Genomic DNA, 56,702 nt, shown 5'->3' with positions numbered 1-56,702 from the left:
GGCGTGTTTTGAAGATTATCATCGGTTGATTGATACTTACGATAAAATTTATGAGAAAGTAAATGTAACACTGGCATTCTGCGGCGTCATTTTATTAGTTATCCTTGGCAGCGTAAATTATACTTATGTTGCTGATATTTGCAGAACACAGTCAAATTCAGAGTTGTTCTCTTTGCTTCTACTTTTGCTCTGTTCTGTGGCATGTGCTGTTTGCATTATATGGGCAGTGATTCAATTGCTGTTATTGATGCGTAGCAAGGCTTTGCTTGTTTTTGATAGTATGGATATCCGCAACGAAGAAATCTACCGATGGAATCCTGATGCTGCAGCGGTATGGTTGATTGATAAATACACCATAGTTGTTGCAAATTTGCGTGAAATAATAGCTGAAAAACAGAAAAAATATGATTCTGCGGTTACCAAAGTAGTGATTGCGCTTCTTCTGTATTCGTTAGTTCTTATCATAGAGAAAGGGATATAATATGGCTGAAAATTCAAAGAATTCAACAAATAATGATATTTTAAAAGGTAATGGATTAAAACCGATATCTTCTCCTCAGACAACCCCTAAACAGTCTGGAATAACCATTGAAAAGAGGGGAGAAAATTTCTCCGGAATTCGTATTGATAGATTTACAAAAATATCGGATGAAAAAGGGGGCAAATAATTGTGGCTGAACAAACTACAACTATTATTTCAAAAGTATGGGGGCTGTGCAATCCCCTTCGGGATGACGGCGTATCTTACGGCGATTATCTCGAACAGCTTACCTACCTCATCTTTTTGAAAATGTCCGACGAATATGCAAAACCGCCCTATAAGCGGGATACCGGTATTCCTACTGGTTATGGTTGGGCGGATATGAATATGTTAAAAGGTGCGGAGCTTGAAAATCAATATAAAGCCACACTGGAAAAGTTAGGAGATCAGAGCGGTATTCTTGGGCAGATCTTTAAAGGGGCTGTCAATAAAATCAACAATGCGGCGATTTTGTACCGTGTGGTGCAGATGATAGACAAAGAAAAATGGGTGGCAATGTCCTCCGATGTAAAAGGAGAGATTTACGAAGGTTTGTTACAAAAGAACGCAGAAGATATCAAAAGCGGTGCGGGACAGTACTTTACTCCTCGTCCGCTCATTCGTGCAATGGTGCGCTGTCTGCGTCCCGAGCCGATGAAAACCATTGCTGATCCTTGCTGCGGTAGCGGCGGTTTTTTCCTTGCATCGCAATCTTTTCTTGCAGACCCGAAGAATTTTACTCTAGATAGAGAGCAGAAAGAATTTTTGAAAAATGAGACCTTTTATGGGAATGAAATTGTCCCTGCCACCTATAAAACTGCACTGATGAACCTGTATTTACACAATATCGGGGATATTTATGGAAATGTTCCGGTTACGCTAGGAGATGCATTACTGACAGACCCGGGATACCGTGTAGACTATGTGCTGACAAACCCACCTTTCGGTAAAAAGTCGTCTATCACTTTTACCAACGAGAGAGGCGAGCAAGAGGACGAAGACCTTGTCTATAATCGGCAGGATTTCTGGACAACCAGTTCAAACAAGCAGTTAAATTTCGTACAGCATATCAACACGATTCTCAAAGCTACCGGAAAGGCAGCAGTCGTTGTGCCAGATAATGTCTTGTTTGAGGGCGGTGCAGGTGAAACAATTCGAAAAAAGCTGCTTGAAACAACCGATTTACATACCATTCTTCGCTTGCCAACCGGTATTTTTTATAAACCGGGAGTAAAAGCAAATGTTTTGTTTTTTGACAAGCGTTCTGCCAGCGCTCATCGCCAGACAAAAGATGTTTGGATTTATGATTTCCGTACCAATATACATTTCACGCTCAAACAGCACCCAATGAGCGACGCTGATCTTGAAGATTTTATTCGTTGCTATAATCCTGAAAACCGATACGAACGAACAGAAACCTATTCGGCAGATAATCCGGATGGTCGTTTTCGCAAATTCTCAGTAGATGAAATTATGGAGCGGGACAAGACAAGCTTGGATATTTTCTGGATCAAAGATAAGTCATTAGCAGATCTTGATAATCTTCCGTCTCCTGATGAGCTTGCAAGTGATATCATTGAAAATTTGCAAAGTGCTCTTGAGAGTTTTAGCCTGTTGCAAGAAAAGCTAAATAAAAATTAGATTTAAAAATTGAATAATACGATGTGTTAAAAATTCACAACGTTTTGTGATTGAAATATTAGATATGATGAAAAGCTACTGGACAATAATTAATTCCAGTAGCTTTTATTCTTTCTCAAACTTGATAATATCATTCGGTTCACAATTCAAAATCTCACATAGCCTTTCCAGTGTAAACATAGTAATAGACTTATTATGTTTTAAATTATTGATCGTCCGGGGATTGATACCATACTTATGAATCAGTGTATAGGTGGAGATATCCCGTTTCTTCATGGTCTCCCATAATGGAGAATAGCTTATCATTTCTGCTCACTTCCCAGTTTGTAATATAATCATTATCATGGGAAAAATAACGGTTTACTATACTGAAAAATGTATCTATAATAGAGGCATATGGAGGGAGAACTGGGATGAAAAAATATGATGAACTATCCAACAAAGAAAAACATAATTTTGAAGAATTCCTTATCTTAACATTCGAGTTTTCCGATGATGAACTGGCGGCAATCGATAAACAAAAGCCAATGACAATGGAACTTTTTTCTTCATGCCTGGCTAAATGTACGGAGCATGGACTTTATAAACTCTTTGAAAGGTTGCTGGATGAGTATCCGGAATTATCAGATAAGTACGTAAAAGCTATCGAGGATGATATAAAGGATGTAGTGTTGCCAGAGAGAACTCCAGAAGAGGAAGAAGAGAGTTGGAATCGATTATGTGCAAGGATAAAAAAAGAATATGGTGATGATTTAACATGTGAATAGCTGCCGGAAAATCTGGTGGCTATTTTTTATAACAGAAATCTATGAATTAAAATCAGGCATCCGGTCAAAAAAGACGGGATGTTTTTTTATGCACTTTATTAAAAACTTTGTCTCCAAACACTGTATAATCCTTGAATTTCCTTTCTATAAGTGAGAGGAAATATTTTTTGAAGCAGAAAATTAAAAAGATTTTCGAATCTCCTTGTATTTCTTCCTCTGACGATTGGGTTAAGTGAGGGGATCTTTAAAGAATAAAAAGGATAAGAGCGGATCTGGTTGATAAAAATAAAATTTATTTCTTTTTGCCCCTGTATAATAGCCGCTCCCGGTTACGTTAAGTGAGGGGGTAGATATTATAGGGCAAGATCCACCCCGTAATACACTATCGTGTTTTCCTGTGTAGGGCTCTTGCTTGGGATTTCGATTCCCCATACCCTCGATGATCTGCCGATTTGGCAGATATTGGCGTCCACTGGAAAGTGGGACGCAGCACAAAAGGTAGATTCCGGCAGGACTGCCGGTTCTCCCCTTTGTGGTGTTACTGAAGTAACTGAAAGAAAGGAGATGAAGTCATGAGAAAAAGGAGAATGGAACAGGAACTGAACCATCCGCGTTTTGTCGGAGTCCGGCTTTCCGATATTGAGCTGGAACTTCTGGACAAGAAGGCGGAGATCCTGGGGGTGTCCAGATCCGAATGCCTGCGGAAACTTTTGGTGGAAAAGGAGATCGTGCATCGAGTAGAAGTGGTCGCCGATATGGAAGAACTGCGAAGTCTGGTGGAGGCATATGGAAAGATCGGTGTGAACCTGAATCAGATCGCAGGGTACTTCAATACGGGCGGAGAACGCTCTCTGGCTATGGAGGATGAAATCCGTCACTGCATCGCGGAATTGTTCGCACTCAGGGAAGAGGTGTTGAAGATGGCAGGGGATTTTGAACGGGATTATCGGGGCGGTTAAAGTAGTCCAGATGAATTGTTCCAAAATGATACCGAAACACGACCAAACAGCGTTTTCTGCCGTCAGACAGGATAAACCCCAGGTAAATATATTTGAAGTCAAAAAAGCCTGCCGTAAAGGGCAAAAAATGCAAAAAATGATACCGAAACGCGACCATATTTCGCTGTCCTGTACCAGGTACTGGCAGGATGGCAGGAAGGAGGAATGTCTGTGCCGAGAATGAGCAAGAAAAGGAAACAGGAATTGGCCTTTTTTCTCAATGAAAGAGGGCGCATCGCCCACAATGACACCTGCAGGAAATGTGTCGGGGACTGCAAGCAGAGTTTCCGGACTGTGATTGTCTGTTGCCCCTGTTATGAATCCAAGCGAAGCCGCCGGCGGAAAATCAGACAGAAACAAAAGGATGGATGTGAAGAATAAAGATCAAATGATATACATGACGAATCAGACCCAGATTCCGGTGTATCTTCCTTACCCACGGTTTCTGCTGGGGATGGATCTGACTCAGACAGCCAAGGTCCTGTATGCTCTGTTGCTGGATCGGGCGAGTCTTTCCAGGAAGACAGGGTGGAAGGATGAGGAAGGCCACATTTTTGTGGTTTATCCCATTGCTTATCTGGCTGACGATCTTAGAAAGAGTCACATGACTGTAAAAAAGGCATTGAATGAACTGGAAGAAGCCGGACTTCTGGTGAGAAAAAAACAGGGATTTTCAAAACCGAATCTGCTGTATATCAAAATCCCGGCAGAGGGAAAGAAAAGTTTCCCTGTGAAGGAAAGAAAAGTGTCCCTCAAAGGGAAAGAAAATGATACTTATGAGGGAAAGAAACCTGTCCCTGTGATGGATAGAAAAGTATCCCCTAATTACTTAAATAATAGTTACTTGATATATAGCCAAACAAATAAAGAGAGAGAAGCGCGCTCTGCCTATGGCAAATATCACAATGTGTTTCTCTCCGAAACAGAATATGGAGAATTGAAACAGGAGATCCGGGAATTAGACAGGCTGATCGAGGAATTGTCCAGTTATATGCGTTCCAGTGGAAAGCAATATGCTGATCATGCCGTTACCTTGAGAAGATGGGCAGAACGGTCAGCCCCGGTAAAAAACATTCCGGATTATACCTGCAGTGAGGAGGAAAGTCTATGAACAAGGTGGTAGAAGAAACAGTAAAGAACATGAGGCAGCCGGGAGAAAGAACCGGGGAGGATTATATCGGAGAAGATGGGCTCCTGTATTGTGGACAATGCCATGAACCGAAGGAGGCTTATTTCGATCAGGAGAAAATCGGAGTTTTGGGAATAAAAAAACATCCGCGTGAATGTGAGTGCCGGAGACAAAAGAGAAAAGAGGAGGAACAGTACCGGGAACAACAGCGTCATGAAGCTGTAGTCAGAGAATTGAAGGAACATTGTTTTTCGAATAAATCCATGCAGGAATGGACATTTGAGAATGATAAAGGGCTTTCCGAAAATACCGTGCTTGCAAAGCTGTATGTGAAAGACTGGGAAACCATGAAGGCGGAGAATACAGGCTATCTCTTCTGGGGAGCAGTGGGAACCGGGAAAAGTTTTCTGGCGGGCTGTATTGCCAATGCACTGTTGGAACAGGAGGTAGAAGTACGTATGAACAATTTTGCGGAAGTGCTGAATGATCTGTCTGCTAATTTTTCAGAGAAGAATACATACATAAAAAATCTGTGCAGAGTTCCGTTGCTGATTCTGGATGATTTTGGAATGGAGCGGGGGACAGAGTACGGACTGGAACAGATCTATGCGGTGATCGATGGCAGATATCGGAGTGGGAAGCCCCTGATCGCGACGACCAATCTGACACTGCAGGAGTTAAAGAATCCGCAGGATACAGCGCATGCCAGGATTTATGACCGGTTGCTGGAGATGTGCGTGCCGGTTCAGTTTAAAGGGGAGAGTTTTCGAAAACGTACGGCTCAGGAAAAGCTGGGGCGGATGCAGAAAAGAATAAAGGAGGAGATGAGATAAATGAGACAGACAAAAGAAAGAGAGAGCAGCTGCCGTCTGGCAGTGGATATTGAAGGTCTGGCCGCTATGCTTTCCTGCGGACAGATGACTGCAAGGAAGATTGCGGAAGATGCGGGAGCCCGGATCACCATCGGCCGCCGGGTATTGTACTCCGTACAGAAGGTGGAGAAATATCTGGAAGCAATAGCGGAATAGAGGAACACGGATGTGCGTGGGGATGGTTTTGTGCTATACTTTTCATAGACAGGACAAGACCATTCCCCACAACAGGGAGGTGTGAAGATTACAGAAGAAACAGTTCAGCATGTGCCATTCGCAAAACCGCACTACATACGAATGATGGCTGAACTGTTCCAGAAAGGAATGGTTTTGTGGCAAGAAAAGACAATAGAGGAAGAAATCTGAGGACCGGGGAATCCCAGCGCAAGGATGGACTCTATATGTACCGGTACAAAGATGAACGGACCGGCAGACGCCTGGCCGTTTATTCTCCGGATCTGGCTGAACTCAGGAAAAAAGAAAAAGAGATTGAGAAAGACCAGAGCGAAGGAATTATGACCGATACCCAATGCAAGAACATGACTCTCAATGACCTGTTTGAGATCCACATGGATACCAGAAAGCTGGCAGAGAGTACACAGGCCAATTACAGAAGGATGTGGAATAGTCTTGTGAGGAATGAACTCGGACAGATGAAAGTGGTACAGGTAAGACCATCTCATGTACGCCTGTTTTATTCCCGGCTGAGCAAACAGAAATATTCCCACAGTACCATCAAGTTTCTCCATAATATGATCTTACCGAGCTTTGAGGTGGCTGTAGATGACGATATCATCCGGAAGAATCCGGCCAAGAGAACGCTGGGAGATTATGGAGAACCGGAAAAGAAACGCACCGCCCTGTCTTTTGATCAGCAGAAAAATCTGTTGAACTATGTTAAGAACAGCGAGGTATTCCATATCTATCTGCCGCTTTTGCAGGTGATGATCGGAACCGGACTTCGCTGTGGAGAACTGATCGGGCTCACCTGGAAGGACGTGGATCTGAAGACCCGGACTGTATACGTGAATCATCAGCTGATCTATAAGAACTATGGAGACGGGTGTGATTTTCATGTGACCATGCCGAAGACAGAAGCCGGGATCCGGGAGATACCCATGAGCAAAATGGTGGCAAAAGCCTTTGAGACCCAGAGACGGCTGAATTTTCAGATGGGAATCCCAAGGGATGTGAAGATCGAAGGGCTTTCGAATTTTGTATTCATGAGCAGGAGCGGGCGTCCGATGATGCCGACTACCGTGAACTTTATTCTCCGGGATATTGTGAAGGCGTATAACGAGGAAGAAAATGAGCGGGCAAAGCGGGAGAGGAGAAAGCCGGAAGAGCTGCCGCACATTTCCGCCCACATTCTCCGACATACAGCCTATACACGGATGGCAGAGACAGATCTGGACATGAAGGTCGTTCAGTATGTGATGGGACACGCCAACATCAGTGTCACGATGGAAGTTTATAACCATATCACAGACCGGTCCAGGATTGAAAAAGAGATTGCGAAGATGGATCTGGTTCAGATCATGTGACTGGATTTTCAGTCTCTAAATCAGAGATTTTTGCTCGCCTTGGAGTGAAAATTATGAAAAAAATCGGATTTTCCTGCTTTTGATGGTGTAGTAAATTAACTCAGATTTCCTTGAATTTACAGGGGATTTTGGAGGTCCCCGATTCTGAAATTGGTGTAGAAATGGTGTAAAAATGGTGTAGTAAGCCATTTTTTGAAAAAATCAAAAATTTGGAAAGCCTGAAAAAGCCCGTAAAATCAAGCTTTTTTGAGGTTTTCCAAAAAAAATATTTAAAAAATTAGCACTCAAGGCTTGACAGTGCTGATAACAAGTGTTATATTACATTTAGAACAAAGGAAAGGGAATAAAAAATCCTCTTCCAGCAGTTCAAAACCAACACTCCGATTACACGGAGTGCCAATATAAATGAATGATCAAAGGAGAGATGACTTATGATGATGCCTAGTATTTTTGGAGAAAATTTATTTAATGACTGGTTTGATTTTTCCTTCCCGGATGTTGACAGAAAGTATTACGGAAGACACTCAGCAGATCAGGTGATGCGGACAGACGTGAAAGAGAAGGACGACGCTTACGAAGTAGAGATTGACCTGCCGGGATTTAAGAAGGACGAGATCAAGGCAGAGCTGAAGGAAGGCTACCTGACCATCAGCGCGGCTAAGAATGTGAACAATGACGAGAAGAAGGATGGCAAGTACATCAGGCAGGAGCGCTTCACAGGAAATGTGAGCAGAAGCTTCTATGTGGGCAAGAACCTGACGCAGGAAGATATCCACGCGAAGTTTGAAAATGGTATCCTCACTCTGGATATCCCGAAGAAGGACCAGAAGCAGGTAGAGGAGAACCGCTACGTGACCATCGAAGGATAATGAGATTTCTCCCCGGGCAGCCTGTCCCGGGGAGGTTTTATATGGTATTTGGAGTATAGAAAATATTCCGGCTTGAGGGCCGTTCATATAGATTTCAGATATAACATATAACAAATATATTAAAATAAATATAGAAATTTATATAGATCTTGACAGCTTACGGATGTGGATGATCGGGAGGTGATAGAGATGGAAGCAAAGAGAGACTACTATGAAGTGCTTGGCGTTGACAGAAACGCGGATCAAAATGCGATAAAGAAAGCGTACCGGAAGCTTGCAAAGAAATATCACCCGGATACAAATGCGGGAAATCCACAGGCAGAACAGAAGTTTAAAGAGGTAACAGAGGCCTACACGGTGCTCAACGACCCGGAAAAGAAGAAGCTGTATGACCAGTTTGGGCATGCGGCCTTTGACGGGACCGGAGCCGGAGCGGGGGCAGGCGGCTACACCGGAGGCGCCTATAATACCGGCAACGGCGGCTACAGAGAATTCCATTTCGAAAACGGCAATATGGACGATATATTTGATGACCTGTTCGGAGATATTTTCCACGGGAAAAACAAAGGAGGATTTTCCGGTAGCTTCCACACTGGAGACGGGAGCGGCTTCCGCCAGTCCTACTACGGAGGGACCGGCGGCTTTGGACGTGGCGGCTTCGGAGGCGGCTCCTTCCGGCAGAAGGGCTCTGACCTGCGGGCGCAGACCGAGGTGTCCTTTGACGAGGCAGCCTTTGGATGCGATAAGATCATTACCTTCCAGGACCCGTCCGGGTCGGGCAATGCCCAGACTCTGCAGGTCCACATTCCGGCCGGCATTGACAGCGGCAAGAGCATCCGCCTGAAGGGCAAGGGTATGCCGGGAACCGGCGGTGGTGAGCCGGGCGACCTTCTCCTTAAGGTACAGGTGGGGACAAAGCCGGGCTTTGAGCGGAAGGGAATGGATGTGTACACCACTGTGCAGATTCCCTTTACGACGGCTGTATTCGGCGGCGAGGCCCTTGTAAATACGATCTACGGAAATGTCATGTGCAAGATCCACGAGGGCACCCAGTCTGGCACAAAAATCCGGCTGCGGGGCAAGGGGATTGTCTCTATGAAGGACCCGGCTGTACACGGCGACCACTATGTGACGGTCCAGATCCAGGTTCCCAGGAACTTAAGCCAGGAGGCCAGGCAGAAGCTGAGAGAATATGAGCGGGCAGCAGGCGGCTCTGGAAGACAGGGAAGCGGCGGCCACGGCACAAGTGCCCACGGAAGAAATGCGGCATAAGCCATTTTGACATAGATACAGATAGATATACAGATAAGGCGTCTGAGTTTCCAGGCGCTTTTTTGTGCGATACGCCCGGAGGGCGACCGCCGTGCTTGCACGAGCGGGCATCCGACGGGTAACGGCGCTGACCGTAGCGGAGCGGAGACCATCGAACGGCGCACCTGCGCACATTGATTTTGGATTGCAAAAGCAACTCTTTACCTGTAAAATCATAAAAAGACAAAAGAGCGATAAGAGAGGAAGACCATGATAACAGTTACAAAAGAGCATTTTTCCCCGGGGCAGATTCTGGCGTCCGGCCAGTGCTTTCGCATGGAGCAGACAGAGGAAAACGTCTATGAGGTGATCGCAGGGGACAGGTACCTCAGGATCCGGCAGACGGAGGAGCCGGACACCTGTCTGTTCTACTGCGGGGAGGAAGAATATCAGACATTCTGGAGGAGATATTTTGATCTGGATGGCTGCTATGAGGACTACCTGCGGAAGATAGATCCAGCGGACACATACCTTGCCGCTGCTGCAGAATATGGAAGCGGGATCCGCATCCTGCAGCAGGATCTCTGGGAAATGATCCTGACATTTGTGATCTCGCAGCAGAATAATATCCGGCGGATCCGGGGAATCATCCGCACTTTGTCAGAGAAATATGGGCGGGAATGCAGATCCGCAGAGGGGAGGATCTATTACGCCTTTCCGGCCCCGGAAGAGTTTGCCGGTGTCTCGGAAGAAGAATTCCGCGCCTGTGGTCTTGGCTATAGGAGCCGTTACTTTGTTTCCGTGGTGCGCAGTGTTCTGGAAAAAGAAGTGGATCTTGAGGCTGTGAAACATATGGACTACCCGAAGGCCAGGAAAGAGCTTATGAAACTGTGCGGTGTGGGAGGCAAGGTGGCGGACTGCATCTGCCTGTTTGCCCTTCATCATCTGGAAGCGTTCCCTGTGGATACGCACATAAAGAAAGTCCTGGCTGCCCGGTATCCGGAAGGGTTCCCGTTTGACAGGTACAAGGGATTTCAGGGGGTGCTTCAGCAGTATATTTTTTATTATGATCTGAATGGCAAAATGTAAACTGAAAAAGAGGGGAAGTTGATAAAAATTGTTGACAAGCCCCGCCTTCCTTTTTATAATGAACAGAAGTGATAAGGGAGTAGTTGGCGTGTGAGCGCAGTACTGTCAACATACTGATGCCCCGGGCATCTGGCATTACTTGAAATAATGAGACTTATCCGCGCAGAGGGAATCTCTGCCGCGGGTGGGTCTTTTTTTGCGCGGTGTGCTGCTCCTGCTGCACCACGCGCTGCGGGGACGGGTTTTGTGTTCCGCGGCGGAACAAAAGAAGATAAAAGGAGAAAGAATAATGGGACTGATCGAACTTTTTCTGATGGCGGTGGGGCTGTCTATGGATGCTTTTGCCGTGTCAGTCTGTAAGGGCCTCGCCATGAAAAAATGTACCTGGACCAAGGCGGGGGTCGTTGGACTTTATTTTGGCGTATTTCAGGCGGGAATGCCGGCTGTAGGGTATCTGCTGGGGAGCCAGTTCAAGGAGGTCATCACCTCTATAGACCACTGGATCGCCTTTATCCTGCTGGGACTGATCGGTGTCAGCATGATCAGGGAAGCTTTTGGTGAGGAGGACTGTCAGGAGGCGGATGATTCCCTGGATGTGAAGACCATGCTGACTCTGGCGGTAGCCACCAGCATCGATGCGTTGGCGGTGGGGATCACATTTGCTTTCCTGCAGGTGGAGATCGTGCCTGCGGTGTCTTTCATCGGAGTTACGACTTTCATCATTTCCGTGGCGGGCGTGAAGATTGGCAATGTATTTGGCTCCCGCTGGCAGAAGGGAGCCCAGATCGCAGGAGGTGTGATCCTCATCTGTCTGGGTGTGAAAATCCTCGTTGAGCATTTGGGACTCATATGATAAACTGATGTGGAAAGGAATGTCCCGCAAAAAAGAGGCGGGAACAGTGGTGAGACGGTATGAAATGGAATAAATTTCGCTTGAAGACAACGACTGCGGCTGAGGAGATCGTCAGCAGCTCTCTCATGGAGCTGGGCATCCAGGGAGTGGAGATCGAGGATAAGATCCCTCTTACCCAGTCGGACAAGGAGCAGATGTTTGTGGACATCCTTCCCCAGACAGAGGCGGACGACGGTGTGGCTTACATCACGTTCTATCTGGAGGAGGAAGATGACAAGGAAGAGATGCTCTCCAGGGTGCGCCAGGAGCTTGAGGAGATCGCGGCCTTTGTGGATATCGGGGAGGCATCCATCGAGGAGTCCCAGACAGAGGACGTGGACTGGGTGAACAACTGGAAACAGTATTTCCATCAGTTTACGGTGGACGATGTGCTGATCATCCCTTCCTGGGAGGACGTAAAGCCGGAGGATGAGGACAAGCTGATCATCCACATCGATCCGGGCACAGCTTTTGGGACTGGTATGCATGAGACGACACAGCTGTGTATCCGTCAGCTGAAAAAATATGTGGAGCCGGGCATGAAGATCCTGGATGTGGGCTGCGGCAGCGGCATCCTGGGAATGCTGGCCCTGAAGTTCGGCGCCGGTTATTCTGTGGGGACAGATCTGGATCCCTGCGCCATTGATGCCACCCACGAGAACATGGCTGTCAACGATATTGCCAGGGACCAGTATGAAGTCATGATCGGAAACATTATTGACGATAAAGACGTGCAGGACAAGGTGGGGTACGGTCAGTATGATATTGTGGCAGCTAACATTTTGGCGGAGGTGCTTGTCCCGCTGACGCCGGTGATCCAGGATCAGCTGAAGAGCGGCGGCATTTATATCACAAGCGGGATCATCGATGACAAAGAGGAGACTGTGGTGGAGGCTGTGAAGGCGGCAGGCATGGAACTTTTGGAAGTGCACCACCAGGGCGAGTGGGTCTCTGTCACAGCGAGGAAAAAATAGATGCAGCATTTTTTTGTGACACCGGATCAGGTGGAAAAGCCATACATTTATATAGAAGGTTCTGATGTGAACCACATGAAAAATGTGCTCCGCATGCGGGCAGGGGAGAAGCTGGAAATCAGCGACGGAGACAACCGTAAGTATGTGTGCCAGGTCTGTGACTATGTGGAGGGCCGGGCGCAGCTTGAGATCCTGGAGGAGAGAGAGCTGGACACAGAACTCCCTTCACAGATCTGGCTGTTCCAGGGGCTTCCCAAAAGCGACAAGATGGAGCTGGTGGTACAGAAGGCGGTGGAGCTTGGCGCCTACGCGGTGGTTCCCGTGGCGGCAAAGCGCTCTGTGGTAAAGCTTGACGGCCCCAAGGCGGAGAAAAAAGTAAAGCGGTGGAACGAGATCGCCAAGAGCGCGGCCAAGCAGGCAGGGCGGGGGATCATCCCGGAGGTGAAGAGCGTGTGCAGCTTCGACGCGGCTCTTAAGGCGGCAGGCAGCCTGGATGTGATCCTCTTTCCCTACGAACTGGCAGAGGGCATGGACTATACGAGAAAGGTCATAGAGGAGATACAGCCGGGCCAGTCTGTGGGCATTTTTATCGGGCCTGAGGGCGGCTTTGAGCGGGAAGAGGAAGAGAAGGCGCTGGAGGCCGGAGCCAGGGTGATCACCCTGGGAAGGCGGATCCTGCGCACGGAGACAGCGCCCCTTATGGTGCTGTCTATCCTGGGCTATCACCTGGAGCCATAGCCGGCTGGAGAACAGATGGCACCTGCGGCTTTGCGGTGCATAAATTAATAGTAAAAAGTACAGGAGTGATCTTTGATGGAAGTTTATCTTGATAATTCTGCCACCACCCGGGCGTATGACTGTGTGGGGGATCTTGTGCGCAAAGTCATGTGCCAGGACTACGGCAACCCCTCCTCCATGCACGCCAAGGGAGTGCAGGCGGAACATTATATAAAAGAGACAAAAGAGATACTGGCAAAACTCTTGAAAGTGAAGGACAAGGAGATTGTCTTCACATCCGGAGGCACGGAGAGCGATAACCTGGCCCTCATTGGTGCGGCCAGGGCCAACAGGCGACGGGGAAACCACCTGATCACCTCCTCCATCGAGCATCCGGCGATCCTGAACACCATGCGCTATCTGGAGGAGGAAGAGGACTTCCGCGTCACCTTCCTGCCGGTGGACCGGTACGGGAGAGTGAAGCTGGAGGCTCTGAAGGAGGCCCTCTGTCCGGAGACCATCCTTGTGTCCATCATGTACGTGAACAATGAGGTGGGATCCGTGCAGCCTGTCCAGCAGGCAGCTGATATAGTAAAGGCATATAATAAAGATATCCTGTTCCATGTGGATGCAGTCCAGGGATTTGGAAAATACAGGATTTATCCCAAAAAGGAGAAGATTGACATGCTCTCCTTAAGCGGGCACAAGATCCACGGTCCCAAGGGAACGGGTGCTCTCTATATCGGAGAGCAGGTGAAGATAAGGCCCATCGTCTTCGGGGGAGAGCAGCAGAAGAATATCCGCTCCGGAACGGAGAACGTGCCCGGCATTGCAGGCCTTGGCCTGGCGGCGAAAACGATCTACGACGGTCTGGAAGAGAAAGTGGCCCGTATGCGGGCGCTGAAAGCCCGGTTCATCGAAGGCGTGCAGAAGCTGGATGATATTACCATCCACGGCCTCTACGATGAGACCAGCGCGCCGCATATTATCAGTGTTGGATTCGCCGGGGTGAGAAGTGAGGTTCTGCTGCACGCGTTGGAGGAGAAGGGGATCTACGTGTCCTCCGGCTCAGCCTGCGCCTCCAATCATCCAGCCATCAGCGGCGTGCTGAAGGGGATCGGAGCCCAGAAGGAGTATCTGGATGCCACCCTGCGTTTCAGCATGTCAGAATTTACAACAGAAGAAGAGATTGACTATACACTGGAAACCTTATATAATTTAGTACCAGTATTGCGCAGATACACAAGACGGTAACAGCGCCGGGGCTGGGACCGTTTGTCTGCGCCACAGGAAGAAAAGAGGAAAAAACCATGACATTTCACACTTTTTTGATCAAGTACGGTGAGATCGGGATAAAAGGAAAGAACCGCTACATGTTCGAGGACGCCCTGGTGCGTCAGATCCGCTATGCCCTGCGGGGAGCGGACGGAAGCTTTAAAGTGTATAAGACAAGAGGCAGGATCTATGTGGACTGCGAGGGGATCTACGACTATGACGAGGTGACAGAATGTCTTCAGAAGGTCTTCGGCATTGTGGGCATCTGCCCTGTGGTGCGGCTGGAGGACCAGGGATTTGAACAGCTGAAAAAAGACGTGGTTGCCTACATGGATGAGCTGTATCCGGACAAAAACATCACCTTCAAGGTGGAGGCAAGGAGAAGCCGGAAGAATTATCCCAAGAACTCCATGGAGATCAACTGCGATATCGGTGAGGCTATTTTAGATGCGTTTCCCGAGATCCGGGTGGATGTGCACCATCCGGATGTGATGCTGAATATTGAGATCCGGGAGGACATCTATGTATACTCCAGGATCATTCCGGGCCCGGGAGGTATGCCTGTGGGAACCAACGGAAAGGCCATGCTCCTTCTGTCCGGCGGTATTGACAGCCCGGTGGCAGGCTACATGATCGCAAAGAGGGGCGTTGCCCTGGAGGCCACCTATTTCCACGCGCCGCCCTACACAAGTGAGAGGGCCAAGGAGAAGGTGGTGGATCTGGCAAGGATCATCGCAGCCTACGCGGGACCGATCCGTCTCCACGTGGTGAATTTTACAGACATTCAGCTCTACATCTATGACCAGTGTCCCCACGATGAGCTGACCATTATCATGAGAAGATATATGATGAAGATCGCGGAGCACTTTGCCAAAGAGGATGGCTGCCTCGGACTGATCACAGGCGAGAGCATCGGCCAGGTGGCAAGCCAGACCATGCAGAGCCTGGCGGCTACCAATGAAGTGTGTACGCTGCCGGTGTACCGGCCGCTAATCGGTTTTGACAAGAAGGAGATCGTGGAAGTGTCTGAGAAGATCGGCTCCTACGAGACATCCATACAGCCCTTCGAGGACTGCTGCACCATCTTTGTGGCAAAACATCCGGTGACAAAGCCGAACATCAACATCATTCACAGGTCAGAGGAAAATCTGGCAGAGAAGATTGATGAGCTGGTACAGACAGCCATTGAGACAGTGGAGATCATAGACGTGCAGGGATAGGAGCGCTTTTGTTTTGTGGGGGAGTCCGAAGGGTTTCTCCACAAAATAAAAAATACGCCGGAATGTCAGAACATTTCGGCGTATTTAATATGTTCGCTGTAAACCTGTCCGATTATACAAGGTATGGTTTCAGAGTCTCAAGCACTTCATCGATGCCTGCGTCAGCGTGGATGTTCAGGTCGATAGGCTTGGACAGATCCAGGCTGAAGATACCCATGATAGATTTTGCATCGATTACGTATCTTCCGGATACAAGATCAAAGTCATAATCAAATTTTGTAATATCATTTACAAAAGATTTTACTTTGTCGATTGAGTTTAAAGAAATTTGTACTGTTTTCATTGGAATAACCTCCTTGATTTCTTAATCAGTTTCTATAATCATCTTAAGAGCTGAAAGGTTAAAAGTCAAGGAACAATTTGCCAAAGAATTGGGACAAATTTCGTTAAAGCATACAACAATTTACACGAGAACAGAAGAAAAGAGAGGATGAAAATGAAAAAGGCAGCACTTCACAATCTGGGATGCAAGGTAAACGCATATGAGACGGAAGCTATGCAGGAAATACTGGAGCAAAGTGGCTACGAGATCGTGCCCTTCCACGAGAAGGCGGATGTCTACGTCATCAACACCTGCACAGTCACGAATATGGCAGACCGCAAATCCCGCCAGATGCTCCACCGGGCAAAAAAGCTGAATCCGGACGCTGTGGTAGTGGCGGCCGGATGCTATGTCCAGGCCAAGGAGGGGGAAGTCGATGCCTGCGTGGATATTGTCATCGGAAACAACAAAAAGCATGAGCTGGCCTCCATTCTGGAAGAGTATTTCAGAGCCAGAGAAGGAGAGCAGGCAGGGGCAGGATGGAAGGAGATCATCGACATCAGCCATACCCCGGAGTACGAGGAGATGCGCCTGACCCGCACAGGCGAGCATACCCGGGCTTACATCAAAGTGCAGGACGGCTGCAACCAGTTCTGTTCCTACTGCATCATTCCCTACGCAAGGGGGCGGGTGCGCAGCAGGCGCAAGGAGGATGTGGTGTCCGAGGTGCGGACGCTGGCAGAAAGCGGCTACAAGGAAGTAGTGCTGACCGGTATTCATTTGAGCTCCTACGGGCTGGATCTGGATCAGGGGGAGGACCTGCTCTCGCTGATCTGTGCCGTCCATGAGGTGGAGGGGATTTGCCGGATCCGCCTGGGTTCCCTGGAGCCAAGGATCATCACAGAGGAGTTTGTGAAGACAATCGCCTCCCTGCCCAAGATGTGTCCTCATTTCCATCTCTCTTTGCAGAGTGGCTGCGATGAGACGCTGCGGCGCATGAACCGGAGGTACACGACCCAGGAGTACTATGAAAAATGTCAGCTTCTGCGGCAGTATTTTGACCATCCGGCTCTGACCACGGATGTGATCGTGGGATTTCCCCAGGAGAGCGAGGAGGAGTTTGAAAAGTCCATGGCCTTTGTGGACAAAGTGGACTTCTATGAGACCCATATTTTCAAGTACTCCCGACGGGAGGGGACGAAGGCTGCCGCCATGGACGGACAGGTGCCGGAGCAGATCAAAAATGCCAGGAGCGCCAGACTCATTGCCCTTGGCAGGCGCAAGCAGCAGGCTTATGAGGAGCGGCTCATAGGAACCTGCGTGGAAGTCCTGATGGAGGAGGCCGTGGAGAGAGAGGACGGCATTTACCAGGTGGGACACACGAAAGAATATGTGAAAGTCGGACAAAAAACGACAGAGAATTTGTCAAATCAGTTGATAAATGTAGAAATTGAGAACCGTTTACAAATAATTCATTGAATTTCAGATTGGAATAGAGTAGAATAAATATGAAGTATTTTTGGAGGACGTGAGTATATGAAAGAATTAACCAACACCCAGTTTTTCCAGGTAGAAAGCGGCCCGCAAATTCAGGCAAAAGATATACTTGAGATTGTGTACAAGGCATTAAGTGAGAAAGGCTATAATCCGGTCAATCAGATCGTCGGTTACATCATGTCAGGTGATCCTACCTATATCACAAGCCACAACGGCGCCAGGAGCCTGATCATGAAGGTGGAGCGGGACGAACTGGTAGAAGAGATGCTGAAAGCGTATATCAAGTATCACGGATGGGAATAATTTTTTATGAGAGTGATGGGACTGGACTATGGCTCTAAGACAGTGGGGGTGGCTGTGAGCGATCCCTTAGGTCTTACAGCCCAGGGAATTGAGACCATCTGGCGCAAGGACGAGAACAAGCTGAGAAAGACATGTGCCCGGATTGAGGAGCTGATCCGGGAGTATGAAGTCGAGAGCATTGTACTCGGGCTGCCGCGCCATATGAACAACGACGTGGGAGATCGGGCGGAAAAATCTTTGGAATTCGGTGAGATGCTGCGCCGGCGTACTGGCCTTGAGGTCATTATGTGGGACGAGCGTCTGACTACGGCAGAAGCAGAGCGGACTTTAATTGAGAGCAACGTAAGAAGGGAAGACCGCAAGAAATACATTGACAAGATTGCGGCTGTTTTTATATTGCAGGGATATCTGGACTCGAAATACCATGAGGCGGCCATCAGTAAGGACCGTCTTTAAATACTGGATTTTTTGAGGTGTATTGTAATGGAAAAAATTAAATTTCAGTCTGACGGGATGGAAGAGGCAGAATTTTTTGTCCTGGAGCAGACAAAGATCAATGGAACGTCCTATATTCTGGTCACAGACTCAGAAGAGGGAGACGCGGAGTGTCTCATCTTAAGAGACAGATCAGAGGCAGAAGATACAGACAGCATTTACGAGATCGTAGAGGATGACACGGAGCTTTCCGCTGTGTCGAAAGTGTTTGAAGAACTTCTTGAGGATATCGAGATAGAAAGGTAATGTACTATGTCTATAAGCCAGGAAAAATTCAAAGAGATGCTGAAGGAGAAAGGTCTGAAGGTGACCAATCAGAGGCTCCTTGTTCTGCAGGTGCTTGCAGAGCACGGAGATGAGCATATGACCGCGGAGGATATCTTTGAGCTGGTCAAGGAAGATTACCCGGAGATCGGTCTGGCGACCATCTACCGGACAGTCCAGCTCCTTCTGGACATGCAGCTTGTGGACCGGATCATGCTGGATGACGGATGTGTGCGGTATGAGATCGGAGATTTTCTGGATGAACAGGAGGGACATCGTCATCACCATCATCATCTGATATGCACGGAATGCGGAAACGTCTCTGCGTTCAGAGACGATCTTCTGGAAGATCTGGAAGCCTACATTGAAAAAGAGACAGGCTTTCAGGTGACAGATCATGAACTGAAATTTTACGGCGTGTGCAGAAAATGCCGTGAAGAAAAAGAATAACGGAAAAATAAACCTATGGAGGTGTAAGCTTGAAGAAAGAAAACAATGGAAAATTGCGCATCATTCCGCTTGGGGGCCTGGAGAAGATCGGAATGAATATTACTGCCTTTGAGTACGGAGACAGTATTATTGTGGTGGACTGCGGTCTTGCGTTCCCTGAGGATGACATGCTGGGAATTGACCTGGTCATCCCGGATATTACCTATCTGAAGGACAATATCCAGAAAGTCAAAGGTTTTGTGATCACCCACGGACACGAGGACCACATAGGTGCCCTCTCCTATGTGCTGCGTGAGATGAACCTTCCCATTTACGCTACAAAGCTGACAATGGGTATTATTGAAAAGAAGCTGACAGAGCACAATCTGCTGCGGTCTACCAGAAGAAAAGTGGTAAGATTTGGACAGTCTATCAATCTGGGACAGTTCCGGATCGAGTTTATCAAGACAAACCACAGTATCCAGGATGCGTCAGCCCTTGCCATCTACTCCCCGGCAGGTATCGTGGTACACACAGGAGACTTTAAGGTGGATTACACACCGGTCTTCGGAGATGCCATTGACCTGCAAAGATTCGGTGAGATCGGTAAAAAGGGCGTGCTTGCTCTTATGTCAGACAGTACAAACGCAGAGCGTCCCGGATTTACCCAGTCAGAGAGAACGGTGGGACATACATTTGACCACCTCTTTGCAGAGTACAAGAACACAAGGATCATCATTGCCACCTTTGCGTCCAATGTGGACCGTGTGCAGCAGATTATCAACTCTGCTTACAAGTATGACAGGAAAGTAGTTGTGGAAGGCCGGAGCATGGTGAACATCATCTCCACAGCCCAGGAGCTTGGCTATCTGAACGTGCCGGACAAGACCCTCATCGAGATCGACCAGCTGAAGAACTATCCGCCGGAGAAGACCGTGCTCATCACCACAGGAAGCCAGGGAGAGTCCATGGCAGCCCTGTCCAGAATGGCGGCGGACATTCACAAGAAAGTGACCATTATGCCCGGAGACACAGTTATCTTCAGCTCGAACCCCATTCCGGGAAATGAGAAATCTGTCTCCAAGGTCATCAACGAGCTTTCCGAGAAGGGTGCGAACGTGATCTTCCAGGATGCCCACGTATCCGGACATGCCTGTCAGGAGGAGTTGAAGCTGATCTACTCCCTTGTAAAACCGAAGTACGCGATCCCGATTCACGGCGAATTCCGTCACAGGAAAGCCAACGCAGGCCTGGCCCTGTCTCTTGGCATTCCAAAAGAGAATGTCTTTATGCTGCAGTCCGGCGATGTGCTGGAGCTTGACAGCAAGGAGGCCAAGGTGGTGGACAAGGTGCACACCGGAGAAGTGCTGGTAGACGGACTTGGCGTCGGCGATGTTGGAAATATTGTCCTTCGTGACCGCCAGCACCTGGCGGAGGACGGTATCCTCATTGTGGTCATGACCCTGGAGAAGGGAACCAACCGGCTCCTGGCCGGCCCGGACATCGTATCCCGCGGTTTCGTCTACGTGCGGGAGTCCGAGGGACTGATGGAGGACGCAAGGAAAGTCCTTGTGGACGCAGTGGACAACTGCCTCCACCGCCAGAGAGGCGCGGACTGGAGCAAGATCAAACTGGTTGTCCGTGACACGATGAACGAGTTCATCTGGAAGAGGACAAAGAGAAGACCGATGATTCTGCCGATTATTATGGATGTTGACAGATAATTTAAAAAAGTGTAAAGAGGGACGTAATACTTTTTAAAAGTATTACGTCCCAAATTAACGTAACTGGTGTGTAATTGTGTATAGACTGGTGTGCAGATATGATTAATGACGAGAGAATTACGACTTTTATCCACTCTCTGGAGACGCCGGAATGCCCGGCGCTGGAGGAGATCGAGGAAAAAGCGCTGGCAGATCACGTGCCCATTATCCGAAAGGAGACCCAGAGCTTTCTGAAGGTGCTGCTGCAGATCAAGAGGCCCCTAAGGATACTGGAACTGGGCACAGCTGTGGGCTTTTCTGCCCTGCTTATGAGCGAATACGCCCCGGAGGGATGCCGGATCACGACTATAGAGAATTATGAAAAGAGGATTCCCATTGCACGGGAGAATTTCCGGCGGATGGGGAAAGAAGAGACGATCACCCTTCTGGAGGGGGATGCCCTGGAAGTGATGAGAGGGCTGGAAGGCCCCTTTGACCTGATCTTCATGGATGCCGCAAAGGCGCAGTATATCCACTATCTGCCTGAGGCCTTCCGGCTTCTGGAAGAGGGGGGCGTCCTTGTGACAGATAATGTGCTCCAGGACGGAGATATTATGGAGTCCCGCTTTGCTGTGGAGAGACGGAACAGGACGATCCACAAGAGGATGAGGGAGTATTTGTATCAGCTGAAACACGATGAACGGCTGTTGACCAGCATTCTTCCCCTGGGAGACGGACTGGCAGTCAGCGTAAAGAAAGGAAAAACATTATGAACAGACATCCTGAACTGCTCATCCCGGCCAGCAGCCTGGAGGTGCTGAAGACAGCAGTGATCTTTGGCGCGGACGCAGTGTATATAGGCGGTGAGGCCTTTGGCCTGCGGGCAAAGGCGAAAAACTTTTCCAGAGAGGACATGGCGGAGGGAATCCGATTCGCCCACGAGCACGGCGTGCGGGTGCATGTGACAGCCAATATCCTGGCCCACAATGACGACCTTCTCGGTGTGCGGGCGTACTTTGAGGAACTTAGGGAAATGAAACCGGATGCCCTCATCATTGCTGATCCGGCAGTCTTTGAGATAGCCAAAGAAGTCTGCCCGGAGATCGAGAGACACATCAGCACCCAGGCCAACAACACCAACTATGGAACCTACAATTTCTGGTGGAAACAGGGCGCTAAGAGGGTGGTGTCCGCCCGGGAACTTTCTCTTAAGGAGATCAAGGAGATCCGGCAGAACATACCGGAGGATATGGAGATCGAGAGCTTTATCCACGGAGCTATGTGCATCTCCTATTCAGGCAGATGTCTCTTAAGCAACTATTTTACCGGAAGAGATGCCAACCAGGGGGCCTGTACTCATCCCTGCCGCTGGAAATATTCCATTGTGGAGGAGACAAGGCCCGGGGAGTACATGCCTGTCTATGAAAATGAGAGAGGCACGTTTATCTTTAACTCCAAGGATCTGTGCATGATCCAGCACATTCCCGAGCTCATTGATGCAGGCATCGACAGCTTTAAGATCGAGGGAAGGATGAAGACCGCACTCTACGTGGCCACAGTGGCCCGGACCTACCGGAAGGCCATAGACGATTACCTGGAGGACCCGGCTCTCTACGAGAAAAATATGCCCTGGTATCTGGATCAGATATCCAACTGTACCTACCGCCAGTTCACAACGGGATTTTATTTTGGAAAGCCGGATGAGAGTGCCCAGATCTACGACAATAATACCTATGCTAAGGACTACACCTATCTGGGTATCATTGGCAGCGAGAAAGACGGGCTTTACCAGATCGAGCAGAGAAATAAATTTTCTGTGGGTGAGCAGATCGAGATCATGAAGCCGGACGGCAGAAATGTGGAAGTGACGGTGCGCCGGATCGTAAATGAGGACGGACAGGAGCAGGAGAGCGCGCCCCACGCAAAACAGACCATCTATGTGGATTTGGGAGCTGAGGCAGACCTCTATGACATCTTGAGAAGAAAAGAAGAAGCATAACAGACAAAATGGCTGCGGGAGTTTAGAAATAGTCCCGCAGCTTTTCTATTGCGCTCTTTTCAATCCTTGAGACATAAGAACGGGAGATCCCAAGTTCCTTGGCAATCTCCCGCTGTGTAAATTCATCTCCATTGTAGAGACCATACCGCATTTTCAGAACAATCCGTTCCCGGGGAGAGAGAACGGTTTCTATCCTGGAATAGAGGAGCCGGACATCATCGCTGAGTGCGACTTTTTCATGGGCATCATCTGTGTCTGACTCGATGATGTCAAAGAGCTGTATTTCATTTCCCTCCCGATCCGTACCGATGGGCTCATAGAGGGACACATCCCGGGCAGACTTCTTCCTGGTGCGCAGGTACATGAGAACTTCGTTTTCTATACATCTTGCGGCGTAGGTTCCAAGCCGCACAGCCTTGTCAGGGTTGAAGGTCACCACTCCCTTGATGAGGCCGATTGTCCCGATAGAGAGAAGATCCTCCGTCTCCTCGTCCATGGACTGATATTTTCGGACAATATGTGCCACAAGACGCATGTTCCGCTCGATCAGAATGTGCTTCGCTTCCTGGTCACCTTCCGTATATTTCTGCAGGTAATATTGCTCTTCGGCCGCTGTCAGTGGTTGGGGAAAGGATTTCAAATGAAGCACCTCTCTGGCGTGGTTAATTACAGTCTATGTCAAAAAGAGGTGTTTTGTGCTTTTCCAAAAGGAAGAAGAAAATTATTGTTGGACTGGAGCGTGGCGGGAGATTATTATCAGCTTTAAACAACAGTGTTATCTAAGGAGATATCAGAGGGAAAATGGACATTTTTTCTGATATTTCCTTTAAAAAGCAAAAAATGCTTGATAAGTCTACGTAATGAGCGTATACTAAACATACTTTCTTAGATTCACTTTATTATCAGTTCATTGTTTTGATGATCTTTTATGACAGGGCATATCGCCCGGACGATTTCAAAAAGAAACAGGCAGACAACAGCAAAATGCAGTACGGTAGACAAAGGAGGAATGCCTATGAGTCTTGGTATGGTCTATTCTGCGGCCCTTCACGGCATGGAGGTGAAATTCATCCGCGTGGAGGCGGATCTGAGCAATGGCCTGCCCATGTTCCACATGGTGGGCTATCTGTCCTCGGAGGTAAAGGAGGCAGGGGAGCGGGTGCGCACGGCAATCCGCAACAGCGGTCTGGAGATCCCGGTGAAGAAGACAGTGATTAACCTGTCTCCCGGCAGCGTGAGAAAGAGAGGGGCTTCCTTTGACCTGCCCATTGCCCTGGCTATCCTGGCGTCCCAGAATCTGGTCAGGCAGGAGGCACTGGAGCGTGTGCTGACGGTGGGGGAGCTGGGGCTGGACGGCAGCATCCGGGATGTGCCAGGTGTCCTGCCCATTGTGTGGGAGGCGAGAAAGCAGGGATACCGGCTGTGCATTGTGCCGGCGGGCAATGAGGCGGAGGCAGCCCTTGTGGAGGGAGTCCCTGTGCTGGCAGCAGGCAGTCTGGCCCAGCTTCTGGATCTGCTGGAGGGGAATAAGCTGCCGTCTGGAAAAAGGAAGACGGCCATCCAGAAGGGGAAGAATGCAGAGACCGCGTTTGTGGGAGATTTCCAGGAGGTGAGGGGGCAAGGGGCTGTGAAGAGGGCTGCGGAGATCGCTGTGGCAGGCGGCCACAATTTTCTCATGGTGGGCCCGCCGGGCAGCGGGAAATCCATGATCGCCAGACGGATTCCTACGATACTGCCGCCCCTTGAGATGGAGGAGGCGCTGGAGATCACGAAGATATACAGTGTCCAGGGAATGCTGGAAAAGGATACGCCGCTCATACGACACCGGCCATTCCGGGAGGTGCACCACACAGTCACAAAGGCGGCTCTCATAGGCGGCGGGCTGATCCCGGCCCCGGGGGAGATCTCCCTGGCTCATAAAGGAGTTCTCTTCCTGGACGAGTTGACAGAATTCTCCCGCCCTGTGCTGGAGGTGCTGCGCCAGCCTCTGGAGGAGAAGAGAATACGCCTCACCAGAAAACAGGGAGTGTACGAGTTCCCGGCGGACTTTATGCTGGCAGCGGCCATGAACCCGTGCCCCTGCGGATACTATCCGGATGCAGGCAGATGCACTTGTACGCCTGCCAGCATCAGCCAGTATCTGGGCAAAGTCAGCCAGCCTTTTCTTAGCCGCATCGATATCTGCATGGACACCCCTGCTGTGGAGTACAGGAACCTGCAGGGAAGCGCCGGGGAGGAGACATCGGAAAAAATACGACAGAGAGTGTGCCTGGCGAGAGAGAGGCAGCTTTGGCGGTACAGAGCGGAGCCGTGGAAGACAAACGCCTCGCTTCCAGCCAAAAAGATACCGGAATACTGTGCCCTGGGAGACAAAGAGGAGGCCATCATGGAGCATGCCTTCCAGAAGATGGGCCTTACCGCCAGGACCTACCACAAAGTGCTGAAGGTGGCAAGAACTATTGCGGATCTTGACGGAAAAGATAAGATCCAGTCCTGCCATCTGTCGGAGGCTATCGGCTATCGGCTGCCGGATACAAAATACTGGGGCAATCTGTGCTGACAGAGACTGAGAAGGCAAAAGGAGGAGAGTGCGCAATGAAGTATGAATACTGGCTTTCCTGTATCCGTCCTCTGGCAGGGAAGAAAAAGGAGCTGCTCAGGAGCAGTGTGGGGAGCGCCAGAGATGTATATTATATAGAAGAAAAAAAGCTCCGGGAGATGGCTTTTCTGACAGAAAAAGACAGGGAGACCATCCGGAACTTCCAGAAAAAAGGAGATCTGGAGACAGAATATGACAGGCTGCTGGAGCGAGGAATCCGTCTTGTAGCCTGTCATGATCCGGCTTATCCAAGGCGCTTGAAAAGGTCTGCCGGGTATCCCTACGCTCTCTTTGTGAAAGGCCGTCTGCCCGACGATGACAGACTCTCCGTGGCTATTGTGGGGGCCAGGCAGTGCAGCGCCTACGGGGAGAGGCAGGCGCTGCGCTTTGCAGAGTATCTGGCAGGTCGGGGCGTCCAGATCATAAGCGGCATGGCCAGAGGGATTGATGGCGCGGCAGGAAGAGGAGCCATAAATGGAGGGGGCGACACATATGCTGTACTGGGGTCCGGAGTGGATGTGTGCTATCCTGCGCAGAACAGGGGACTCTACGCGGATATTACGAACAGGGGAGGCATTCTGTCTGAGCAGCTCCCGGGAACAGCCCCCAGGAAGGAGCATTTCCCCGCCAGGAACAGGATCATCAGCGGGCTTGCGGACGCTGTCCTTGTGATGGAGGCCAGGGAGCGCAGCGGTTCCCTGATCACGGCGGACATGGCCCTGGAGCAGGGGCGGGATGTGTATGCCCTGCCTGGGCCTGTGGACAGTACTCTTAGCAAAGGCTGCAACCGGCTGATCCGGCAGGGGGCGGGGATCCTTCTTGGCCCCGAGGAACTGCTGGAGGAGATGGTCAGTGAACCCGCCCTGGCAGCTCTTCTGCCGGGCGAAAGGGAGGGGCAAAGGGAATGTGAAAAATCAGACAAAAATAAAAAAGTGCTTGAAAGTGCCGAAAATATAGTGTATAGTTGCCTTGGTCTGTATCCCAGAGACACCAGTTCGCTGCTGGAAGAGACAGGACTTTCGCCGGCAGCCCTCATGGAGACGCTGGTCGCTCTGCAAATCAGGGGATACATTAAGGAAATTTCAAAAGGCTACTATATCCGGACCAGCTGAGCGGAGGGATATAGGCAGCAAGAGGTATTGGAGGAAGAAAATAGAAATGGCTCATTATCTTGTAATCGTGGAGTCTCCTGCAAAAGTGAAGACGATCAAAAAATTCCTGGGAAGCAATTATACAGTGATGGCTTCCAATGGGCATGTGCGAGACCTGCCCAAAAGCCAGCTCGGAATTGACGTAGAGCATGACTTTGAGCCCAAATATATTACAATACGCGGGAAAGGAGAGATCCTTGCAAGCCTTCGGAAGGAAGTCAAGAAAGCTGACAAGGTGTATCTGGCGACTGACCCGGACCGGGAGGGGGAAGCCATCTCCTGGCATCTGTGCAAAGCCCTGAAGCTGGAGGATAAGAAAACCTACCGCATCAGCTTTAATGAGATCACCAAGAACGCGGTGAAGGCATCCATCAAGAACGCCCGCGAGATCGATATGGATCTGGTAGACGCCCAGCAGGCCCGCCGGGCCCTGGACAGGATCGTGGGGTACGAGATCAGCCCTCTTCTGTGGGCTAAGGTCAAGAGGGGCTTAAGTGCCGGACGTGTCCAGTCTGTAGCTCTGCGTATCATTGCAGACCGGGAGGATGAGATCAACGCGTTCATACCGGAGGAGTACTGGACCCTGGAGGCTATCCTGAATGTAAAAGGGGAGAAGAAACCCCTCCGGGCTAAATTCTACGGCACAGAAAAAGAGAAGATGACCATCCGTTCTAGGGAGGAGCTGGATAAGATCCTGAATGATCTGGAAGGTGCGTCCTACAGCGTGGAAGAGGTGAAAAAGGGCGAGCGGTACAAGAAGGCGCCGGTGCCCTTCACCACCAGTACCATGCAGCAGGAGGCGTCCAAGGTCCTGAACTTTGCCACCCAGAAGACCATGCGGATCGCCCAGCAGCTCTACGAGGGAATTGATATCAAGGGCAACGGCACAGTAGGTCTGATCACCTACCTGCGTACAGACTCCACCCGTGTGTCCGATGAAGCGGAGAGCAGTGTCCGCGAGTTCATAGGAAAAAGTTACGGGGAGCAGTTTGTGGCCACCAGCACAGCAAAGCAGTCTGACAATAAGAAGATCCAGGATGCCCATGAGGCCATCCGCCCCACAGATGTGACCAGGACGCCGGCAGCCATGAAGGACTCTCTGACAAGGGATCAGTTCCGCCTGTATCAGCTGATCTGGAAGCGTTTTGTGGCAAGCCGCATGCAGCCCGCAAAATACGAGACAACGTCTGTGAAGATAGATGCGGATGACTACCGCTTTACAGTGGCAGCCTCCAAGGTCGTTTTTGAGGGCTTCCGCACCGTGTACACAGAGTCCGACGAGGAGAAGGAAGAGGCCAATGTACTCCTGAAAGGGTTGGATGAGAATTCGGTCCTCACCAAGAAGGAGTTTGATACAAAACAGCATTTCACACAGCCGCCGGCACACTACACAGAAGCGGCGCTGGTAAAGACGCTGGAGGAGCTTGGGATCGGACGCCCAAGTACCTACGCTCCGACTATCTCCACCATCATTGCCAGAAGATACGTGGCAAAGGAGAACAAAAATCTGTATCTGACAGAGCTTGGAGAAGTGGTAAACAATATCATGAAGCAGTCTTTCCCGGCCATTGTGGATGTGAACTTTACAGCCAACATGGAAGGACTTCTGGACAAAGTAGCAGAGGGGAAAGTAGAGTGGAAGTCTGTTATCGAGAACTTCTACCCGGATCTTGACGAGGCGGTGAAGACAGCGGAAAAAGAGCTGGAGACTGTGAAGATCGAGGATGAAGTCACAGACGTGATCTGCGAGGAGTGCGGCCGCAACATGGTTGTCAAGTACGGCCCCCACGGCAAGTTCCTGGCCTGTCCAGGGTTCCCGGAGTGTCGCAACACAAAACCGTACCTTGAGAAGATTGGCGTCAAATGTCCGCAGTGCGGCAAGGACATTGTGATCCGCAAGACCAAGAAGGGCAGAAGGTACTATGGCTGTGAGGACAATCCGGAATGTGATTTTATGTCCTGGCAGAAGCCGTCAGAAAAGAAATGCCCGAAATGCGGCGGATACATGGTGGAAAAAGGCAGCAAACTCGTCTGTATGAATGCGGAATGCGGATATAATGAAAACAAAAAGGAAAATTCATAGATATTATTTATAAAAAATGCGCATAAATTAACAGAGGATTGTTGATATTTCCAGAATTGTATGATAATATATTCAACAAAGGATGGAGGTTGCGTATGAGTGTACAATTATTAGATAAAACAAGAAAAATCAATAAATTACTGCACAACAATAACTCCAGCAAGGTTGTCTTTAATGATATCTGTGAGGTGCTGACAGAAATCCTGGATTCCAATGTCCTGGTTATCAGCAAGAAGGGGAAAGTGCTCGGTGTCAGCAGGTGCAGTGGTGTAGGTGTGATCACGGAACTGATAAAAGGAGAGGTTGGATGCCACATAGACGAGATGCTCAATGAGCGTCTGCTGAACATCCTTTCCACAAAAGAGAATGTCAATCTGGAGACGCTGGGATTTTCCCAGGAGACAGCCAAGGGCTATCAGGCGATCGTCACCCCCATCGAGATTGCGGGAGAGAGACTGGGAACTCTGTTTATCTACAAACAGGGCGAATACTATGAGATTGACGATATTATTTTAAGTGAATATGGAACGATGATCGTAGGATTGGAGATGCTCAGGTCCGTCAATGAAGAAAATGCGGAGGAGACCCGCAAAGAACACATTGTCCAGTCAGCTATCAGCACACTGTCATTCTCAGAGCTGGAAGCCATCATCCATATCTTTGACGAACTGGAAGGCACGGAGGGCATACTGGTTGCCAGCAAGATCGCTGACCGCGTTGGAATTACAAGATCTGTTATTGTAAATGCGCTGCGCAAGTTCGAGAGTGCCGGCGTGATCGAGTCCAGATCATCCGGTATGAAGGGAACATACATTAAAGTAGTCAATGACTACGTATTTACAGAGCTGGAAAAGATCAAAGCCGAGAGAAATAAGTAGAAAACTGCAGAACAAACGAGAAAGAGAAAGGGTATCGGGAAACTGATGCCCTTCTTTTCGGAAGGAGGCTGTTATGTACGAGGGAAGCACTGCAATACTGAAGATGCTCCACGTCTATCTGGAGGGAGAGCCGATGGACGAAAACGAGTACAGGTGCCGGATCACAGAGTATGATCCGGAGAGAGAATATATGTATATGACACTGGAAGAGGGGGATCTGACAGGCATTTCCCTGGATGCGGAGTACGACTGCCGGATCTGCGAGGAAGATGTCAGCTGCCAGGGTTCTGTCAGAGAGCGGTATTTCGACAAAGAAGGGAGCCGGCTCGTCTTTTCTGTGGAAAACGGATTTTATAAAAATAATCTAAACTAAAATAAAGTGTGTTGACAAAATAAAAAGAGAGTGCTATTTTATTACTAGAGTTTATTAGCACTCTCTTTTTAAGAGTGCTGACAAATATATATTTTATATATTGATAGCTTAAAGGAGGAACCATTCATGAAATTAGTACCATTGGGAGACAGAGTTGTATTAAAACAGTTAGTTGCTGAAGAGACGACAAAGTCCGGTATCGTTCTGCCGGGACAGTCCAAAGAGAAACCCCAGCAGGCAGAAGTGATCGCAGTAGGCCCGGGTGGAGTGGTAGACGGCAAGGAAGTAGAGATGCACGTGAAGGAAGGACAGCAGGTTATCTATTCCAAATACGCCGGAACAGAAGTGGAACTGGACGAGGAAAGCTACATCATCGTAAGACAGAGCGATATCCTTGCAGTGATCGAGTAGAAAGCGGCATATCATACAGAATATAAGCATAGAAACTTAAATCGGAAAAACAGGAGGATTGATTATCATGGCAAAGGAAATCAAATACGGAGCAGACGCCAGGGCAGCGCTGGAGTCAGGCGTAAACCAGCTGGCAGATACAGTAAGAGTGACACTTGGACCTAAAGGAAGAAATGTTGTCCTCGACAAATCGTTCGGCGCACCTCTTATCACAAACGACGGTGTGACCATCGCAAAAGAGATCGAGCTGGAGGACGCTTTTGAGAACATGGGCGCACAGCTCATCCGTGAGGTTGCCTCCAAGACAAATGATGTGGCTGGTGATGGTACTACAACAGCTACTGTACTTGCGCAGGCAATGGTACACGAGGGGATGAAGAACCTGGCAGCAGGAGCCAACCCCATCGTGCTGAGAAAAGGTATGAAGAAAGCTACAGATAAAGCGGTAGAGGCCATCCAGGGCATGAGCAGCAAAGTGACAGGCAGAGATCAGATCGCAAGAGTAGCAGCTATTTCAGCCAGCGACGACGAAGTGGGCGAGATGGTAGCAGAGGCTATGGAGAAGGTTTCCAACGACGGTGTTATCACTATCGAGGAGTCCAAGACAATGAAGACAGAGCTGGATCTGGTAGAAGGTATGCAGTTCGACCGTGGATATGTATCTGCTTACATGTGCACAGACATGGATAAGATGGAGGCTAATCTGGAAGATCCATACATCCTTATCACAGACAAGAAGATTTCCAACATCCAGGAAATCCTTCCGCTGCTTGAGCAGGTTGTGCAGGCAGGTGCAAGACTCCTCATCATCGCTGAGGACGTGGAGGGCGAGGCTCTCACAACACTGATCGTAAACAAACTGCGCGGTACATTCAACGTGGTAGCTGTCAAAGCTCCCGGATATGGCGACAGAAGAAAAGCCATGCTGGAAGACATCGCTATCCTGACAGGCGGACAGGTGATCTCTGACGAGCTTGGACTGGATCTGAAAGAGACAACACTGGATCAGCTTGGACGTGCAAAATCCGTAAAAGTTCAGAAAGAGAATACAGTCATTGTAGACGGACTTGGAGAGAAAGACGCTATCCAGGCACGTATCGCTCAGATCAAAGCACAGATCGAGGAGACAACATCTGACTTTGACAGAGAGAAATTACAGGAGAGACTTGCCAAACTGGCAGGCGGCGTTGCAGTAATCCGTGTAGGAGCTGCCACAGAGACAGAGATGAAAGAGGCAAAACTCCGCATGGAGGACGCTCTTGCAGCTACAAGGGCAGCCGTTGAGGAAGGTATCATCGCAGGCGGCGGTTCCGCATACATCCACGCTTCCAAGGAAGTGGCAAAACTTGCTGACACGCTGGAAGGTGACGAGAAGACAGGTGCAAACGTAGTGCTGAAAGCTCTGGAGGCTCCTCTGTTCCACATCGTTGCCAACGCCGGACTGGAAGGCGCTGTCATCATCAACAAAGTAAGAGAGTCCGAGCCTGGACAGGGATTCGACGCATACAAAGAGGAGTATGTGGACATGGTGAAAGCCGGAATCCTGGATCCTGCAAAGGTTACAAGAAGCGCTCTGCAGAATGCTACAAGCGTGGCATCTACACTGCTGACAACAGAGTCTGTTGTTGCAAACATCAAAGAAGAGACTCCTGCAGCACCGGCAGGCGGCGGAATGGGAATGATGTAATCTCTTCCCCTCTTGAAAGAAATATGAAAATTTAGAAAACTCCCTTAGGGGAGTTTTCTTTTTGTATTTGGATGTGCTATAATGTCCACAGGTATATTCTGCCTGAGAAACTGACATTGGAGGAAGAAAGATGGGTGACTTCTATACAGAACAATTGATCAAAAAGAAGACCGACGGAAAGGATATAGCGATAAAAATTCTGCTGATCGTGCTGACAGTAATCAGCTTTTTTATCGCTTTTTTATTGCCCCTTTTAATTCTTGTGCCTATACTGTTCATCGTGGCCGACGTATTTCTGTTCAGAAGGATGGATGTGGAGTATGAATACATCTACATCAATGGGGATCTGGATATCGACAAGGTGATGCACAAGGAGCGCAGAAAGCACATGCTCTCTGTAAATGTGAAAGATGTGGAGATGCTTGCTCCGGAGGGAGCCTTCCAGCTGCAGTCCTACAAAGCAGGAAAGATCTATGATTACAGCAGCGGCATTCCCTCTGCCCCGAATCGCTATGTACTTGTATTTACAAGATCCGGGGAGACATTCAAGGTACTTTTTGAGCCAAACAGTGATCTGGTGGAGGGATTTTTCCTCATGGCTCCGAGAAAAGTAGTTCGGAAATAATCGGAATAATACGGGAAAAGTTGTTGACAAAGACGGCTGTCTTTGGGTATGATAGCAGTTAAACATAACAAAAGAAAGAGAGGAATAAACGATGGGTAAAATTATCGAAGAGGGAATTACATTTGACGATGTACTGTTAGTGCCTGGATATTCAGAGGTGATTCCGAATCAGGTAGATCTGTCAACATATCTGACAAAGAAGATCAAACTGAATATCCCCATGATGAGTGCCGGCATGGACACAGTCACAGAGCACCGCATGGCCATCGCCATGGCTCGCCAGGGCGGTATCGGTATTATTCATAAAAATATGTCTATTGAACAGCAGGCGGAAGAGGTGGACAAGGTAAAGCGTTCAGAGAACGGTGTTATCACGGATCCATTCTATCTTTCCCCGGAAAATACACTGGCAGACGCCAATGAGCTGATGGGCAAATTCCGGATTTCCGGTGTCCCGATCACAGAGGGCAGAAAACTGGTAGGTATCATTACCAACCGTGACCTGAAGTTTGAGGAAGATTTTACAAAGAAGATCAAGGAATCTATGACATCTGAGGGACTGATCACCGCAAAAGAGGGGATCACCCTGGAGGAAGCCAAGAAGATCCTTGCCAAGGCCAGAAAAGAGAAATTACCCATTGTTGATGATGATTTTAACCTGAAAGGCCTGATCACCATCAAAGATATAGAGAAACAGATCAAATATCCGCTGTCTGCCAAGGACGGACAGGGACGCCTTCTGTGCGGCGCTGCCCTTGGAATTACAGCCAACTGCCTCGAGAGAGCGCAGGAGCTTGTGAACGCCAAAGTAGACGTTGTGGTGCTTGACTCTGCCCATGGACACTCTGCAAACGTTCTGCACACCATTGACATGGTTAAGAGCAAATTCCCGGATCTGCAGGTTATTGCAGGTAACGTGGCAACAGGCGCAGCTGCTGAGGCGCTCATCAAGGCCGGCGCTGACGCTGTCAAAGTCGGTATCGGACCTGGCTCCATCTGTACCACACGTATCGTGGCCGGTATCGGTGTGCCTCAGATCACAGCGGTTATGGACTGCTATGAGGTGGCGGACAAGTACGGCATCCCGATCATTGCCGATGGAGGTATCAAGTACTCCGGCGACATGACAAAGGCCATTGCCGCAGGCGCCAATGTATGTATGATGGGAAGCATCTTTGCAGGATGTGACGAGAGCCCGGGAACTTTCGAGCTGTTCCAGGGAAGAAAATACAAAGTATACAGGGGCATGGGATCCATTGCAGCCATGGAGAACGGAAGCAAGGACCGCTACTTCCAGGAGAACGCCAAGAAGCTTGTTCCCGAGGGCGTAGAGGGCCGTGTGGCATACAAGGGAACCGTGGAAGATACGGTATTCCAGCTCATGGGCGGACTCCGGTCCGGTATGGGATACTGCGGAACATCTACCATTGAAGAGCTGAAGACAAATGCACGCTTCATCAAGATCTCAGCAGCATCCTTAAAGGAGAGCCATCCCCATGATATCCATATCACGAAGGAAGCTCCCAACTACAGCGTGGACGAATAAAATAAAAATAATTATAAAATTTCAGGACGAAGCCTGCCCTCTGGGCGGGCTTCTGACAGATAGGGGGAAAGGACCATGACAGAGACATTTGGGAAGACATCCGCAGGGTGGGAGACTGCTCTGTACACACTTGAAAACAAAAACGGCATGCAGATCGCGGTTGCAGATTACGGCGCCACCCTGGTAAAGGTGCTTGTGCCGGATCGGGAAGGAAAGCTGGTCGACGTTGTTCTTGGTTATGACGATGCGGCCGGATATGAAACCGGAGACAAATTTTTCGGAGCTATCGTGGGAAGAGTGGCTAACCGCATTGGCGGCGCCTCCTTTGAGCTGAATGGCAGGACCTTCCAGCTGGACAAAAATGACAATGGAAACAATCTCCACAGCGGCATGGACTTCTTCAGCAAGCGGATGTGGAAGGTGGAAGAGTACGGGAAGGATCACATCGTGCTGAGCCTTCACAGCCCGGACGGAGATCAGGGATACCCGGGAGAAGTGGATATCACAGTCACCTACACCCTGACAGAGGACAATGAGGTGAAGATCCACTATCACGCTGTGCCAAAGGCGGACACACTTCTCAATATGACCAATCACAGCTATTTTAATCTTGCAGGCCAGAGCTCCGGCACCATCCTGGACCAGGAGGTGTGGATCGACGCGGACGCCTACACAGAGGCGGACGCCCAGTCCATCCCCACAGGAGAGATCACACCGGTGGAGGGAACTCCCATGGATTTCCGGGAGGGCAAAGAGATTGGCAGGGATATAGAGGAAGATTACCAGGCTCTGAAGTTCGGAGGCGGCTACGACCACAACTGGGCGCTGAACGGGACCGGTTTCCGGAAGGTGGCCAGCCTGAGCTGCGGACAGAGCGGCATATCCATGGAAGTGAACACAGACCTTCCGGGCATGCAGCTCTACTGCGGCAATTTCCTTGCGGGAGATGTGGGAAAAGGCGGCTGCGCTTACGGAAAGAGGAGCGGTGTCTGCTTTGAGACACAGTATTTCCCGGACGCTGTGCACAAAGAAAATTTTGCCGGACCGGTGGTGAAAGCCGGGGAGACATACGACACCACGACCAGCTATAAATTTACATCCGGGAGATAAAATTTATAAAATCATAAGTAAGTCTTCACATTTTCTTTCTCTGAATATGATAGAATAAGCAGGTAGAAAAGTTGGAGATCGTGTAATGAGCAGCAGAACCCGAAGAATAAAGAAGAGAAAGACAAAAGTACAGCATCAGAGACAGATGAAAAAATACTGGAAGGCAGGGCTGATCATTCTGGCAGCCCTGCTTGCCGTTCTGGCGGTTGTCCGGGTAGTCCGCCCCCAGTGGCTGGGCGGCGGATACATAGAGTATGAAAATGAAAAGGTGGATGCATCCAAGCCGAACATAGACGTGGAGCTATTGACAGTCAATCCCTACTCCAGGCCGGGGGACGCCACCGGGCGGATCAACGGGATCGTAATCCACTATACAGCCAACCCGGGCTCCACTGCCATGGATAACCGGAACTATTTTGAGGGGCTGAAGGACAGCCATGAGACCCAGGCCAGCAGCAATTTTATTGTGGGACTGGAGGGGGAGATCGTCCAGTGCGTTCCCACCTGGGAGGTTGCCTATGCTTCTAATTCCAGAAACATTGACACCGTGTCCATCGAGTGCTGTCATCCGGATGAGACGGGACAGTTCAATGACGAGACCTACCGATCCATGGTTCAGCTCACAGCCTGGCTGTGCCTGAAGTTCGGGCTGGATGAAAATGACGTGATCCGCCACTATGATGTGACAGGTAAGAACTGCCCCAAGTATTTTGTGGAGAACGAGGACGCCTGGGACCAGTTCAGGGCGGATGTGGGAGAGGCCATTGCCCGTACCTAGGGCGGAAGAGCCTTTTCCGGGATAAAAAGATTGACTTTTTCCGCCAGATGGATATAATAAAAAATAGCTGGCAGGTTCACAGCATGGACAGCCGGCAGATAGCAGAAAACAATCTCAGACAGGAAAGGCAGAGACGGAAAAGAGTAATCATCCGGAACTATCCAGAGAGAGGGACAGTATGCTGGAAGTCCCTTATAGCAGATGGACGATGAAAACCATTCCCGAGCTGCACTGCAGAACAGCGGAAGGCACGGATAGGGATCTGGGTCAGACCGGCCGAGTAAGCAGTGACGCAGCCCGCGTTAAGGGACAGGATTTTATTATATGGAAATCCTTTTGAGTGAAAAATAAAGGTGGAACCGTGCAGAGAAATGATGCACCCTTGCAGAGGACGAAAGAAGCAGTCCCGGCAGGGGTGTTTTTGATTCTGGAAAAGTCCTCTGGAATGCTGTCTGGATGAAAGCGAAGAAAGGAGAAGAAAGACTATGAAAGTAAGCATGAAAGACGGATCTGTTCAGGATCTGGCATTCACAGACGAAGTGGGACAGGAGGCGTTCCGCCACACCACATCCCACATCCTTGCACAGGCAGTGAAACGTCTCTGGCCGGACACAAAATGTGCCATCGGACCGGCTATCAAAGACGGATTTTACTATGACTTTGAATTCAGCTTCCCGTTCACCACAGAGCATCTGGCAGACGTGGAAAAAGAGATGAAGAAGATCGTGAAAGAGGCCCTTCCCCTGGAGAGAAGCGCAGTCAGCAGAGAGGAAGCCTTAAAGCTTATGGAGGACAGAGGAGAGCCCTACAAGGTGGAGCTTATTGAGGAGCTTCCGGAGGGTGAAGAGATCAGCCTCTACAAGCAGGGAGAGTTCGTGGACCTGTGTGCAGGCCCCCACGTGTCCAATACAAGCGTTGTGAAGGCCTTCAAGCTCCAGAGCGTGGCAGGCGCCTACTGGCATGGAGATGAGCACAACCAGATGCTGACAAGGATCTACGGAACTTCATTCCCCAAGGCGGCCGAGCTGGACGAGTATCTGGCAAAGATCGAGGAGGCAAAGAAGAGAGATCACAGAAAGCTGGGCAAAGAGCTTGGACTTTTTGCCATCATGGAGGAGGGGCCGGGCTTCCCGTTCTTCCTTCCGAAGGGAATGGTGCTCAAAAACCTTCTCATTGACTACTGGAGAAAGCTGCACACAAGAGAGGGCTATGTGGAGATCTCCACGCCTATCATCCTGAGCCGCCATCTCTGGGAAAACTCCGGACACTGGGATCACTATAAGGACAATATGTACACTACAGTCATCGATGACGAAGACTACGCAGTAAAACCTATGAACTGCCCCGGCGGCATGCTGGTATACAAGGTAGAGCCCCGCTCCTATAAAGATCTGCCCATGCGGGTGGGTGAGCTGGGACTTGTGCACCGCCACGAGAAATCCGGACAGCTCCACGGCCTGATGCGTGTGCGCTGCTTCACCCAGGATGATGCCCACATCTTTATGACAGAGGACCAGGTCCAGGATGAGATCAAGGGTGTGGCAAGACTGATCGACGAGGTGTACTCCAAATTCGGCTTTAAATACCACGTAGAGCTCTCCACAAGGCCCGAGGACAGCATGGGTACGGACGAGGAGTGGGAGATGGCTACAAACGCCCTCAGAGGCGCCCTGGAGTCCCTTGGACTGAACTATGTGGTGAACGAGGGAGACGGCGCTTTCTATGGCCCGAAGATCGACTTCCATCTGGAGGACTCCATCGGAAGAACATGGCAGTGCGGAACCATCCAGCTTGACTTCCAGATGCCCCAGAGATTTGATCTGGAGTACACAGGAGCAGACGGAGAGAAACACCGTCCGATCATGATCCACAGAGTGGCCTTTGGTTCCATCGAGCGGTTTATCGGTATCCTGATCGAGCACTATGCCGGAAAATTCCCGGTATGGCTCTCACCTGTGCAGGTGAAGATCCTTCCGGTTTCTGAGAAGTTTGCTGACTATGCAGAGAAGGTGTCTGACGCGCTGAAGGCCGCAGGCGTCCGTGTGGAGACAGACGACAGAAGTGAGAAGCTGGGCTACAAGATCCGCAGCGCCCAGATGGAGAAAGTTCCCTACATGCTCATCGTCGGCGAGAAGGAAGTGGAGGGAGAGTGCGTCTCCGTCCGCAGAAGAGACGAGGGTGACATCGGCAGCATGAGCGTGGGTGAGTTCGCAAAGCTTGTGCTGGAAGATAAATAATAAGCGCAGATAAAAGAATAAACGTTTAAAAAGAAAAACGGACAAGGGCACATGCGGAGGGATTAGCCTCCCACATGTGCCCTTGTCTCTTCTTTTGTGCCGTAAAAGGTGTCTGCGGCGCTAGTCCATCATAACCATGTGGGCGATGGAGGCTGCGTCGTCAGAGTGGCTCTGACGGCAGATCAGGATGCTGTAGATGTAGTCCTCATCCAGCTCCAGAGCCTGGCTGATCTGCTTTATGGTCTGGCCTGAATCGTTGAGGGCCAGCACCTGCTCTATTTCTTTTGTGATCTGTTCCAGTGTTTTTGATGCCATTGGTGTATCCTTTCTCTGTCTGTTTTCGTTCTCTATTTTAAAAGAAAGCGGTGGAAATGTCCAGAGGTAACGATGTGGCATTTTGTGAGATGGATATAGTGAAATCCGGGGCAGGCGTGAACTCGTATGAGCAACGTCTGTCCCGGAGAGTACGCTCTACAGGTATCCCAGTCTGTCTAATGTGGCAAGCACCATGTGGCGGCCTGCGTCGGTTCCGTCTATGATGCGGCGTGCCCGCACGGAGTCACCGATGTTGAGGATCTCTGTGTCTTCACCCTCGAAGCCTTCCACAATGTCGTTCCAGAGGGGCGCGTGAGCCTTCATGCCCAGGCATACAAAGCCGTAGTCAAATGGCAGCTCCTCCTCCTGGCCGTCGCGTTTCACGGTGAAGGAGTGGGGGTTGACTTTCAGCAGAGCTGTGTTCACAAGCTGTGTCACGCTGTGCTTTTTCATGCACTCCTTCATGCTGGAAGTGGTGGAGGCATCCAGCCCCTTGCCGATGACGGGCATCATTTCGATAATGGTTGTCTCTGCGCCTCTGGGGGCGAAGAATTCTACCACATCAAGACCTACCGCGCCGCCGCCGATGACGATGACTTTCTTGCCGGTCATGTCTTTGTCGAAGGCCGGGATGTTATCCATCAGATCCTTAATGCCGTATACACCTGTATCCTTTTTGCTCAGGTTCTCGTGAAGCCCTTCGATAGGCGGAAGAAGCGGTACAGAGCCGGTAGCGTTTACAACCAGGTCCGGGCTGTAGGATTTGATCATATCCACAGTCACGTCCACCCCTGTCTTGATAGTCAGGTTTTCCAGGCTCTCTGCCCGGTGCTTCAGGTATGTCGGGAAATCTGCCAGACGCTTCTTGGCCGGAATCCTGGAGATCTCCACGGAAAGTCCGCCTACATGATCCTGCTTTTCCAGAAGTGTGACATGGCAGCCCACTTCAGCAGCTGTGCAGGCAGCTTCCAGTCCGGCTGTGCCGGCGCCCACAACAACGACATTGCAGGGTTTGTTCACTTTCTGTTTTTTGTAGGCCTCTCCGTTAATGAGGTCCGGGTTCACGGTACAGCGCAGCGGCTTGTTGCCTCCGATACGGTTGCCCACGCAGCCGATGTTGCAGGAGATACATTTGCGGATGTCTTCCACGTTGCCGTATCTTGCCTTGTTGCACCAGTCAGGATCTGCGATCAGTCCGCGGCCCATGCCGATCAGGTCTGCGTCGCCCCTTGCCAGGATGTCCTCTGCCACCTGAGGATTGCGGATGTTTCCAATGGCAATGGTAGGCTTGTGGAATTTATCCCGGACAGCCTTCGCCATGTAGGAGCGCCATCCGTCCTCTAAATAGTTGGCGTCGATCTGGTACTGGATGGAGGGGTTCAGGGCAGAGGAGGTGTCGAACATGTCCACACCGTCATTTAAGAACTCCAGGTACTCCAGGCAGTCCTCCACTGTGTTTCCGCCCTCTACCAGCTCGTCCACGCTCAGACGGAGGGAGATCGGCACTCTCGGGCCAACTGCTGTACGGACTTCGTCGATGACCATGCGGCAGAAGCGTGCGCGGTTCTCGGCACAGCCGCCGAACTCGTCTGTACGGTTGTTCATGGTAGGTGAGAGGAACTGGCTGATCAGGTAGGAGTGTCCGGCGTGGATCTCCACCATGTCAAAGCCTGCGTTTACCGCACGGCGTGCAGCAGCGCCGTAGTCCTTTGCAATGCTCTCAAGCTCTTCTCTTGTCAGCGGGCGTGGCTCTTCGCCGCCTTCTTTAGAAGGAAGATTGGAGGCGGAGACAGGCTGCATGCCGATCCTTGAAGACATGGCAGAAGCGCCGGCGTGGTTCAGCTGTACACCCATGCAGGCACCGTACTTGTGACAGGCCTCCGTCAGATTGAAAAGGCGGGGGATGTAGCAGTCTTTATCAATGCGCAGCTGGGTTGTTCCGTTGGAACCCTCCGGATATTTTACGCATACATTTTCTACGATGATGAGACCTGTGCCGCCTCTTGCGCGCAGCTCATAGTATTTGATGTGTTCATCACTCAGCTCTCCTGTATGCCCGGCAAAGTCGCTTCCCATGGGCATCATGACAACACGGTTCGGGAGTGTCATACCGTTGATCGTGAGGGGGCTGAAGATGTGTTTGAAGTTGTTCTTCATTTGATTTACCTCCGTTAATGTAGCTTTTCAGATAAGCAGAACTTCGCTATAACAACAGTATAAAACATTGTTAAAGATAAAACAAATTCATGTTTTTGTGCCGGATGATAGAATATGTCTATGGTTTCTGGAGAAAGATGGAAATTGGACGTAATAAGCGCGTTTTTCGCCTGTTTTCGTTGAAAATCAGCATGTATTTTGCTATAATATGAAAATGTATTTTTAAAGATGATCAGGAGAGAAAAGCCATGAACGACTTGGAGATGTATCGCGAGCAGCTTGCGCTGTGCGATGATAAGATTATTGATGCACTGGTAGAGAGAAACGCTATAGTTGAGAAGATCATGGCGTACAAGGAAGAGTACGGTATGCCGATCCTCCAGCCCCAGCAGGAGGCGAAGCAGGCAGCGCGCCTGAAAGAAAAGCTGGGGGACAATAAATACAGAGAAGAGATCTACGATGTCTTCCGGCGGATCAACCGCAACAGCAAGCGTATCCAGGCAAGGAAACTGTTTGACTACAATATCATCCTTATCGGATTTATGGGAGCCGGCAAGACGACCATCTCCGATTACCTGAGCACCATGTTTGCCATGAACATCGTGGAGATGGACCAGGTGATCGAGGAGCGGGAGGAGATGAGCATCCAGGATATTTTCGCTACATATGGAGAAGAGTATTTCCGTGAGCTGGAGACAAGCCTGCTCATCGAGATGCAGTCCCGGAAAAACACAGTGATCTCCTGCGGCGGAGGTGTGGCCATGCGCGAGAGAAATGTGGAGGAGATGAAAAAGAACGGCCGGGTTGTCCTGCTCACCGCAAGTCCGGAGACTATCTATGAGAGAGTAAAAGACAGCAGGAACCGTCCTGTCCTCAACGGCAGGAAGAATGTAGAGGGGATCTCTGAGCTGATGGAGCAGCGCCGGGAGAAATATGAGGCGGCGGCTGACGTTGTGGTGAACACAGACGGAAAGACTGTGCTCCAGGTGTGCGAGGAGATGATCCAGAAACTGACGGAGATGGAAGAGAAATAATGCTTGATCGATTTTTTCCCGACAGATATGTGGCTTCCACATATGTGATCGATTTTGAAAAACTGTATGAAGAGGGTGTGCGCGGCCTGATCTTTGACATTGACAACACGCTGGTTCCCCACGGGGCGCCTGCGGACGAGCGGGCTGTCCGCCTGTTTCAGAGGCTCAAAGATATCGGGTTCAGGTGCTGCCTGATCTCCAACAATCAGGAGAAGCGGGTGAAGATGTTCAACGAGCCCATCCAGGTGGACTATGTTTACAACGCCCATAAGCCCTCTGTGAAAAACTATATCCGGGCCATGGAGATCATGGGTACAGACCGGGAGAACACGGTGTTCATAGGAGACCAGCTCTTTACTGATGTGTGGGGAGCAAAGCGGGCGGGGATCCCCAATATCCTTGTAAAACCCATCCATCCCAGGGAGGAGATCCAGATCGTGCTGAAGCGCTATCTGGAGAAAATCGTGCTCTACTTTTACAGAAAGAGCCTGAATGGAAAAAAAGGTTGAAAAAAGCACCAGAGTATTATAAAATGGAACAAGTGAAAAAGAAGGACATGTGCTATCTAAAGGTACAGTTTAAGGAGGATTATAATGGTTTCAGCAGGAGATTTTAAAAACGGATTAACTGTGGAGATCGAGGGAAACATTTATCAGATCCTTGATTTCCAGCACGTAAAACCTGGAAAAGGAGCAGCTTTTGTTCGTACAAAATTAAAAAATATCATCAACGGCGGCGTTGTCGAGAAGACATTCCGTCCTACAGAGAAGTTTGAGACGGCTCATATCGACAGAAAAGATATGCAGTATCTGTACTCAGACGGAGACCTCTACAACTTCATGGATATGGAGACATTTGACCAGCTGGCTGTCAACGCAGATGTTGTAGGTGACTCCCTCAAGTTTGTAAAAGAGAACGACACTGTAAAAGTGATCTCTCACCAGGGCAATGTATTTGCCATTGAACCGCCTATCACAGTAGAGCTTCGCGTGACAGAGACAGAGCCGGGTGTGAAGGGAGATACAGCTACAGGTGCTACAAAGCCGGCTATCGTGGAGACAGGGGCTCAGATCATGGTTCCTCTGTTCGTAAATCAGGATGATGTGCTGAAGATCGATACACGTACAGGAGAGTACCTGTCCAGAGTTTAATCTGCAGTTTGAAAAGTAAAAGAATGACGAAAAAGCCTTGCATTTTGTGCAGGGCTTTTTTATAATATAAGTCACCATAATATTCATTCCGGTGAAGCCGGGTCAGACCATTCTGGATATCTGTTTTCAGATCAGCCTGTTTCAGGCAGCGTTTCACAAAAATAGCATGCAGAGAAAGGAGAACTATGTCGTATGAACAGTTTGTAGAGCAGATGGAAGCAAAATTGAGAAGCAGCCTGGACGGGGGCAGGTCTCTTGGTGTCAGGCAGGTGACAAAGAACAACGGAAAAAAGAGGAAGGGGATCGTATTTAGTGAGCCCGGGATCAATGTGTCCCCCACCATCTATCTGGAGGAATACTATGAGAGGTATAAGCGCGGATATTCTTTTGAACAGCTGGCGGCTCAGATCATGTGCCTGTACAGCCATGTCCGCATGGGGCACTCCTGGGAGGGCGAATTTGTGACAAAGTATGCCAATGTGCGGGCAAAGCTGATCTATCAGCTGATCAACAGAGAAAAGAACAGGGATCTCCTTGCGCAGGTGCCCTATATCCCCTATCTGGACCTTGCTATTGTCTTTTATGTGCTGGTGGATATGAAGGAGGATGACCGGATTGCCACCATGCTTGTGAGAAACGAGCACCTGGGCTGGTGGAAGGTCACCAGGGAGGAGATCTATGAGGAGGCCTGCGCCAACACAAGAAGACTCCTGCCGGAGGAGTTTACAACACTGTACGCTCTTTTGGCAGGGGTGGAGGGGGAGGATATCTCACCGGACCTGGATGAAACGAAGGGGTACAGCATGTATATCCTCACCAACTGCATCCGGAATTTCGGGGCAGCGGCAGTTCTCTACCGAGATGTTCTGAAGAACATAGGAGAATATCTGAAGGAGGATTTCTACGTGCTCCCCAGCAGCATCCATGAGATGATCATTGTGCCGGACAGCAGTGCGCCCTCCTGGAGGGAGACGGCCATGATCGTGAAGGAGATCAATGAGACCCAGGTGAGGGAGGAGGAAGTTCTCTCGGATATCCCCTATCATTATAAGAGAAAAGAAGGAAGGCTGCGTCTGCCTGTGTGGGAGATGGACAGGGCAGAGAGCTGACTTTGGTCCTGACATCTGAGGAATAAAAAAGAGGAACAGCTGATCTTGCTGTTCCTCTTTACGTCTCTGACCAGAGTCGAACTGGCGCACCTGCCTCCGGAGGGCAGTGCTCTATCCACTGAGCTACAGAGACAAAAAGTATAATACCATATCTGTAGGGAAAATACAAGGGGGAAAACGAAAAAACTGTCCCCGGGACCTGCCTTGACTTTTTAAATATTTGCTAGTATCATTTGTAGTGCCCCTTGTCTGCCGGCAACTGATGATCACACAGTAATGGAGGTTGTCATGAAAAGAAAAAGAAAAGAAGGCAGCCAGGGCGCGGGGAACAGCAGATCCACAGCAGCGATGCTGCTCTGTGTGCTGCTGGCCGTGACCGCTGTAGCTGCCGGAACTCTTTACGCAGGGGAGAAATCTGCAAAGGATGACAAGGCCCAGGCCGTGTCTGTCCAGAATGAAGACGTGCAGACAGTGAACGAAGGATGGCAGGAGGCAAAGTACAATCCTCTCCGGGAGGAGACAGACTCCGGGATCACAAAGGCAGTTCGGAAATACTATGAAGAGAGAACTGCGCAGAGCCCGTTTGCGGAAGGGTATGAAAATTTGAAGACCTACACGAAGCGGGGGAAGTACAAGGACACATATCTGGCATTTGTCCGCTATGATATGAAGATAAAGGATATCTACACCATGGCCCCCGGCCTGGAGATCCTCTATATAGAGCCGGATGAAGAGACGGGAGAGCTCTGTGTGGAGGAGGAAATGCCGGACCAGGAGACCCGGGAGGCATCGCAGCTTCTGGCATCCCAGGAGGATGCAGGGCAGCTGATGACAGAGGTACAGGCAGCTTATGACGGAGCAGTGGCGTCGGATGCCATTCTGGCGGAGGCGCTCTCTGATCTGGAGGAAGCCTCAGCCGGGCAGCAGTAGAGCGCCAGGCTCTGGCCGGTGGGGTATATACAGAAATACAGAAAGATAAAGGACGCACAAAGTATGAGAGGATACAGACATGCATTTCGGAAGGCGTTCCCGTATACAATACCTGTGTTGACAGGGTATCTGTTTATCGGGATCGCCTTCGGTGTGATGTACGCAGAGAAAGGGTATAATTTTTTGTGGGCCATGCTGATGAGCCTTCTGGTGTATGCAGGCTCAGGGCAATATCTGGCAGTGAACTTTTTCGTGCCGGGTATTTCTTTTGTGCAGGTCATTTTTATGACGCTGATGGTGAATGTGAGACATATTTTCTATGGGATTTCCCTTCTGGACAGGTTTCATTCCATGGGGAAAAAAAGATGGTACATGATCTTCGGGCTGACAGACGAGACATATTCCCTGCTCTGTACGACAAAAGTGCCGGAGGATGTGGATGAGGAGAAGTTTCTTTTTGCTATCTCCATCATGAATCAGTCCTACTGGGTCATCGGGTCTGTCATCGGTTCTCTTGCGGGGACTCTGATCCCCTTTAATTCAGAGGGGATCGATTTTGCCATGACAGCTCTCTTTGTGGTGATCTTTGTGGAACAGTGGATGGATAAAAAGAACAGGGTGCCGGAGGTGATCGGCGTGGCAGCGGCTTTTGTCTGCCTGCAGATCTTCGGGGCGGACAATTTTGTGCTGCCTTCCATGCTCCTTATCGTCCTCCTGCTTTTTGTGGGACGGACACGCCTTGAGAGAGGGGGGGAGAAAGTATGCCGTTAAGCGTTGGAATGTCGCTGCTCATCATACTGGCTGTGGCATTGACCACTTTTGCCACCAGAGTGGTTCCTTTCCTTATTTTTCCGAAAGGGAAGGAGATACCGGATGTGGTGCAGTACCTTGGGAGGGTGCTGACGCCGGCTGTCATCGGCATGCTGGTGGTGTACTGCCTAAAAACAACGCCGGTGCTCTCGGCCCCGTACGGGATACCGGAAGCAGCGGCGGTGCTGGTAACCGCAGGGCTCCACGTATGGAAGAGAAATAATCTTCTCAGTATCGGAGCCGGTACGGTGCTCTATATGTTTCTTGTGCAGGCGGTCTTTTAAAGGCCGCCTGTTATTTTATGAGAGATTGACCTTCCGCTTCATAATGAAGTAGGAAAGAAGATAGAGGATGACGGCTATGGCAACGGAAATGCCGAAGCTGATGTTCAGTATATCCATCATATATCCGGCAAGGTCAATGGATTCCGGGGTGGTGGATGAGTTCATGGCGATACTGTCACTTAAAATGCCCTGCACACCCATGATTACAGTGGAGGCGATGGCGATGACCGTGGTGATGACAAAGTAGGATACCACGGATCCCAGTACCTTGTGTCCGTTAAAGAGCTGTCCCAGGACAACGGAGGCCTCGATGGTGATCACATTGCCCACGGCGCTGACTATGGTGAGGACTGCCATGTAAAACAGGAAGAAGTTAAAGTCTCCCTGGCCCTGGAAGCCCAGCAGCCGGATGAACTCATCCCAGTGTGCGCTTAACGGGTCTGTTATGATCGGGATGGCCAGCAGGATGTAGGCGCAGACATAGATGAGCAGCATGTCGATGACGCACCAGATGCTCCCGGAGATGGTCTTGGAAAGAAGGTGCATGCCCTTGGTTACAGGAAGGGTGTTGGTAAGATATCCCTCGTCCGAGAACATATTTTTGTAAAACCGTACGGCAATGACAATGTAGGTCCCGTAAGACACGCCGGCAAATATGATAATGTACACGACAAAAGCAAGCGTCAGAAGAAGCTCGTTGAGTTCGTCTGACTCAAAATCCAGCCTTCCTGTCAGGAAGATGCGTCCGAACACGGAGGCTGCCACCAGGAAAATATGGATGATGACAAGAAATTTTGTGGTGGATTTTAAATCGTATCTGATCAGTTTTCCTAGCATCTGAATACCTCCCTGAATAAAGCGTCCACGGATTTTCCCTGGTTCATCCGGATCTCATCCACAGTTTGGTTCAGCACGATCTGCCCCTGCTTCAGGAAAAGCACCCGGTCCAGGATGTTCTCGATGTCTGTGATGAGATGGGTGGACAGAAGGATGGTGGCGTCCTCGTTGTAGTTGGTAAGGATGGTCCGAAGGATGTAGTCCCTGGCAGCGGGGTCCACGCCTCCGATGGGCTCATCAAGGATATAGAGGCGGGCATCCCGGCTCATGACCAGGGCAAGCTGCACCTTTTCCTTTGTCCCTTTGGAGAGCGTGCGCATCCTGGCGTTTACGTCGATCTCCAGGTCTGTCATCATATGGCATGCTCTGTCTGTAACAAAGTCCTCATAGAAATCCGCAAAGTAGGAAATCATGTCCTTGATCTTCATGGCAGGATCCAGATAGCTGCGCTCCGGCAGGTAGGAGACGATTTTTTTTGTCTCCACGCCGGGAGTCATGCCGTCTACAAGAATCATGCCTTCTGTGGGAACAAGGAGATCGTTGATAAGCTTGATCAGCGTACTCTTCCCGCTTCCGTTAGGTCCAAGGAGCCCTACGATCTGGCCGGGGGCCAGCGCCAGATTCAGATTGGTGAGGGCGTAGTACATGTTGTTGTATTTTTTGGAAAGCCCCTTACATTCCAATATCGGCTTCATAATCAGTGTTCCTCCTTTACTGCTTCCTGGATCAGGGAGAGTGTCTCTTCGTCCCGGAAGCCAAGACTTCTCATTTTCTCAAAGAACTCCGCTATATGGCGGGAAGCCTGTTCTTTTTTCATCTCTTTGAGCATCTGTTCATCCTCCGTGATAAAACGTCCGCTGGTCCGCTGTGCATATACAAGTCCGCTGCGCTCCAGTTCGGATAAAGCCTTCTGCATAGTGTTGGGGTTGACTGCGGCTTCCACCGCCAGGTCCCGCACAGAAGGAAGCTTGTCGCCGGGTTTGTAGACGCCCGATATAATGTCCTGCTGGATCCTTTCCATGATCTGCAGGTAGATGGGGCGGTCGTTATCTAAGTCCCATGGCATGTGATCACCTCACTTTTCTTGTGGAGTTTTCGGGATGTTAAGATTGAATGTATTATCTATGTAGTACAATAATACATTTAAGTGAAAATGTCAAGAAAAAAGCCGGACTAAACGCCGGCGATCTTCTCCAGAAAATCCGGATCAAAGGTCTTCTGTCTGAGCATTTCGATTTCATATTTATAAGGGGCAAAGGATTTCTTGGCCTGTGTGGGTGAGGGGACGTAGGGCGTCTCCAGGATCTTGGGCACATCCTGGAAATCCGGATGATGCACAATGTAGTTCAGGGCTTCAAAACCGATCTGCCCGAAACCAATATTGGCGTGTCTGTCCTTTGAGGCTCCTGCCGGATTTTTGCTGTCGTTGATGTGGAAGACAGCGATCTGGTCTTTGCCGATGAGACGGTCAAATTTCTCTATGACGCCGTCAAAATCGTGGATGATGTCATAGCCGCTGTCGCTTGTGTGGCAGGTGTCAAAGCAGACCCGGAGCTTGTCGCTGCATGTGACGCCGTCGTAGATGCGGGCCAGCTCCTCAAAGCTGCGGCCGATCTCGGATCCTTTCCCGGCCATGGTCTCCAGGGCAATGTACACCGGAGTGTCCGGTGTCAGGATATGGTTCAGCCCGCGGATGATCTGGGCAATGCCTGCGTCCACTCCGGCGCCCACATGGGAACCGGGATGCAGGATGAGGACCTGGCTGCGGCATGCGGCGGTGCGCTCCAGCTCCAGGGCCAGGAACCGCTCTGCCAGCTCGTATGTCTCCGGCTTCACTGTGTTGGCAAGATTGATGATGTAGGGAGCATGGACAATGATCTCCTCTATGCCGTGCTCCTTCATGTAGTCCCAGGCGGGCTCTGTGTTCAGCTCGCTGATCTCTTTCCTTCTTGTATTCTGGGGTGCGCCTGTGTAGAACATGAATGTATCCGCGCCGTAGGAGACGGCCTCCTTCGCGGAGCCAAGGAGCATGTCCTTTCCGCTCATCCCCACATGAGAACCTATCTTCATATGGAATATCCCTCGTTTCTGAAAAGTCTTCTGTCAGATCCCCGGATTGCTGCGATGACTGTCCGGGCCTGGCAATGAGGGTAGCACACCTGGGCGCAAAATGCAAGCCTGCGCGGCCCGGTATATAGGAAAGAAGAAAACCAGAAAAAAGTGCAGAATATAAAAAACAGGATATTGAGAGAAAAGCCTGATTATGGTAGACTTATAAGATGATGTCAGGGTGCGAGGAAGGATCCTGGCCGCAGGAATGGAGGAAAAAGAATGAAACAACTGATAGATCTGATCACGGAAGAAATGGAAGAGGCGTTTGAGGCGGCAGGATATGACCGCTCCTACGCAAAGGTGACCCTGTCCAACAGGCCGGATCTGTGTGAATACCAGTGCAACGGCGCCATGGCCGGCGCCAAAGCATACAAAAAAGCTCCTTTTATGATCGCCCAGGATGTGGTGGATCAGATTAAGGGGGGAGGATGTATCCTTTCAGCAGAGATGGTGAAACCAGGGTTCATCAATATCAAACTGGACGATAAATATATAGCAGGCTATCTGAATGAGATGGAAGCGGACGAAAAACTGGGCGTGGAAGAGACCAGCAATCCCCAGACCATTGTCATCGATTACGGCGGACCCAACGTGGCCAAGCCGCTCCATGTAGGACATCTCCGCTCTGCCATCATAGGAGAGAGCGTCAAGAGGATCTGCCGTCTTATGGGACACAAAGTGCTGGGAGACATCCACATGGGCGACTGGGGCTACCAGATGGGCCTGATCATCACAGAGCTGAAGAAGCGCCAGCCGGATCTGGTATACTTTGACGAGTCCTTTGAGGGAGAGTATCCCGAGGAGGCGCCCTTCACCATCGGGGAGCTGGAGGAGATTTATCCGACAGCCAGCGCCTACGCGAAAGAGCACGAGGATTACCGGGAAGAAGCATTGCATGCGACCTATCTTCTTCAGAACGGACACAGGGGATACACGGCTGTGTGGAAACATATCATGCAGGTCTCTGTGACGGATCTGAAAAAGAACTACAGCAACCTGAATGTGGACTTTGATCTCTGGAAGGGGGAGGCTGACGCTCAGGCCTATATCCCGGATATGATCGAGAAGCTGAAAGAGGAGGGATATGCCCGGGTGGACCAGGGGGCCCTTGTCATTGACGTGAAAGAGGAGAGCGACACAAAGGAAATCCCGCCCTGTATGATCCAGAAATCGGACGGAGCATCCCTCTACGGCACCACGGATCTTGCCACTTTGGTCCAGAGAGAGCAGGACTACCACCCGGATCAGGTGATCTATGTGGTGGACAAGAGACAGGAGCTTCACTTTACGCAGGTGTTCCGCGCGGCCAAGAAGACCGGTATCGTGCCGGAGGAGACGAGACTGCGTTTTCTGGGATTTGGAACTATGAACGGCAAGGACGGAAAGCCTTTCAAGACAAGAGAAGGCGGTGTAATGCGTCTGGAGAGCCTGATTGCGGAGATCAACGAGGAGATGTACCGCAAGATCACAGACAACCGGACAGTCAGCCAGGAGGAGGCCCGGGAGACAGCCAGGACTGTGGGGCTTTCCGCTATCAAATACGGGGACCTCTCCAACCAGGCTTCCAAAGACTATGTGTTTGATGTGGACAGGTTTACTTCCTTTGAAGGAAATACTGGTCCCTATATTCTGTACACCATCGTGCGGATCAAGTCCATCCTCAATAAATACACAGAGGCCGGAGAGACACTGGATGGCCTTTCGGTCACCGGCGCTCACGGAGATGAGGAGAAGGCGCTGATGCTGGAGGCGGCCAAGTACAACGGAGTCATGGAGACAGCCTTTGAGGAGCTGGCACCCCACAAGATCTGCGCGTACATCTATGAGCTGGCCAACGCATTTAACCGGTTCTACCATGAGACAAGGATCCTGGCAGAGGAAGATAAGGAAGTGCAGAAGAGCTACATCGCCCTTCTTGTGCTGACAAAGAAGATACTGGAGAGCTGTATCGATGTGCTCGGCTTTGAGGCGCCGGAGAGAATGTAAGCTGACTGGAATGCGGCAGAAAGGATGTAGAGATAGATGGAGCTGCCAGAATATACTGGAGATATGACGAGAAAGCTGTTCTATGAGGACAGCCACCGGAAGGAATTTGAGGCGCGTGTCCTCTTCTGCGCGGCGTGCAAAGAGGGCGGCGGTTTCTGGACTGTGCTGGATCAGACCTGCTTTTTCCCGGAAGGGGGAGGGCAGTATGCGGACACCGGATACCTGGGAGAGGTGAAAGTGCTGGATGCCCGGGAACGGGACGGCGTGGTGTACCACAGGACGGAGGCCCCCCTGGAGCCGGGAGATCTGGTCTGCGGGCGGATCGACTGGGAGGAGCGCTTTGAGAAAATGCAGCAGCACACAGGGGAGCACATTGTCTCCGGTCTTGTCCACAGCCGCTTTGGCTACAACAATGTGGGCTTCCATCTGGGCAGCGACTACTGCACCATGGACTTTGACGGTCCCATTACGCCGGAGGAGCTCCGCCAGATTGAGTGGGAGGCCAACCGGGCGGTGGTGTCGGATCTGGAGATCCTTGTGCAGTACCCCTCGAAGGAAGAGCTGGAACAGATGGAGTACCGCAGCAAGATCGAGATAGAGGGGCAGGTCCGGATCGTCAGCGTGCCGGGATATGATGTGTGCGCCTGCTGTGCGCCCCATGTGAAGCGGACAGGTGAGATCGGCCTGATCAAGCTGGTGAACCGTATGAACTACAAAGGCGGAGAGCGGATCACGATGCTCTGCGGCTTCCGGGCGCTCCGGGACTACGAGGTGAAGCTGGCAGGCGCGAAGGAGATCGGCGCGCTGCTGTGCGAGAAGGAAAATCAGATCGCCGGGGCGGTGAAAAGGCAGAAGGAGGAGCTGGAGAAGCAGAAGTATGAGAATGGAAAACTTGTGCACCAGATCCTGGCGTACCGTGCAAAAGAGATCCAGATCGAATCCCCGGTGACCGCTGTCTTTGACGGAAGTCTTGCAGGGGATGCGCCGAGAGAGCTGATGAATCTGCTCCTTGATCGGGGAGCCGATATCTGCGCGGTCTTTGCAGGGACAGAAGAAGATGGCTACCGGTATGTGATCGGCAGCCGCCAGGCAGATGTGAGACCTCTTGGAAAAGCGATGAACAGCCGGTTTGAAGGCCGGGGCGGAGGAAAACCTGGCATGATCCAGGGAACACTGGCAGGCGGACAGGATGAGATCCGCGCATTTGCAGAACATTTTATAAAAGAGAATAGAGAAGAATAAAAAGCCAGGAGCTTTCCCTCAGGAAGGGGAGCTCCTGGCTCTTGTATACTTTGCTTACAGCTTGATCTTGATCACGTCTACGTCCAGGTCCCAGAGGAATTTGTCCAGATCTTTAAAGGACAGGAAGACGGTCGCTGTGTTTTCCAGGGGATGTATGCCGAGGCTTTTGCAGCGGCTCAGATCCTTGTCAATAAAGAATTCTACAGCGTGGTCTGTGTCGTTCATCAGCCCGAAGGGGGAGACGCTTCCCTGCTTCAGCCCCAGATATTTCTCCAGGCGCTCCTCGGAGGCAAAACTTAAGTTGCCGGCGCCCAGGGTGCGGCCCAGCGCTTTGAGATCCACGGTCTTCTTCTCATCGCAGGTGACGAGAAAATGCCGTTTTCCCTTGGCGTCCCGCAGGAACAGGTTCTTGCACAGGGTTCCCTTCTGGGGAAGTCCGAGACGGTCCATATCTTCCATAGTGTGGACAGGCTCGTGCTCTACTACTTCATATTTAATGCCCAGTTTATTCAGGGCATCGTAAACTCGCTGTTTCTGATCTTCCATGATAAATTAAGCTCCTTTCGTGGGGGTGTTTCTATTATTATAGGGCGAAATCAGAAGAAAGAAAAGAGTTTATAGTTTTTTAATTGCAACTTTCCCGTTTCGGAAGTAGAATAAAAAAGAATTTTGAACGGCTGCCTGCGGGCAGCATGTATTATGATTGAGAAAGCGAGGCTTTAATATATGAGTAATCCTTGGGAAAACCCAAACCAGGAGCCAGGAGAAAACAATGAACCCCACAGAATGCCCCAGGGGATGCCCACGGGCCCTGTGACCCCTCCGATGGGAAGGAGGAAAGGGACGTGGTACGCCTGGACGCCGCTGCTCATCAAATACCTGATCAGCATTGCCGTCAGCATGATCGCTGTGATGGGATACACGTTTGTATATATCTCACAGCACTATGAGGAGACGGTAGGGGCCATGCAGAGTCAGCAGGATATGTTGGAACTGTCCGTGTCCATCTCAGAGAGGATGCTGCAGTACACCACCCAGCTGGAGGGGATCACTGCGCTGATCGTTATCCCCGTTATCCTGTATATGTTCCACAGGGACAGAAAAAATGAAAAAATGGCGGGGGTGATCCCTAACCGGAAGGCTCCTCTGTGGAAATACGGAGCAGTGATCGGCATTGCGGCTGCTCTGTGCGTGGGACTGAACAACCTGATCCTGATCTCCAATATTTCCAGCTACAGCGCGGCCTACCAGCAGACTTCCGACTCTCTGTACAGCGCCCCCTTCGTGATGCAGCTGCTCTGCCTCGGGATCCTGGTTCCCATATCAGAGGAACTGGTTTTTCGCGGGATGATGTTTAAGAGGATGCGGGAACAGTCTGGTTTCGGGCAGGCGGCCTTCTTATCCAGTCTTGTGTTTGCCATCTTGCATGGGAATATGGTCCAGATGCTGTATGCATTTGCAACAGGCATGATCCTTTGCTACGTATATGAAAAGTATGGATCTGTGAAAGCGCCGGCTGTTGGGCATATAGTGATTAATATCATTTCTGTTGCCGCTTCCCGGTTCGGACTTTTCGGCTGGATGATGGAAAACAATATGCGCATCAGTGTGATCACGATCCTTTGCGGCGCTTTTGCGGCGGTTATGTTTGTCCTGATCCAGCGGATCGATGAGCGTCCGATACTTCCGGGCGGGCCGGAGGAAAAGAACACAGCAGTCGTATAGAGAAAAATGAAATGTTACAAAAATGTTAAAAAATATTGCAAAAATATGACCGGTCATTTATAATAAAATCTGTTGAACAGAAATGAAATGACAGATATTGACAAGATGTTGATACCAGACAATGTGACCGGAAAGGGTGAAGACAGGAGAATGAAAAGATTTGGAAGAGCGGCTCTTGCCGTGGCACTGGCCAGTTCTATGGCCGTGACCCCGGTGTTTGCAGCGCCGGATACAGATGAACTTGAAAGCAGCAAAGCGGCGGCCCAGAGCGAGGCAGACTCCCTGCAGGAGCAGCTGACAGAGCTTCTCAACAAAGCAGGAGAGCTTGAGGAGGAGATGATCACCACCGGAGAAAAGATCATCGAGGCCCAGGCAGATCTTGAGGAGGCCCAGCAGAAGGCGAATGAGCAGTATGCGTCCATGAAGGTGCGCATCCAGTACATGTATGAAAACGGGCAGGCCACTGCTATAGAGACGCTCCTGTCGGCCACAGATTTCTCGGATTTTGTGAACAAGGCTGAGTATATATCAAATGTACATACCTATGACCGGCAGCAGCTTCAGGCCCTGGAAGACACAGAGAAAGAGATCCAGGATCTGAAGACCACGCTGGAGGAGGAGCAGAAAAAGCAGGAGTCCATGCAGGAGGAGTATGAAGCCCAGGAGGCGGAGCTGAATGCGACCCTCGAGGAGAAGAAGGCGGAGATCGCTGACTATGACCAGCAGATACAGGCTGCGGCCGAGGCTGCTGCTGCGGAGGCGGCGCAGAGGGAGGCGGAAAGCCAGAGTGCAGAGTCATCGGGAGGCAGCACATCAAACGGGTCCGGCAGCGGAAACAGCAGCTCCGGCGGAGGCAGCTCATCCGGGACAGTTTCCGGGGGAGGCTCCACCGGTGGCAGTGGATCATCTTCCGGCGGTGCATCCAGCGGGAACACCTCTACCGCCCAGGCGATCGTAAACGCGGCTTACAGCCAGCTGGGAGTTCCCTATGTATACGGCGGCTCTACAGCAGGCGTGGCACTTGACTGTTCCGGACTTGTCCAGTACTGCCATGCGGTGGCCGGGATTTCCCTTCCCAGGACATCCCAGGCGCAGGGAGGATGCGGCGTGGCGGTCAGCAGCCCGCAGCCGGGAGACATTGTGTGCTACGGAACCCATGTAGGCATCTACATCGGAAATGGACAGATGATCCATGCACCGAAGCCGGGTGATGTGGTGAAGATCGCTAGCGTATACGGGTCACCCTGGTACAGGCGATGCTGGTAAATTGTTCAAGATATACTTAAAAAATGTGGACCGGGGACGGATGCGTCTCCGGTTTTTTGAGTGGAAGAAGAACCGGCAGATTTTTCTGTGAGAATTTTGGGAAATTGTTGAATTGAACGGGAATATGTAGTAACATGTAATTTGAATAAGTGAAACTGAATTCATAAGAGTATAAATAATTTACAACAGACAGGTGGGAGAATATGAAGAGAAAAATCGCACAGGCTTTTATCACAGCAGCACTGATCAGTTCCATGGCAGTCAGTCCCGTCTTCGCCACGCCCTCTGTGGAGGACCTGCAGAATGACAAGGCGGCGGCAGAGGACGAGGTGGTTTCGCTCCAGTCAGAGCTGACAGGCATCCTGGACAAGATCAGCACGCTGGAGGCAGATCTGCAGAAAAAGCAGGAGGAGATCGACCAGGCGAACATAGACCTGGAGGAGGCTATTGTCCAGCAGGACCAGCAGTACGAGGATATGAAAAAGCGTATCCAGTACATGTACGAGTCCGGAAGCGGCAACGAGCTGGAGCTGCTCCTGTCGGCGGAAAGCTTTTCCGATCTGGTGAACAAGGCCGAGTACATAAAAAATGTGCATACATATGACAGAGAAAAGCAGGAGGAGTACATAGCTACAACGAAGAAGATAGAGAAGCTCTCCGAGAGCCTCCAGGAGGAGGCGGAGAGCATGACGCAGATGCAGAGCCAGCTGGAGGAGGACAAGACTTCCCTGGGCACCATGATCGAGGGAAAGCAGTCCGAGATTGCCCAGCTTGACGCCGACATCCAGGAGGCGGTGGCGGCCCAGCAGGCGGCGGAAGAGGCCCGCAGGCAGCAGGAGGCGGCAGCGGCAGCAGCCGCAGCCCAGGACACCGCACCCAGCCAGCCGTCTAACGGCGGCTCCGGCGGGGGCAGCTCCAGCGGAGGCAGCGGTTCCGGAGGCGGCAGCAGCACGGTGGTACCTCCCCAGGGGAGGGACGGATGGGCGGTAGTGGCCTATGCGAGACAGTTCCTGGGCAATCCCTATGTATATGGCGGCAACAGTCTGACCAATGGCATCGACTGCTCCGGATTTACCCAGCAGATTTATGCGGCCTTTGGAGTCAGCCTCGGCAGGACGGACACAGCCCAGGCATCGGCGGGAGTGGAAATCCCTCTCTCCCAGGCTCAGGCGGGAGACCTGGTTGTCTACTATGGACATGTGGGTATCTACAATGGAAGCGGCGGCCTGATACATGCGTCGTCGCCGTCGGTGGGGATCATCGAGTCTCCGAGCTGCACGTATCGTCAGATACGCTGCGTGAGGAGAGTTCTCTAATCCTTGGTGAACAGACAGAGGGTCTGCGCTTTGTGGCGCAGGCTCTTTTTTCGGTATGACGGGCATGCCGTCAGTCTGTGGTGAAAGTCCACAAGGGGCGTAGTTGCCGACGAACCCCAGAGCGACTCCCAAGGTTTGTATCGTGAGGTACAGGCGAGAAGAAGGGATAGCGAAATCGTA

59 protein-coding genes and 1 tRNA gene (1 of these 60 running past the window's edge) are annotated in these 56,702 nt (G+C 50.5%); 49 read left to right on the top strand and 11 right to left on the bottom strand.

Features of this window, described 5'->3' with window-relative positions; all coding sequences use genetic code 11:
• The 3 genes in view from INF30_RS13530 to INF30_RS13520 are tightly spaced (at most 2 nt apart) and all read left to right on the top strand, a layout consistent with a single transcriptional unit that may run on beyond the window.
• Positions 1–481 carry the 3' portion of a hypothetical protein gene (locus INF30_RS13530; RefSeq protein ID WP_226395598.1) on the top strand. Its footprint begins 68 nt before the window's first position, so the window shows 481 of its 549 coding nt (coding positions 69–549); its start codon lies beyond the left edge, outside the window; it ends in the stop codon at positions 479–481.
• Position 482: 1 nt separating this feature from the next.
• A complete protein-coding gene (locus INF30_RS13525; protein ID WP_226395597.1) occupies positions 483–668 on the top strand; it encodes a hypothetical protein in 186 nt (61 codons plus the stop codon).
• A 2-nt stretch (positions 669–670) separates the two neighbouring features.
• The gene (locus INF30_RS13520; RefSeq protein WP_226395596.1) at positions 671–2,161 is read left to right on the top strand and encodes a class I SAM-dependent DNA methyltransferase; all 1,491 of its coding nucleotides are present in this window, start codon (positions 671–673) and stop codon (positions 2,159–2,161) included.
• A 105-nt stretch (positions 2,162–2,266) separates the two neighbouring features.
• Here the strand turns inward: INF30_RS13520 and INF30_RS13515 are convergent, their stop codons facing one another.
• Entirely contained in the window at positions 2,267–2,437 is a 171-nt protein-coding gene (locus INF30_RS13515; protein ID WP_330601344.1) for a helix-turn-helix domain-containing protein, read from the bottom strand.
• 137 nt (positions 2,438–2,574) lie between these two features.
• On the opposite strand from INF30_RS13515, the gene INF30_RS13510 reads away from it, so the two are divergent.
• The 14 genes from INF30_RS13510 (at position 2,575) to thiI (ending at position 15,758) form a co-directional block, all read left to right on the top strand.
• Complete coding sequence (locus INF30_RS13510; RefSeq protein ID WP_226395595.1) at positions 2,575–2,928, top strand: hypothetical protein; 354 nt, start codon at positions 2,575–2,577, stop codon at positions 2,926–2,928.
• 572 nt (positions 2,929–3,500) lie between these two features.
• On the top strand, positions 3,501–3,887 hold the full coding sequence (locus INF30_RS13505; protein ID WP_226395594.1) for a plasmid mobilization protein: 387 nt from the start codon (positions 3,501–3,503) through the stop codon (positions 3,885–3,887).
• A 403-nt stretch (positions 3,888–4,290) separates the two neighbouring features.
• Positions 4,291–5,037 carry a replication initiator protein A gene (locus INF30_RS13495; protein ID WP_226395593.1) on the top strand — a complete coding sequence of 249 codons (747 nt, stop codon included), beginning with the start codon at positions 4,291–4,293 and terminating at the stop codon, positions 5,035–5,037.
• Entirely contained in the window at positions 5,034–5,888 is an 855-nt protein-coding gene (locus tag INF30_RS13490; protein WP_226395592.1) for an ATP-binding protein, read from the top strand. Before INF30_RS13495 ends, INF30_RS13490 begins: the two co-directional genes overlap by 4 nt.
• The gene (locus tag INF30_RS13485; protein WP_009248769.1) at positions 5,889–6,083 is read left to right on the top strand and encodes a DUF6462 family protein; all 195 of its coding nucleotides are present in this window, start codon (positions 5,889–5,891) and stop codon (positions 6,081–6,083) included. It abuts the gene before it with no gap.
• A 176-nt stretch (positions 6,084–6,259) separates the two neighbouring features.
• Positions 6,260–7,471: a site-specific integrase gene (locus INF30_RS13480; RefSeq protein WP_226395591.1), complete on the top strand. Its 1,212-nt coding sequence runs from the start codon at positions 6,260–6,262 to the stop codon at positions 7,469–7,471.
• Between the two features lie 431 nt (positions 7,472–7,902).
• Entirely contained in the window at positions 7,903–8,340 is a 438-nt protein-coding gene (locus tag INF30_RS13475; protein ID WP_226395590.1) for an Hsp20/alpha crystallin family protein, read from the top strand.
• Positions 8,341–8,529: 189 nt separating this feature from the next.
• Positions 8,530–9,612, top strand: a complete 1,083-nt coding sequence (locus INF30_RS13470) for a DnaJ C-terminal domain-containing protein (RefSeq protein WP_226395589.1) — start codon at positions 8,530–8,532, stop codon at positions 9,610–9,612.
• A gap of 249 nt (positions 9,613–9,861) precedes the next feature.
• Positions 9,862–10,680, top strand: coding sequence for a DNA-3-methyladenine glycosylase family protein (locus INF30_RS13465; RefSeq protein ID WP_226395588.1), 819 nt, complete (start codon positions 9,862–9,864; stop codon positions 10,678–10,680).
• A 289-nt stretch (positions 10,681–10,969) separates the two neighbouring features.
• Positions 10,970–11,533, top strand: coding sequence for a manganese efflux pump MntP (locus INF30_RS13460; RefSeq protein WP_076778104.1), 564 nt, complete (start codon positions 10,970–10,972; stop codon positions 11,531–11,533).
• A 59-nt stretch (positions 11,534–11,592) separates the two neighbouring features.
• The gene (gene prmA / locus INF30_RS13455; RefSeq protein WP_226395587.1) at positions 11,593–12,546 is read left to right on the top strand and encodes a 50S ribosomal protein L11 methyltransferase; all 954 of its coding nucleotides are present in this window, start codon (positions 11,593–11,595) and stop codon (positions 12,544–12,546) included.
• Positions 12,547–13,284 carry a 16S rRNA (uracil(1498)-N(3))-methyltransferase gene (locus INF30_RS13450; protein ID WP_076778100.1) on the top strand — a complete coding sequence of 246 codons (738 nt, stop codon included), beginning with the start codon at positions 12,547–12,549 and terminating at the stop codon, positions 13,282–13,284.
• Between the two features lie 75 nt (positions 13,285–13,359).
• A complete protein-coding gene (locus tag INF30_RS13445; RefSeq protein WP_226395586.1) occupies positions 13,360–14,517 on the top strand; it encodes a cysteine desulfurase family protein in 1,158 nt (385 codons plus the stop codon).
• 56 nt (positions 14,518–14,573) lie between these two features.
• Positions 14,574–15,758 carry a tRNA uracil 4-sulfurtransferase ThiI gene (gene thiI, locus INF30_RS13440; RefSeq protein WP_076778095.1) on the top strand — a complete coding sequence of 395 codons (1,185 nt, stop codon included), beginning with the start codon at positions 14,574–14,576 and terminating at the stop codon, positions 15,756–15,758.
• 112 nt (positions 15,759–15,870) lie between these two features.
• On the opposite strand, the gene INF30_RS13435 is transcribed toward thiI, so the two are convergent.
• A complete protein-coding gene (locus tag INF30_RS13435) occupies positions 15,871–16,101 on the bottom strand; it encodes an HPr family phosphocarrier protein (RefSeq protein ID WP_033125872.1) in 231 nt (76 codons plus the stop codon).
• A gap of 153 nt (positions 16,102–16,254) precedes the next feature.
• Between INF30_RS13435 and mtaB the strand changes: the two genes are divergently transcribed.
• The 8 genes from mtaB to INF30_RS13395 all read left to right on the top strand — a co-directional run bounded on the left by mtaB (position 16,255) and on the right by INF30_RS13395 (position 22,770).
• Positions 16,255–17,559, top strand: a complete 1,305-nt coding sequence (gene mtaB, locus INF30_RS13430) for a tRNA (N(6)-L-threonylcarbamoyladenosine(37)-C(2))-methylthiotransferase MtaB (protein WP_226395585.1) — start codon at positions 16,255–16,257, stop codon at positions 17,557–17,559.
• Positions 17,560–17,616: 57 nt separating this feature from the next.
• The gene (locus tag INF30_RS13425; RefSeq protein WP_033125870.1) at positions 17,617–17,880 is read left to right on the top strand and encodes an IreB family regulatory phosphoprotein; all 264 of its coding nucleotides are present in this window, start codon (positions 17,617–17,619) and stop codon (positions 17,878–17,880) included.
• 6 nt (positions 17,881–17,886) lie between these two features.
• Positions 17,887–18,336 carry a Holliday junction resolvase RuvX gene (gene ruvX / locus INF30_RS13420; protein WP_076778090.1) on the top strand — a complete coding sequence of 150 codons (450 nt, stop codon included), beginning with the start codon at positions 17,887–17,889 and terminating at the stop codon, positions 18,334–18,336.
• Between the two features lie 27 nt (positions 18,337–18,363).
• Positions 18,364–18,621: a DUF1292 domain-containing protein gene (locus INF30_RS13415; RefSeq protein ID WP_226395584.1), complete on the top strand. Its 258-nt coding sequence runs from the start codon at positions 18,364–18,366 to the stop codon at positions 18,619–18,621.
• Positions 18,622–18,627: 6 nt separating this feature from the next.
• Complete coding sequence (locus INF30_RS13410) at positions 18,628–19,089, top strand: Fur family transcriptional regulator (protein ID WP_076778086.1); 462 nt, start codon at positions 18,628–18,630, stop codon at positions 19,087–19,089.
• A 29-nt stretch (positions 19,090–19,118) separates the two neighbouring features.
• On the top strand, positions 19,119–20,792 hold the full coding sequence (locus tag INF30_RS13405; protein ID WP_076778083.1) for a ribonuclease J: 1,674 nt from the start codon (positions 19,119–19,121) through the stop codon (positions 20,790–20,792).
• 98 nt (positions 20,793–20,890) lie between these two features.
• Complete coding sequence (locus INF30_RS13400; RefSeq protein ID WP_226395583.1) at positions 20,891–21,544, top strand: O-methyltransferase; 654 nt, start codon at positions 20,891–20,893, stop codon at positions 21,542–21,544.
• On the top strand, positions 21,541–22,770 hold the full coding sequence (locus tag INF30_RS13395) for a peptidase U32 family protein (RefSeq protein WP_226395582.1): 1,230 nt from the start codon (positions 21,541–21,543) through the stop codon (positions 22,768–22,770). Before INF30_RS13400 ends, INF30_RS13395 begins: the two co-directional genes overlap by 4 nt.
• 22 nt (positions 22,771–22,792) lie before the next feature.
• On the opposite strand, the gene sigK is transcribed toward INF30_RS13395, so the two are convergent.
• Complete coding sequence (gene sigK, locus INF30_RS13390; RefSeq protein ID WP_226395581.1) at positions 22,793–23,410, bottom strand: RNA polymerase sporulation sigma factor SigK; 618 nt, start codon at positions 23,408–23,410, stop codon at positions 22,793–22,795.
• A 375-nt stretch (positions 23,411–23,785) separates the two neighbouring features.
• On the opposite strand from sigK, the gene INF30_RS13385 reads away from it, so the two are divergent.
• The 12 genes from INF30_RS13385 to thrS all read left to right on the top strand — a co-directional run bounded on the left by INF30_RS13385 (position 23,786) and on the right by thrS (position 38,248).
• Positions 23,786–25,330 carry a YifB family Mg chelatase-like AAA ATPase gene (locus tag INF30_RS13385; protein ID WP_226395580.1) on the top strand — a complete coding sequence of 515 codons (1,545 nt, stop codon included), beginning with the start codon at positions 23,786–23,788 and terminating at the stop codon, positions 25,328–25,330.
• Positions 25,331–25,365: 35 nt separating this feature from the next.
• Positions 25,366–26,481 carry a DNA-processing protein DprA gene (dprA, locus tag INF30_RS13380; RefSeq protein WP_226395579.1) on the top strand — a complete coding sequence of 372 codons (1,116 nt, stop codon included), beginning with the start codon at positions 25,366–25,368 and terminating at the stop codon, positions 26,479–26,481.
• A 46-nt stretch (positions 26,482–26,527) separates the two neighbouring features.
• Positions 26,528–28,603, top strand: coding sequence for a type I DNA topoisomerase (topA, locus tag INF30_RS13375; protein WP_226395578.1), 2,076 nt, complete (start codon positions 26,528–26,530; stop codon positions 28,601–28,603).
• A 95-nt stretch (positions 28,604–28,698) separates the two neighbouring features.
• Positions 28,699–29,481 carry a GTP-sensing pleiotropic transcriptional regulator CodY gene (gene codY / locus INF30_RS13370; RefSeq protein ID WP_076778068.1) on the top strand — a complete coding sequence of 261 codons (783 nt, stop codon included), beginning with the start codon at positions 28,699–28,701 and terminating at the stop codon, positions 29,479–29,481.
• A gap of 73 nt (positions 29,482–29,554) precedes the next feature.
• Complete coding sequence (locus tag INF30_RS13365) at positions 29,555–29,854, top strand: hypothetical protein (protein WP_226395577.1); 300 nt, start codon at positions 29,555–29,557, stop codon at positions 29,852–29,854.
• A 126-nt stretch (positions 29,855–29,980) separates the two neighbouring features.
• Positions 29,981–30,265, top strand: coding sequence for a co-chaperone GroES (locus INF30_RS13360; RefSeq protein WP_033125856.1), 285 nt, complete (start codon positions 29,981–29,983; stop codon positions 30,263–30,265).
• Positions 30,266–30,332: 67 nt separating this feature from the next.
• On the top strand, positions 30,333–31,952 hold the full coding sequence (gene groL, locus INF30_RS13355) for a chaperonin GroEL (RefSeq protein WP_087172744.1): 1,620 nt from the start codon (positions 30,333–30,335) through the stop codon (positions 31,950–31,952).
• Between the two features lie 130 nt (positions 31,953–32,082).
• Positions 32,083–32,577, top strand: a complete 495-nt coding sequence (locus INF30_RS13350) for a DUF6106 family protein (RefSeq protein WP_076778062.1) — start codon at positions 32,083–32,085, stop codon at positions 32,575–32,577.
• Between the two features lie 91 nt (positions 32,578–32,668).
• Complete coding sequence (guaB, locus tag INF30_RS13345) at positions 32,669–34,123, top strand: IMP dehydrogenase (protein ID WP_226395576.1); 1,455 nt, start codon at positions 32,669–32,671, stop codon at positions 34,121–34,123.
• A gap of 75 nt (positions 34,124–34,198) precedes the next feature.
• On the top strand, positions 34,199–35,233 hold the full coding sequence (locus tag INF30_RS13340; RefSeq protein ID WP_226395575.1) for an aldose epimerase family protein: 1,035 nt from the start codon (positions 34,199–34,201) through the stop codon (positions 35,231–35,233).
• Positions 35,234–35,318: 85 nt separating this feature from the next.
• Entirely contained in the window at positions 35,319–36,011 is a 693-nt protein-coding gene (locus INF30_RS13335; RefSeq protein ID WP_226395574.1) for a peptidoglycan recognition protein family protein, read from the top strand.
• A gap of 485 nt (positions 36,012–36,496) precedes the next feature.
• Entirely contained in the window at positions 36,497–38,248 is a 1,752-nt protein-coding gene (gene thrS / locus INF30_RS13330; protein WP_226395573.1) for a threonine--tRNA ligase, read from the top strand.
• Between the two features lie 120 nt (positions 38,249–38,368).
• On the opposite strand, the gene INF30_RS13325 is transcribed toward thrS, so the two are convergent.
• Both INF30_RS13325 and INF30_RS13320 read right to left on the bottom strand, forming a co-directional pair.
• Entirely contained in the window at positions 38,369–38,563 is a 195-nt protein-coding gene (locus INF30_RS13325) for a hypothetical protein (RefSeq protein WP_226395572.1), read from the bottom strand.
• Between the two features lie 156 nt (positions 38,564–38,719).
• Positions 38,720–40,720, bottom strand: a complete 2,001-nt coding sequence (locus INF30_RS13320; RefSeq protein ID WP_226395571.1) for an NAD(P)/FAD-dependent oxidoreductase — start codon at positions 40,718–40,720, stop codon at positions 38,720–38,722.
• A gap of 248 nt (positions 40,721–40,968) precedes the next feature.
• On the opposite strand from INF30_RS13320, the gene INF30_RS13315 reads away from it, so the two are divergent.
• From INF30_RS13315 to INF30_RS13300, 4 genes are all read left to right on the top strand, one after another.
• Complete coding sequence (locus INF30_RS13315) at positions 40,969–41,754, top strand: shikimate kinase (RefSeq protein ID WP_226395570.1); 786 nt, start codon at positions 40,969–40,971, stop codon at positions 41,752–41,754.
• Positions 41,754–42,263 carry a YqeG family HAD IIIA-type phosphatase gene (locus INF30_RS13310; RefSeq protein ID WP_076778046.1) on the top strand — a complete coding sequence of 170 codons (510 nt, stop codon included), beginning with the start codon at positions 41,754–41,756 and terminating at the stop codon, positions 42,261–42,263. The genes INF30_RS13315 and INF30_RS13310 overlap by 1 nt, the downstream gene beginning before the upstream one ends.
• A gap of 84 nt (positions 42,264–42,347) precedes the next feature.
• Positions 42,348–42,905: an elongation factor P gene (gene efp / locus INF30_RS13305; protein ID WP_076778044.1), complete on the top strand. Its 558-nt coding sequence runs from the start codon at positions 42,348–42,350 to the stop codon at positions 42,903–42,905.
• A gap of 185 nt (positions 42,906–43,090) precedes the next feature.
• The gene (locus INF30_RS13300) at positions 43,091–44,014 is read left to right on the top strand and encodes a DUF5688 family protein (protein WP_226395569.1); all 924 of its coding nucleotides are present in this window, start codon (positions 43,091–43,093) and stop codon (positions 44,012–44,014) included.
• Between the two features lie 61 nt (positions 44,015–44,075).
• Here INF30_RS13300 and INF30_RS13295 read toward each other — a convergent pair.
• Positions 44,076–44,147 (bottom strand) — tRNA-Arg (locus INF30_RS13295).
• A 155-nt stretch (positions 44,148–44,302) separates the two neighbouring features.
• On the opposite strand from INF30_RS13295, the gene INF30_RS13290 reads away from it, so the two are divergent.
• From INF30_RS13290 to INF30_RS13280, 3 genes are all read left to right on the top strand, one after another.
• Positions 44,303–44,944, top strand: a complete 642-nt coding sequence (locus INF30_RS13290; RefSeq protein WP_226395568.1) for a hypothetical protein — start codon at positions 44,303–44,305, stop codon at positions 44,942–44,944.
• A gap of 63 nt (positions 44,945–45,007) precedes the next feature.
• Positions 45,008–45,715 (top strand): AzlC family ABC transporter permease, encoded by a 708-nt coding sequence (locus INF30_RS13285; protein ID WP_076778037.1) that lies wholly within the window; start codon positions 45,008–45,010, stop codon positions 45,713–45,715.
• Entirely contained in the window at positions 45,706–46,038 is a 333-nt protein-coding gene (locus INF30_RS13280) for a branched-chain amino acid transporter permease (protein ID WP_226395567.1), read from the top strand. Before INF30_RS13285 ends, INF30_RS13280 begins: the two co-directional genes overlap by 10 nt.
• 15 nt (positions 46,039–46,053) lie before the next feature.
• Here the strand turns inward: INF30_RS13280 and INF30_RS13275 are convergent, their stop codons facing one another.
• The 4 genes from INF30_RS13275 to INF30_RS13260 all read right to left on the bottom strand — a co-directional run bounded on the left by INF30_RS13275 (position 46,054) and on the right by INF30_RS13260 (position 48,945).
• Complete coding sequence (locus INF30_RS13275; protein ID WP_076778033.1) at positions 46,054–46,875, bottom strand: hypothetical protein; 822 nt, start codon at positions 46,873–46,875, stop codon at positions 46,054–46,056.
• Complete coding sequence (locus INF30_RS13270) at positions 46,869–47,570, bottom strand: ABC transporter ATP-binding protein (protein ID WP_226395566.1); 702 nt, start codon at positions 47,568–47,570, stop codon at positions 46,869–46,871. Before INF30_RS13270 ends, INF30_RS13275 begins: the two co-directional genes overlap by 7 nt.
• Before the next feature lie 2 nt (positions 47,571–47,572).
• Positions 47,573–47,941: a GntR family transcriptional regulator gene (locus INF30_RS13265; RefSeq protein WP_076778029.1), complete on the bottom strand. Its 369-nt coding sequence runs from the start codon at positions 47,939–47,941 to the stop codon at positions 47,573–47,575.
• Between the two features lie 107 nt (positions 47,942–48,048).
• On the bottom strand, positions 48,049–48,945 hold the full coding sequence (locus INF30_RS13260) for a deoxyribonuclease IV (protein WP_226395565.1): 897 nt from the start codon (positions 48,943–48,945) through the stop codon (positions 48,049–48,051).
• A 261-nt stretch (positions 48,946–49,206) separates the two neighbouring features.
• Between INF30_RS13260 and argS the strand changes: the two genes are divergently transcribed.
• Both argS and INF30_RS13250 read left to right on the top strand, forming a co-directional pair.
• Positions 49,207–50,973, top strand: a complete 1,767-nt coding sequence (gene argS, locus INF30_RS13255) for an arginine--tRNA ligase (protein ID WP_226395564.1) — start codon at positions 49,207–49,209, stop codon at positions 50,971–50,973.
• Positions 50,974–51,036: 63 nt separating this feature from the next.
• The gene (locus tag INF30_RS13250) at positions 51,037–52,215 is read left to right on the top strand and encodes an alanyl-tRNA editing protein (RefSeq protein ID WP_226395607.1); all 1,179 of its coding nucleotides are present in this window, start codon (positions 51,037–51,039) and stop codon (positions 52,213–52,215) included.
• A 54-nt stretch (positions 52,216–52,269) separates the two neighbouring features.
• Here INF30_RS13250 and INF30_RS13245 read toward each other — a convergent pair whose 3' ends face one another.
• Entirely contained in the window at positions 52,270–52,761 is a 492-nt protein-coding gene (locus INF30_RS13245) for a prolyl-tRNA synthetase associated domain-containing protein (RefSeq protein ID WP_076778022.1), read from the bottom strand.
• A gap of 180 nt (positions 52,762–52,941) precedes the next feature.
• Between INF30_RS13245 and INF30_RS13240 the strand changes: the two genes are divergently transcribed.
• The 3 genes from INF30_RS13240 to INF30_RS13230 all read left to right on the top strand — a co-directional run bounded on the left by INF30_RS13240 (position 52,942) and on the right by INF30_RS13230 (position 56,522).
• Positions 52,942–53,940, top strand: a complete 999-nt coding sequence (locus INF30_RS13240; RefSeq protein ID WP_226395563.1) for a CPBP family intramembrane glutamic endopeptidase — start codon at positions 52,942–52,944, stop codon at positions 53,938–53,940.
• Positions 53,941–54,090: 150 nt separating this feature from the next.
• On the top strand, positions 54,091–55,206 hold the full coding sequence (locus tag INF30_RS13235) for a C40 family peptidase (protein ID WP_226395562.1): 1,116 nt from the start codon (positions 54,091–54,093) through the stop codon (positions 55,204–55,206).
• Between the two features lie 203 nt (positions 55,207–55,409).
• Positions 55,410–56,522 (top strand): C40 family peptidase, encoded by a 1,113-nt coding sequence (locus INF30_RS13230; RefSeq protein WP_226395561.1) that lies wholly within the window; start codon positions 55,410–55,412, stop codon positions 56,520–56,522.
• Positions 56,523–56,702 lie beyond the last annotated feature (180 nt).

Source organism: Claveliimonas monacensis (genome assembly GCF_014982975.1).
Taxonomy (GTDB): Bacteria; Bacillota; Clostridia; order Lachnospirales; family Lachnospiraceae; genus Claveliimonas; species Claveliimonas monacensis.
Note: the sequence above shows the minus strand (reverse complement) of the source record. Positions and strands in the feature narration are given on the sequence as shown.

Excerpts from the sequence above, each read along its gene's own strand:
- INF30_RS13395 (WP_226395582.1), top strand. The coding sequence starts at position 21,541 with ATGAACAGACATCCTGAACTGCTCATCCCGGCCAGCAGCCTGGAGGTG.
- INF30_RS13260 (WP_226395565.1), bottom strand. The coding sequence starts at position 48,945 with ATGAAGATAGGTTCTCATGTGGGGATGAGCGGAAAGGACATGCTCCTT.
- thrS (WP_226395573.1), top strand. The coding sequence starts at position 36,497 with ATGAAAGTAAGCATGAAAGACGGATCTGTTCAGGATCTGGCATTCACA.
- INF30_RS13475 (WP_226395590.1), top strand. The coding sequence starts at position 7,903 with ATGATGATGCCTAGTATTTTTGGAGAAAATTTATTTAATGACTGGTTT.
- INF30_RS13335 (WP_226395574.1), top strand. The coding sequence starts at position 35,319 with ATGAGCAGCAGAACCCGAAGAATAAAGAAGAGAAAGACAAAAGTACAG.
- INF30_RS13450 (WP_076778100.1), top strand. The coding sequence starts at position 12,547 with ATGCAGCATTTTTTTGTGACACCGGATCAGGTGGAAAAGCCATACATT.
- INF30_RS13250 (WP_226395607.1), top strand. The coding sequence starts at position 51,037 with ATGACGAGAAAGCTGTTCTATGAGGACAGCCACCGGAAGGAATTTGAG.
- INF30_RS13275 (WP_076778033.1), bottom strand. The coding sequence starts at position 46,875 with ATGCTAGGAAAACTGATCAGATACGATTTAAAATCCACCACAAAATTT.
- INF30_RS13510 (WP_226395595.1), top strand. The coding sequence starts at position 2,575 with ATGAAAAAATATGATGAACTATCCAACAAAGAAAAACATAATTTTGAA.
- INF30_RS13435 (WP_033125872.1), bottom strand. The coding sequence starts at position 16,101 with ATGAAAACAGTACAAATTTCTTTAAACTCAATCGACAAAGTAAAATCT.
- INF30_RS13410 (WP_076778086.1), top strand. The coding sequence starts at position 18,628 with ATGTCTATAAGCCAGGAAAAATTCAAAGAGATGCTGAAGGAGAAAGGT.
- INF30_RS13525 (WP_226395597.1), top strand. The coding sequence starts at position 483 with ATGGCTGAAAATTCAAAGAATTCAACAAATAATGATATTTTAAAAGGT.
- INF30_RS13460 (WP_076778104.1), top strand. The coding sequence starts at position 10,970 with ATGGGACTGATCGAACTTTTTCTGATGGCGGTGGGGCTGTCTATGGAT.
- INF30_RS13515 (WP_330601344.1), bottom strand. The coding sequence starts at position 2,437 with ATGAAGAAACGGGATATCTCCACCTATACACTGATTCATAAGTATGGT.
- INF30_RS13445 (WP_226395586.1), top strand. The coding sequence starts at position 13,360 with ATGGAAGTTTATCTTGATAATTCTGCCACCACCCGGGCGTATGACTGT.
- INF30_RS13470 (WP_226395589.1), top strand. The coding sequence starts at position 8,530 with ATGGAAGCAAAGAGAGACTACTATGAAGTGCTTGGCGTTGACAGAAAC.
- INF30_RS13360 (WP_033125856.1), top strand. The coding sequence starts at position 29,981 with ATGAAATTAGTACCATTGGGAGACAGAGTTGTATTAAAACAGTTAGTT.
- prmA (WP_226395587.1), top strand. The coding sequence starts at position 11,593 with ATGAAATGGAATAAATTTCGCTTGAAGACAACGACTGCGGCTGAGGAG.
- INF30_RS13310 (WP_076778046.1), top strand. The coding sequence starts at position 41,754 with ATGCTTGATCGATTTTTTCCCGACAGATATGTGGCTTCCACATATGTG.
- efp (WP_076778044.1), top strand. The coding sequence starts at position 42,348 with ATGGTTTCAGCAGGAGATTTTAAAAACGGATTAACTGTGGAGATCGAG.
- INF30_RS13230 (WP_226395561.1), top strand. The coding sequence starts at position 55,410 with ATGAAGAGAAAAATCGCACAGGCTTTTATCACAGCAGCACTGATCAGT.
- guaB (WP_226395576.1), top strand. The coding sequence starts at position 32,669 with ATGGGTAAAATTATCGAAGAGGGAATTACATTTGACGATGTACTGTTA.
- INF30_RS13290 (WP_226395568.1), top strand. The coding sequence starts at position 44,303 with ATGAAAAGAAAAAGAAAAGAAGGCAGCCAGGGCGCGGGGAACAGCAGA.
- INF30_RS13350 (WP_076778062.1), top strand. The coding sequence starts at position 32,083 with ATGGGTGACTTCTATACAGAACAATTGATCAAAAAGAAGACCGACGGA.
- INF30_RS13425 (WP_033125870.1), top strand. The coding sequence starts at position 17,617 with ATGAAAGAATTAACCAACACCCAGTTTTTCCAGGTAGAAAGCGGCCCG.
- INF30_RS13495 (WP_226395593.1), top strand. The coding sequence starts at position 4,291 with ATGGATGTGAAGAATAAAGATCAAATGATATACATGACGAATCAGACC.
- INF30_RS13385 (WP_226395580.1), top strand. The coding sequence starts at position 23,786 with ATGAGTCTTGGTATGGTCTATTCTGCGGCCCTTCACGGCATGGAGGTG.
- INF30_RS13325 (WP_226395572.1), bottom strand. The coding sequence starts at position 38,563 with ATGGCATCAAAAACACTGGAACAGATCACAAAAGAAATAGAGCAGGTG.
- groL (WP_087172744.1), top strand. The coding sequence starts at position 30,333 with ATGGCAAAGGAAATCAAATACGGAGCAGACGCCAGGGCAGCGCTGGAG.
- INF30_RS13340 (WP_226395575.1), top strand. The coding sequence starts at position 34,199 with ATGACAGAGACATTTGGGAAGACATCCGCAGGGTGGGAGACTGCTCTG.
- INF30_RS13485 (WP_009248769.1), top strand. The coding sequence starts at position 5,889 with ATGAGACAGACAAAAGAAAGAGAGAGCAGCTGCCGTCTGGCAGTGGAT.
- INF30_RS13245 (WP_076778022.1), bottom strand. The coding sequence starts at position 52,761 with ATGGAAGATCAGAAACAGCGAGTTTACGATGCCCTGAATAAACTGGGC.
- INF30_RS13300 (WP_226395569.1), top strand. The coding sequence starts at position 43,091 with ATGTCGTATGAACAGTTTGTAGAGCAGATGGAAGCAAAATTGAGAAGC.
- INF30_RS13285 (WP_076778037.1), top strand. The coding sequence starts at position 45,008 with ATGAGAGGATACAGACATGCATTTCGGAAGGCGTTCCCGTATACAATA.
- argS (WP_226395564.1), top strand. The coding sequence starts at position 49,207 with ATGAAACAACTGATAGATCTGATCACGGAAGAAATGGAAGAGGCGTTT.
- INF30_RS13365 (WP_226395577.1), top strand. The coding sequence starts at position 29,555 with ATGTACGAGGGAAGCACTGCAATACTGAAGATGCTCCACGTCTATCTG.
- codY (WP_076778068.1), top strand. The coding sequence starts at position 28,699 with ATGAGTGTACAATTATTAGATAAAACAAGAAAAATCAATAAATTACTG.
- INF30_RS13315 (WP_226395570.1), top strand. The coding sequence starts at position 40,969 with ATGAACGACTTGGAGATGTATCGCGAGCAGCTTGCGCTGTGCGATGAT.
- INF30_RS13270 (WP_226395566.1), bottom strand. The coding sequence starts at position 47,570 with ATGAAGCCGATATTGGAATGTAAGGGGCTTTCCAAAAAATACAACAAC.
- dprA (WP_226395579.1), top strand. The coding sequence starts at position 25,366 with ATGAAGTATGAATACTGGCTTTCCTGTATCCGTCCTCTGGCAGGGAAG.
- INF30_RS13490 (WP_226395592.1), top strand. The coding sequence starts at position 5,034 with ATGAACAAGGTGGTAGAAGAAACAGTAAAGAACATGAGGCAGCCGGGA.
- INF30_RS13505 (WP_226395594.1), top strand. The coding sequence starts at position 3,501 with ATGAGAAAAAGGAGAATGGAACAGGAACTGAACCATCCGCGTTTTGTC.
- INF30_RS13265 (WP_076778029.1), bottom strand. The coding sequence starts at position 47,941 with ATGCCATGGGACTTAGATAACGACCGCCCCATCTACCTGCAGATCATG.
- INF30_RS13320 (WP_226395571.1), bottom strand. The coding sequence starts at position 40,720 with ATGAAGAACAACTTCAAACACATCTTCAGCCCCCTCACGATCAACGGT.
- topA (WP_226395578.1), top strand. The coding sequence starts at position 26,528 with ATGGCTCATTATCTTGTAATCGTGGAGTCTCCTGCAAAAGTGAAGACG.
- mtaB (WP_226395585.1), top strand. The coding sequence starts at position 16,255 with ATGAAAAAGGCAGCACTTCACAATCTGGGATGCAAGGTAAACGCATAT.
- INF30_RS13465 (WP_226395588.1), top strand. The coding sequence starts at position 9,862 with ATGATAACAGTTACAAAAGAGCATTTTTCCCCGGGGCAGATTCTGGCG.
- INF30_RS13240 (WP_226395563.1), top strand. The coding sequence starts at position 52,942 with ATGAGTAATCCTTGGGAAAACCCAAACCAGGAGCCAGGAGAAAACAAT.
- ruvX (WP_076778090.1), top strand. The coding sequence starts at position 17,887 with ATGAGAGTGATGGGACTGGACTATGGCTCTAAGACAGTGGGGGTGGCT.
- INF30_RS13400 (WP_226395583.1), top strand. The coding sequence starts at position 20,891 with ATGATTAATGACGAGAGAATTACGACTTTTATCCACTCTCTGGAGACG.
- INF30_RS13415 (WP_226395584.1), top strand. The coding sequence starts at position 18,364 with ATGGAAAAAATTAAATTTCAGTCTGACGGGATGGAAGAGGCAGAATTT.
- thiI (WP_076778095.1), top strand. The coding sequence starts at position 14,574 with ATGACATTTCACACTTTTTTGATCAAGTACGGTGAGATCGGGATAAAA.
- INF30_RS13280 (WP_226395567.1), top strand. The coding sequence starts at position 45,706 with ATGCCGTTAAGCGTTGGAATGTCGCTGCTCATCATACTGGCTGTGGCA.
- INF30_RS13235 (WP_226395562.1), top strand. The coding sequence starts at position 54,091 with ATGAAAAGATTTGGAAGAGCGGCTCTTGCCGTGGCACTGGCCAGTTCT.